This window comes from Mycobacterium sp. E2989, assembly GCF_001667595.1.
Taxonomy (GTDB): Bacteria; Actinomycetota; Actinomycetes; order Mycobacteriales; family Mycobacteriaceae; genus Mycobacterium.
In genome coordinates this window covers 1-55,956 of the sequence record NZ_LZJX01000014.1, presented here as the reverse complement: position 1 = coordinate 55,956, position 55,956 = coordinate 1, and the positions used below count along the sequence as shown (strand labels likewise).

Here is a 55,956-nt window from a genome sequence, read left to right as displayed (position 1 = left end):
CCTCCATGACGACGGTGTCCAGCCACGCGCTGGCGCTGGGCCGGGTGGACGGCACGAAATTCGCGGTGGGCGGCTTCACCAACCTGTCCCGCGACCACCTCGACTTCCACCCCACCATGGCCGACTACTTCGAGGCCAAGGCGAAGCTGTTCGATCCCGCGTCGCCGCTGCGCGCCCGCCGGGTGGTGGTCTGCGTCGACGACGACGCCGGGCGCGCCATGGCCGCCCGCGCCGGTGACGCGATCACCGTCAGCGCCGCCGGCCAGCCCGCGCACTGGCGTGCCATGGACGTCACCCCGATGGGCGCCGGGGGGCAGCAGTTCACCGCGATCGACCCCGCCGGCGTCCGCCACCGGGTCGGCATCCGGCTGCCGGGCGATTACAACATCGCCAATTGCCTTGTCGCGCTGGCCATTCTGGATGCGGTCGGGGTCTCGCCGGAGCAGGCCGCGCCGGGTTTGTTGACGACCCGGGTGCCCGGCCGCATGGAAGAGATCGATCGCGGGCAGGACTTCCTGGCGCTGGTCGACTACGCCCACAAGCCGGGCGCGCTGCGGGCGGTGCTGACCACGCTGGCGCGCCCGGGTCGCCGGGTGGCGGTGGTGTTCGGCGCCGGCGGCGAACGCGACCCGGGCAAGCGGGCGCCGATGGGAGCGACCGCGGCCGAGCTGGCCGACCTGGTCGTCGTCACCGATGACAACCCCCGCGGCGAGGACCCGGCCGCCATCCGCCGCGCGATCCTGGCCGGGGCGGCCGGGGCCGGCGGTGGGGCCGAGGTCGTCGAGATCGGCGACCGGCGGGCGGCGATCGAACACGCGGTGGCGTGGGCCGGGCCGGGCGACGTGGTGCTGGTCGCGGGCAAGGGCCACGAGACCGGACAACGTTCGGCGAGGGAGGTCCGACCCTTCGACGACCGGGTTGAGTTGGCCCGGGCGCTGGAGGGGCTGCGATGATCGACCTGACCATCGCGCAGATCGCCGAGATCGTGGGCGGCACGCTGGCCGACATCTCACCGGCCGCGGCCGCGGAGCTGCGGGTCACCGGCACCGTCGAATTCGACTCGCGCGCAGTCGGTTCCGGTGGCTTGTTCCTCGCGCTGCCCGGGGCCCGCGCCGACGGTCACGACTACGCGGGCGCGGCCGTGGCGGCCGGGGCGGCCGCCGTGCTGGCCGCCCGGCCGGTCGGCGTGCCCGCCATCGTGGTGCCGCCGGTGAGCGCCGCCGACGCGCGGGCCGGGGTCCTCGAGCACGACGCCGACGGCTCGGGCGCCGCGGTGCTTTCGGCGCTGGCCAAGCTGGCCAAGGCGGTGGCCGCCGAGCTGGTGGCGGGCGGGCTGACCATCGTCGGCATCACCGGCTCGTCGGGGAAGACGTCGACCAAAGACCTGGTGGCCGCCGTGCTCGAGCCGCTGGGCGAGGTGGTCGCCCCGCCAGGGTCGTTCAACAACGAGCTCGGGCACCCGTGGACGGTGTTGCGGGCGACGCGGGACACCGACTACCTGGTGCTCGAAATGTCGGCCCGCCACCCCGGCAACATCGCCGCGCTGGCCGACATCGCCACGCCGTCGGTCGGGGTGGTGCTCAACGTCGGCACCGCCCACCTGGGCGAGTTCGGCTCGCGCGAAGCCATCGCGCGCACCAAATCCGAACTGCCGCAATCGGTTCCGCCGTCCGGTGTGGTGATTCTCAACTTCGACGACCCGGCGGTGGCGGCCATGGCCCGCGTCACCCGGGCGCGGGTGGTGCGGGTCAGCCGGTCCAGCCACACCGATGCCGGCCCCAGCGACGTCTGGGCGGACGGAGTGTCGCTGGACGCACTGGCCAGGCCGCGCTTTACCCTGCACGCGATGAACGGCGCGGCCGAAGTGCAGCTGGGCGTGTACGGCGACCATCAAGTCACCAACGCGCTGTGCGCCGGCGCGGTCGCGCTGCAATGCGGCGCGACCGTCGAGCAGGCGGCCGCCGCGCTGGCGCAGGCGGGGCCGGTGTCGCGGCACCGGATGCACGTGACCACCCGGGCGGACGGCGTCACGGTGATCGACGACGCCTACAACGCCAACCCCGACTCGATGCGGGCCGGGCTGCAGGCGCTGGCCTGGATCGCCCACGGCCGCGGGGCCGGCCCCACCGAAAAGCGCCGGAGTTGGGCGGTGTTGGGGGAGATGGCCGAGCTCGGCGAGGATGCGGTAGCCGAGCACGATCGCATCGGCCGGCTGGCGGTGCGCTTAGATGTGTCTCGACTGGTCGTCGTGGGAAGTGGGAGGTCGATGAGCGCCATGCACCACGGAGCGGTCATGGAGGGCTCGTGGGGGGCCGAGGCCGTCAACGTGGCCGACGCCGACGCCGCGCTGGAGTTGCTGCGGGCCGAGATGCAGCCCGGCGACGTGGTCCTGGTCAAGGCCTCCAACGCGGCCGGGTTGGGCGCGCTGGCCGACAAGCTGGCTCGTGACGACGACGGGACGCGCCCGTGAGACAGATCCTGATCGCCGTCGCGATCGCGCTCGCCGTGTCAATCCTGTTGACGCCAGCGCTGATTCGCCTGTTCACCCGGCAGGGTTTCGGCCACCACACCCGTGAGGACGGCCCGCCCAGCCACCACACCAAGCGCGGCACCCCGTCGATGGGCGGGGTGGCGATCCTGGCCGGCATCTGGGCCGGATACCTGGGGACGCACCTGGTCGGGCTGGCGTTCGACGGGGAGGGCGTCTCCGCGTCCGGTCTGCTGGTGCTGGGCCTGGCGACCGTGCTCGGCGGTGTCGGCTTCCTCGATGACCTGATCAAGATCCGCCGGTCGCGCAACCTCGGGCTGAACAAGACGGCCAAGACCATCGGGCAGGTCGCGGCCGCGGTGGTATTCGGGGTGCTGGCGTTGCGGTTCCGCAACGGCAGCGGGCTGACGCCGGCGAGCTCGGACCTGTCGTACGTGCGCGAAATCGCCACCGTCACTTTGGCTCCCGGCCTGTTCGTGTTGTTCTGCGTCGTCGTCGTCAGCGCCTGGTCCAACGCGGTCAACTTCACCGACGGCCTGGACGGGCTGGCCGCCGGCAGCATGGCGATGGTGACCGCCGCCTACGTGCTGATCACCTTCTGGCAGTACCGCAACGCCTGCGTCACCGCGCCGGGTCTGGGCTGCTACAACGTGCGCGACCCGCTGGATCTGGCGCTCGTCGCGGCCGCGACCGCGGGCGCCTGCATCGGCTTCTTGTGGTGGAACGCCGCTCCCGCAAAGATTTTCATGGGGGACACCGGATCGCTGGCGTTGGGCGGCATCATCGCGGGCCTGTCGGTCACCAGCCGCACCGAGATCCTCGCCGTCGTGCTGGGCTCGCTGTTCGTGGCCGAGGTGTCGTCCGTGGTGCTGCAGATCCTGGCTTTTCGCACCACCGGGCGCCGGGTGTTCCGGATGGCGCCCTTCCACCACCATTTCGAATTGGCGGGCTGGGCCGAGACGACGGTGATCATCCGCTTCTGGCTGCTGACGGCCATCACCTGCGGTCTGGGCGTGGCCCTTTTCTACGGTGAGTGGCTGGCCGCGATCGGTGCCTGACGTGGCCGGGCTCGATCCCCTGGCGCCCGGCGCGCCGGTGCTGGTGGCCGGCGGCGGCATCACCGGCAGGGCGGTGCTGGCGGCCCTGACAAGGTTCCGCGCGGTGCCGACCCTGTGCGACGACGACCCGGGCACGCTGCGGCGCCACGCCGAGACCGGCGTGGCGACCCTGACCACGTCGGCGGCCACCGAGCGCGTCGCCGACTACGCCCTGCTCGTCACCAGCCCGGGCTTCTCGCCGGAGACGCCGCTGCTGGTCGCCGCGGCGGCGGCGGGCGTGCCGGTCTGGGGCGATGTGGAATTGGCCTGGCGGCTCGACGCTGCCGGCCAGTACGGTCCGCCGCGCCGCTGGCTGGTGGTGACCGGCACCAACGGCAAGACCACCACGACGTCGATGCTGCACGCGATGCTGACGGCCGCGGGCAGGCGAAGTCTGTTGTGCGGCAACATCGGTGATCCGGTGCTGGATGTGCTCGAGGCGCCCGGGGACGTGCTGGCCGTCGAGCTGTCGAGCTTCCAGCTGCACTGGGCGCCGTCGGTGCGGCCCGAGGCGGGCGCCGTGCTCAACATCGCCGAAGACCACCTGGACTGGCACTCCACCATGGCCGACTACACAGCGGCGAAGGCGCGGGTGCTGGGCGGCCGGGTGGCGGTGGTGGGTCTCGACGATGAGCGGGCGGCCGCGCTGCTGGGCACCGCGACGGCGCCCGTGCGCGTCGGCTTCCGGCTCGGCGAACCGGCGGCGGGCGAACTGGGCGTGCGCGACGGCCAGCTGATCGACCGCGCCTTCGCCGACGACCTCGCGCTCCTGCCGGTTGAATCGATTCCGGTGCCCGGGCCCGTGGGCATCCTCGACGCCCTGGCCGCGGCGGCGCTGGCCCGCAGCGTCGGCGTGCCCGCTGAGGCGATCGCCCAGGCCATCGCGTCCTTTCGGGTGGGCCGGCATCGGGCGGAGGTGGTCGCCGTCGCCGACGGCATCACCTACGTCGACGACTCCAAGGCCACCAACCCCCACGCCGCCCAGGCGTCCGTGCTGGCCTACCCGCGCGTGGTCTGGGTGGCCGGCGGTTTGCTCAAGGGCGCGTCGGTCGACGCCGAGGTCGCCAGGATGGCCTCTCACCTGGTCGGCGCCGTGCTCATCGGCCGAGATCGGCAAGAGGTTGCAGAGGCGTTATCGCGACACGCGCCGGATGTCCCCGTCGTCCAGGTTGTGACAGGCGAGGATGCTGATATGAATGCGACGGCTGTGGTTGTTGGTGCAAATGTGACAGAAGTGAAACATTCGGGCGGGGATCTCGGCACTTCCGTCATGACGGCCGCGGTCGCCGCGGCCCGCGACCTGGCGCAGCCCGGCGACACCGTGCTGCTGGCCCCGGCCGGCGCGTCGTTCGACCAGTTCAGCGGCTACGCCGACCGCGGCGACGCCTTCGCCGCCGCCGTCCGCGCGGCCACCCGGTAGGCGGGCGTGGGTAACCCGCTGGCCCGGCTGAGACGCCGGGGCAAGGACACTTCGGGGACGGCTTCTGAGCCAACCGCGGCCGCCGAACCGGGCGAGGCCGAGGCCACCGGCCCGATCGTCGGCACCTCCGAGGCCAAGCCTTCGGCGAACAAGCAGGCGGCCGAGGAACGCAACCGGTTCGGCGCCTGGCTGAGCCGGCCCATGACCTCGTTTCACCTGATCATCGCCGTGGCCGGGCTGCTGACCACGCTCGGCCTGATCATGGTGCTGTCGGCCTCGGGCGTGCGGTCCTACGACGCCGACGGGTCGGCCTGGGTGATCTTCGGCAAGCAGGTGCTGTGGACGGTGATCGGCCTGATCGCCTGCTATTCCTCCCTGCGCATGTCGGTGCGGTTCATCCGCCGCGTCGCCTTCACCGGGTACGTCGTCACCGTCATCCTGCTGGTGCTCGTGCTGGTTCCCGGCATCGGAAACCTGGCGAACGGGTCGCGGAAGTGGTTCGTCATCGCCGGCTTTTCGATGCAGCCCTCCGAGCTGGCGAAAATCGCGTTCGCCATCTGGGGCGCGCATCTGCTGGCGGCCCGCCGGCTGGAGCGGGCCTCGCTGCGCGAGATGCTGATTCCCCTGGTCCCCGCGGCGGTCATCGCCCTGGCGCTGATCGTGGCCCAGCCAGACCTGGGGCAGACGGTGTCGCTGGGCATCATCCTGCTGGCGCTGCTGTGGTACGCCGGGCTGCCACTGCGCGTCTTCGCCACCTCGCTGGTGGCCGTCTTCATGGCCGGGGCGATCCTGGCCATGTCGGCGGGTTACCGCTCGGACCGGGTGAAATCCTGGATGAACCCCGAGAACGACCCGATGGACACCGGTTATCAGGCCCGCCAGGCGAAGTTCGCCCTGGCGCACGGCGGCATCTTCGGCGACGGCCTGGGCCAGGGCGTCGCCAAGTGGAACTACCTGCCCAATGCCCACAACGACTTCATCTTCGCGATCATCGGCGAGGAGCTGGGCTTCGTCGGCGCGTTCGGCCTGCTGGTGCTCTTCGGGTTGTTCGCCTACACCGGGATGCGCATCGCGCGCCGCTCGGCCGACCCCTTCCTGCGGCTGCTGACCGCGACCACGACGATGTGGGTGCTGGGCCAGGCGTTCATCAATATCGGTTACGTGATCGGCATCCTGCCGGTCACCGGCATCCAGCTGCCGCTCATCTCCGCCGGCGGAACCTCAACGGCGGCAACGCTTTTCATGATCGGAATCATGGCCAACGCGGCGCGTCACGAACCGGAGGCCGTGGCGGCCCTGCGCGCCGGCCGCGACGACAAGGTGAACAGGTTCCTGCGGCTGCCGCTGCCCCAGCCGTACGTGCCGACCCGGCTGGAGTCGTTCCGTGATCGCAAGCGGGGCGGCAAGCAACCGGCCAAGGGCGCCCCGTCCCGCAACGGCGCGCGCAAGCCCGCCCGCAAGGCCGAGGAACCGCTGCGGCCGGCCTTCTCCCGCACAGCCGGCCGGCCGGCCCGCCGGGCGGTGCATCATGGATCTGGCCAGCGATACGCCGGCCAGCGTCAGGCACGGCGCGCTCGCGCATTGGAAGGTCAGCGTTACGGGTGAACGACACGGTCAGCAAGCCGGCCGGCGGGTTGGGGGGAAGTCCCCAGCCCGCCGGTGCCGCGTTGTCGGCTTTTAAGCCGCTCAAACCCCTGTCGGTGGTGCTGGCCGGCGGGGGCACCGCCGGCCACGTCGAGCCCGCGATGGCGGTGGCCGACGCGCTCAGCGCGCTCGACCCGCAGGTGCGCATCACCGCGCTGGGCACCCACCGCGGCCTGGAGACGCGGTTGGTCCCCCAGCGCGGTTACCACCTCGAGCTGATCACGCCGGTGCCGCTGCCGCGCAAGCCGAGCGGCGACCTGGCGCGGCTGCCCCCTCGGGTGTGGCGCGCGGTCCGGGAGACCCGCGCCGTGCTCGACGCGGTCGACGCCGACGTCATCATCGGTTTCGGCGGCTACGTGGCGCTGCCGGCGTACCTCGCCGCCCGCGGTCTCGGCCGTCGCCGCCGGGTCCCGGTGCTCATCCACGAGGCCAACGCCAGCGCGGGGCTGGCCAACCGGGTCGGCGCGCGCCGCGCCGACCGGGTGCTGTCCGCGGTCCCCGACTGCGGGTTACCGCGCGCCGAGGTGGTCGGCGTGCCGGTGCGCGCGGCGATCACCTCGCTGGACCGCGCGGCGCTGCGCGCCGAGGCGCGCAGGCACTTCGGCTTCGCCGACGACGCCAAGGTGTTGCTGGTGTTCGGTGGCTCGCAGGGAGCGGTGTCGCTGAACCGGGCGGTGTCCGCGGCCGCCGCCGACCTGGCCGCCGCGGGCGTGTCGGTGCTGCACGCGCACGGCCCGAAGAACACGCTGGACCTGCGGGAGAGCCAGCCCGGCGAGCCGCCCTACGTCGCGGTGCCCTACCTCGACCGGATGGACCTGGCCTACGCCGCCGCCGACCTGGCGATCTGCCGGTCCGGTGCCATGACCGTCGCCGAGGTTTCGGCGGTCGGTCTGCCGGCCATCTACGTGCCTCTGCCGATCGGCAACGGCGAGCAGCGGCTCAACGCGCTGCCGGTGGTCAACGCCGGCGGCGGCATGGTGGTGGCCGACGCCGCCCTGACGCCGGAGCTGGTCGCCCGCGAGGTGGCCGGCCTGCTCAACGACCCGCCCCGGTTGGCGGCTATGACGGCGGCCGCCGCGCGGGTGGGGCACCCGGACGCGGCGCGCCAGGTGGCACAGGCGGCGCTGGACATCGCCAGGAAGGCAGCGGCGGGAGGGCGACGGTGAACGCCGAGCAGCTGCCGCCCGAGCTGCCCCCCGAGCTGGCAAGGGTGCACATGGTGGGCATCGGGGGAGCCGGCATGTCCGGCATCGCGCGCATCCTGCTCGACCGCGGGGCGCTGGTGTCGGGCTCGGACGCCAAGGAGTCGCGGGGCGTGCACGCGTTGCGCGCCCGCGGCGCGTCGATCCGCATCGGCCACGACGCGTCGTCGCTCGACCTGTTGCCGGGCGGTCCGACCGCCGTCATCACCACCCACGCGGCCATCCCGAAGACCAACCCCGAGCTCGTCGAGGCCCGGCGGCGCGGCATCCCGGTGATCCTGCGTCCGGCCGTGCTGGCCAGGCTGATGGACGGGCGCACCACGCTGATGGTCACCGGCACCCACGGCAAGACGACGACGACGTCGATGTTGATCGTGGCGCTGCAGCACTGCGGGCGCGACCCGTCGTTCGCGGTCGGCGGCGAGATGGGGGAGGCCGGAACCAACGCGCACCACGGCAGCGGCGATTGCTTCGTCGCCGAGGCCGACGAGAGCGACGGCTCGCTGCTGGAGTACACGCCCAACGTCGCGGTCGTCACCAACATCGAGACCGACCATCTGGACTTCTACGGCAGCGCCGACGCCTACGTCGGGGTGTTCGACGCCTTCATGGAGCGCCTCGCCCCGGGGGGAGCACTGGTGGTGTGCGTCGACGACCCGGGCGCGGCCGCGCTGGCCGAACGCACCGCCGCCCTGGGGATTCGGGTGCTGCGCTACGGATCCGCGCCGGATGCCGAGAACGCCGCCACCCTGGTGTCCTGGGAGCAGCAGGGCACCGAGGCCGTCGCGCACATCCGGCTGGCGGGGGAACAGCACCCGCGCGTGATGCGGCTGTCGGTGCCCGGCCGGCACATGGCGCTCAACGCGCTGGGCGCGCTGCTGGCAGCGCTCGAGATCGGCGCTCCGCCCGATGCCGTGCTCGACGGGCTGGCCGGCTTCGAGGGCGTGCGCCGGCGGTTCGAGCTGGTGGGCAACGCCGGGTCGGTGCGCGTCTACGACGACTACGCTCACCATCCCACCGAGATCAGCGCCACGCTGGCCGCGGTGCGCACGGTCCTCGAGCAGAGCGGCGGCGGTCGCAGCGTGGTGGTGTTTCAGCCCCACTTGTATTCGCGCACAAAGGAGTTCGCGGCAGCGTTCGGCCGCGCGCTCGATGCCGCCGACGAGGTGTTCGTCCTCGATGTCTACGGCGCGCGTGAGCAACCGCTCGCCGGCGTCAGCGGCGCCAGCGTCGCCGAGCACGTCAGCGTGCCCGTGCGCTACCTGCCCAACTTTTCCGCGGTCCCCGAGCAGGTGGCGGCCGCGGCCGGGCCGGGCGACGTCATCGTCACGATGGGCGCGGGTGACGTGACCCTGCTGGGCCCGGAGATCGTGACCGAGCTGCGGATTCGGGACAACCGCAGCGCGCCCGGGCGGCCGGGGGCGCCGCGGTGACCCAGCCGAACGACGCGACGCCGAGCGATCTGGGCGAGGTCGGCGGGCCACCCGAGGCAGGGGAGGCCGCCACCGAGCCGATATTCGTCGGGGGGCCCGAGGGCGAGATCACGCCCGAGCCGGACGAATTCGAGGGGCCGCGCCGGCGGGCCCGCCGCGAACGCGCCGAACGCCGGGCCGCCCAGGCGCGCGCCACCGCCATCGAAGAGGCCCGCCGCGAGGCCAAACGCCGGGTCAGCGGCCGCGTGGCCGACGAGCCCAAGCCCGTCGCCCGGGGCGTGGTGCGCGGCTTGAAGATGCTGCTGGTGACGGTGCTCCTGGTCGTCCTCGGGATCGGGCTCGCGCTGATTCTCTACTTCACGCCGGCGATGTCGGCCCGCAACATCGTGGTCATCGGCACCGGCGTGGTGACCAGGGAAGAGGTGCTCGACGCCGCGCGGGTGCGGCCCGGGACGCCGCTGCTGCAGATCAACACCAGCCAGGTCGCCGATCGGGTGGCGGCGATCCGGCGGGTGGCCAGCGCCCGCGTGCAGCGCCAGTATCCGTCGGCGCTGCGCATCACGATCGTCGAGCGAGTTGCGGTGGCGGTGAAGGACTTTCCCGACGGCCCGCACCTGTTCGACCGCGACGGCGTCGACTTCGCGACGGGGCCGCCGCCCCCGGCGCTGCCCTACCTCGACGTCGCCGATCCGGGCCCCACCGACCCGGCCACCAAGGCGGCCCTGCAGGTGCTGACCGCGCTGCGACCCGAGGTCGCGGGTCAGGTGGGCCGGATCGCGGCCCCCTCGGTGGCCTCGATCACGCTGACCCTGGGCGACGGGCGCGTGATCATCTGGGGAACGACCGACCGCACCGACGAGAAGGCCGAGAAGCTGGCCGCCCTGCTGACCCAGCCCGGCCGGACCTACGACGTCTCGAGCCCCGACCTGCCCACGGTGAAGTAGGGGCGCCCGCCGGATTGTGACGGTGGCAACAGAAAAATTTGCGAGCCGCGCGTCGGCGCGCCTGCGTGGTTAGGGCGCGCCATGCCCATACCGTTCTGGTTGCGCGGAACTACTTGACATAACTCTAACTCTATGGTTGAGGTTGAGGGTTTGCCAGGGCGGACCGCGAACGTTCTCCGAGCAATCCCGTCGCGAAGAACTGAGCCCACCAGGGAGGAAAACGAATGATGACCCCCCCGCATAACTACCTGGCCGTCATCAAGGTCGTGGGTATCGGTGGCGGCGGCGTCAACGCCGTGAACCGGATGATCGAGCAGGGCCTCAAGGGCGTGGAGTTCATCGCGATCAACACCGACGCGCAGGCGCTGTTGATGAGCGACGCCGACGTCAAGCTCGACGTGGGCCGCGACTCCACCCGCGGGCTCGGCGCCGGAGCCGACCCGGAGGTGGGCCGCCGGGCCGCCGAGGACGCCAAGGACGAGATCGAGGAGCTGCTGCGCGGCGCCGACATGGTGTTCGTCACCGCAGGCGAGGGCGGCGGCACCGGCACCGGCGGCGCGCCCGTCGTGGCCAGCATCGCCCGCAAGCTGGGCGCGCTGACCGTCGGCGTGGTCACCCGGCCGTTCTCCTTCGAGGGCAAACGGCGCGGCAACCAGGCCGAAAGCGGCATCGCCGCGCTGCGCGAGAGCTGCGACACCCTGATCGTCATCCCCAACGACCGGCTGCTGCAGATGGGCGACGCGGCGGTGTCGCTGATGGACGCGTTCCGCAGCGCCGACGAGGTGCTGCTCAACGGCGTGCAGGGCATCACCGACCTGATCACCACCCCGGGCCTGATCAACGTCGACTTCGCCGACGTCAAGGGCATCATGTCGGGCGCGGGCACGGCGCTGATGGGCATCGGTTCGGCCCGCGGCGAGGGCCGCTCGCTCAAGGCGGCCGAGATCGCGATCAACTCGCCGCTGCTGGAGGCGTCGATGGAGGGCGCCCAGGGCGTGCTGATGTCGATCGCCGGCGGCAGCGACCTGGGGCTGTTCGAGATCAACGAGGCCGCCTCGCTGGTGCAGGACGCCGCCCACCAGGACGCGAACATCATCTTCGGTACGGTCATCGACGACTCGCTGGGCGACGAGGTGCGCGTGACCGTGATCGCCGCGGGTTTCGACGCCACCGGACCCGGCCGCAAGCCGGTCATCGGCGGCGCCGCCGCCGAGAAGGCCGGTGCGCACCGGATCGAGTCGGCGAAGGCCGGCAAACTCACCTCGACGCTCTTCGAGCCCGTGGACGCGGTCAGCGTGCCGGTGCACACCAACGGTGCCACGCTGAATATCGGCGGGGACGACGACGACGTCGACGTGCCGCCGTTCATGCGCCGTTGAGGGTCTCGATTTGCTTGCCGCTGCGCGACGAACCGGCCAAGAAACATAGGGGGCCGGATGGCGGTGCCCGTCGGCGGGCGGTGCGCTCCGGATACTGAGGGGGTGAGCGTGCGCATCCGGCGGGTAACCACCACCCGCGCCGGCGGTGTCTCCGGCCCGCCGTTCGACACCTTCAACCTGGGCGACCACGTCGGCGACGATCCGGCGGCGGTGTCCGCCAACCGAAAGCGGCTCGCCGCGGCCATCGGCCTCAAGCCCGAGCGTGTGGTGTGGATGAACCAGGTGCACGGCGACCGGGTGGAGGTGGTCGACGGGCCGCGGCCCGTCGCGGTCGACAACACCGACGCGTTGGTCACCACCACCGCGCGACTGGCGTTGGCGGTGGTGACCGCCGACTGCGTGCCGGTGCTGCTGGGCGACGCGCGCGCCGGTGTGGCCGCGGCGGTGCACGCGGGCCGCGTCGGCGCCCAGCTCGGGGTGGTGCCCCGCACGGTGGAGGCGATGCTGGCGCTGGGGGCCCACGCCGAGGACATCTCGGCCCTGCTGGGCCCGGCGGTCAGCGGGCGAAATTACGAGGTACCCGCGGCCATGGCCGACGAGGTCGAGGCCACGTTGCCCGGCAGCCGCACCACCACCGCGGCGGGCACTCCCGGACTCGACTTAAGGGTCGGAATCGCTTGCCAGCTAGAGCAATTGGGCGTCACGGCGATCGACTCCGATCCCCGGTGCACGGTGGACGACCCGGCGTTGTTCAGCCATCGCCGGGACGCGCCGACCGGGCGACTGGCCTCGCTGGTCTGGATGGAGTGACCGCGATGACGGTAGGAAGGCCGACCCCAGACAGCGGCAGCGACCGCGAAACGGAATTGACCCACGCATTAGCGGCCGTGCGCTCGCGCCTTGCGGCCGCCGCGGAAGCCGCGGGGCGCAATGTCGGTGAAATCGAACTCCTGCCGATAACCAAATTCTTTCCAGCAACCGATGTGGTGACTTTGTCCCGATTGGGTTGCCGGGCCGTTGGCGAATCGCGGGACCAGGAAGCGTCGGCGAAAGTGAGCGAAGTCACCAAACTGTTGGCGGCCCCGTCGCGGTCGGATACTCCGGGCCTGCGTTGGCACATGGTCGGCCACATTCAGCGCAATAAGGCCCGCTCGGTCGCCCGCTGGGCGCACACCGCGCACTCGGTTGACAGCACGCACTTGGTCAGCGCGCTCGACCGCGGCGTGTCGGCGGCCCTGGCGGAGGGCCGGCGCGCCGATCCGATGCGGATCTACGTTCAGGTCAGCCTCGACGGCGACGAGGCGCGGGGCGGCGTCGACATCTCGGCCCCGGGGGCCGTCGACCAGCTGTGCGCGCAGACCGAGGAGTCAAAATGCCTGGAACTGGCCGGGCTGATGGCCATCCCGCCGCTGGGCTCGGATCCCGATGCCGCCTTCGAGCGCCTGCGAACCGAGCACCTGCGCGTCCTGGAGTCCCATCCGAACGCCGTCGGCCTGTCCGCCGGCATGTCCGACGATTTCGAAATTGCCGTCAAACACGGTTCCACGTGTGTGCGTGTCGGTACCGCGCTATTGGGTCCGCGGCCGCTACCGTCACCGTATTAAGTCACTGTAGTCACATCTTCATCACTGACACCAACCAACAGGGGCTAGAAGGGCTAGAAGGGGTCAACGCAATGAGCACACTGCACAAAGTCAAGGCCTATTTCGGGATGGCCCCGATGGACGACTACGACGACGAGTATTACGACGACCACGCTCCGTCCCGCGGTTTCCCGCGGCCGCGTTTCGACGACGGGTACGGCCGCTACGAGGGGCGCGACTACGACGACCCGCGCGAGCCCGGCGACTACCCGCCGCCGGCCGGCTACCGCGGCGGCTACGGTGACGAGCCGCGCTACGGCGCCGTCCATCCCCGTGAGTTCGAGCGGCCCGAGATGGGCCGGCCCCGCTTCGGGTCCTGGCTGCGCAACTCCACCCGCGGCGCGCTGGCGATGGACCCGCGCCGGATGGCGATGATGTTCGAGGAGGGCCACCCGCTCTCCAAGATCACCACGCTGCGGCCCAAGGACTACAGCGAAGCCCGCACCATCGGCGAGCGGTTCCGCGACGGCACCCCGGTCATCATGGACCTGGTGTCGATGGACAACGCCGACGCGAAGCGTCTCGTCGACTTCGCGGCCGGCCTGGCCTTCGCGCTGCGCGGCTCCTTCGACAAGGTGGCGACCAAGGTGTTTTTGCTCTCGCCCGCCGACGTCGACGTGTCGCCCGAAGAGCGTCGGCGGATCGCCGAAACCGGCTTCTACGCTTACCAATAACCGCGGCTCGTCGGCGGCCGTCGGTCACCGCTTCCGGCGGCCGGGCCGGTTGAGATGTGGCTGGACGCCCGGAGTCGGTACGCTGGCAGGCGCCGCGCAAGCCCGCGGCGCTTGACATCTCATCGGTAAGGTCGGGGCTCTTCAGTTGGTGCTGTTCTTTCAGATCCTTGGGTTTGCGCTGTTCATCTTCTGGCTGCTGCTCATCGCTCGGGTCGTCGTCGAGTTCATCCGCTCGTTCAGCCGGGACTGGCATCCCACCGGCATCACGGTGGTGATCCTCGAGATCATCATGTCCATCACCGATCCGCCGGTGAAGCTGCTGCGCCGGCTGATCCCACAACTCACCATCGGGGCGGTCCGGTTCGACCTGTCCATCATGGTGCTGCTGCTGGTCGCGTTCATCGGCATGCAACTGGCGTTCGGCGCCGCGGCCTAGCCCGCTTCCGCCCCTCGCCGCGGGGCGCCTTCCGGGCCGGAGACGGTTCGGATACGTTTCAGCCTCGGTTTGATGCCCGCGATTTAAAAATTCTAAGGATTCGGATTTTATTGCTCTCAGCGTTTGCAATTGGTTCTTATTTATTGGCCTAAACAGCAACGGTCGCGCCTGGTGTGACAGGATGGACGGCAGTTGCACGACGGCTACCACTGCGTTCTACACTTTCGGGAACGTTAGACAGGATCTTGAGGGGACGAAACAATGCCGCTTACACCAGCCGACGTCCACAATGTGGCGTTCAGTAAGCCACCGATCGGCAAGCGGGGCTACAACGAAGATGAGGTCGACGCCTTCCTCGATCTGGTGGAGGCCGAGCTGACGCGGCTCATCGAAGAGAACAGCGATCTGCGTCAGCGGATCGAGGAGCTGGACCACGAGCTGGCCGCCGGCGGTGGCGCCAGCGCCGCTCCCGCCGCGGCCGCCGCCCCCACGCAGGCGATTCCGGTCGCCGAGCCGGAGCCGGCACCCAAGCCGGCACCGGCGGCGGCGGCACCCGCCGCCTCCCAGGGCACCAACGAGGAGCAGGCCATGAAGGCCGCCCGGGTGCTCAGCCTCGCGCAGGACACCGCCGACCGGCTGACCAGCACCGCCAAGGCGGAGTCGGACAAGATGCTGGCCGACGCCCGCGCCAACGCCGACCAGATCCTCACCGAGGCCCGCCAGACCGCCGAGACCACGGTCACCGAGGCCCGGCAGCGCGCCGACGCGATGCTCGCGGACGCGCAGACCCGCTCCGAGACCCAGCTGCGCCAGGCCCAGGAGAAGGCCGACGCCCTGCAGGCCGACGCCGAACGCAAGCACTCCGAGATCATGGGAACGATCAACCAGCAGCGCACGGTCCTGGAAGGCCGGCTCGAGCAGCTGCGCACGTTCGAGCGCGAGTACCGCACCCGGCTCAAGACCTACCTGGAATCCCAGCTGGAAGAGCTCGGCCAGCGCGGATCGGCGGCGCCCGTCGACTCCAGCGCCGACGCCGGCGGATTCGACCAATTCAACCGGGGTAACAACTAGTTCCACGGCCGTGCCGGACACTCGCCTGACTGCGCGGTTGGCACACTGAGCCTGCACAAGAACTGGCTGTCCCGCTCGTCGCTTGGAGGATGACCGATGCTGATCATTGCGCTGGTGCTGGCCCTGGTCGGGCTCGTCGCGTTGGTGTTCGCCGTCGTCACCAGCAACGAGTTGGTGGCCTGGGTGTGCATCGGCGCCAGCGTGCTCGGCGTGGTGCTGTTGATCATCGACGCGTTGCAGGAGCGGCAGCGGCGTGACGCCGGTGTCACCGACCAGGCCCAGGACGAGGCGGGCGCCGGGGAAGAAGAGGCCGTCGACTATCCCGAGGAAGCCTCACCCGAGGCCGGCCCCGAGCCGTCGGAGCAAGTCGAGGCCACCGAACAGTCGACGGTTCCGGCGGAGGGCCGCGGCGACGAGGCCGCCAAGTAGTACTCAGCCGGTGGGCGCGGCCAGCGCCTCGCGCACCTCGTCGTCGCTGACCTGGTGGAAATCGGCGTAGACCTGGCCGACCGCTTCGAACCCGGGCGGCATGGTCACGCAAACCACCTCGTCGGCCTCGAGCCCGAGCTCACGGCAGGTGGACGCCGGTCCCACCGGCACCGCCACGACAATCGACTTCGGGCCCGCGGCCCGCACCGCCCGGACCGCGGCCAGCATGCTGGCGCCGGTGGCAATCCCGTCGTCGACCAAGATCACCACCCGGCCGCGCGGATCGGCCGGGGCGCGCCCGCCTCGATACGCCCGCTCGCGCCGCGCGAGTTCTGCCGTCTCGCTCTCGATCACCTCGCGCACCTGCTCGTCGGTGATGCGCAGGCTCGAGACCACGTCGTCGTTCATCACCACGCCACCGCCGCTGGCCAAGGCGCCCATCGCCAGTTCCGACCAGCGGGGCACCCCGAGCTTGCGAACCAGGAACACGTCGAGCGGCGCGTGCAACGCCGCGGCGATCTCCCGGGCCACCGGCACGCCGCCGCGGGCCAGGCCGAAGACCAGAACGTCATCTCGGTCGCGATAGGTCATCAGCTGTTCGGCCAGCGCGCGACCGGCCTCGCCACGGTCGTGGAACGTGCGCGTCGAAGAACGTCGGAGAAAGCCGTCGGGTGTCATCGGTCGCAGTCCAGCCTAGGCCGGTCAGCGAACCCGCGTCTCTCCCGGGGCGTTTTGGTTCTGGCTTCCCGCGTCGGCGTCGGGTCCGCTGACCAGGTGCTCGAAAGTGCCGGTGACGTCCAGGATGCGGTCGAGGAATCGCGGCCGATTGTCCAGGTGCAGGCGAACCCCCGCCTGGGAGCTGCGGCGATGGATGAGCAGCAGGCCGGAGAGGCCGGCCGAATCGCAGAAGACCAGCTCGGCCAGGTCCAGATGCAGGTGCGCCGGGGCGGGCTGCACATTGAGCAGCTCACCGGTGGTGCCCACCAACGCGTCCACGGTTTCGTAGACCAAGTCACCCGACACGTGCACGCGGGCCGACCGCTCGGTGGTGGCGACGCTCAGGGATAGGTTCATTCGGGCGCTCCTGGGCAGGCGACGAGGGCATCGTTTGCTGAACGCAGCAGCCGCTGGCTGCGGGGGAACTCGTGGAGCTGGGCGGCCAGCAAATCCAGCGCCGGGCTAAGCGACGCGGCCGGAACGCCGCGCGCGGCGAGGATGTCGGCGGTCCAGGTGACGAAGTCGGTGAACAACGCGTCGTCGTCGGTGTACAGGCTCACCGTGAGGAAGTCGACGATGTGGGCGATGTCTTCGACCGTGTGCTGCCGTTGCAGCGTCGAGTACGCCCGCACGGCGGGGAAGCGGTCCTCCATATCGGCCAGGGTGGACTTCACCAGCTGCGCCGCGCTCCGGCTCACCATCGTGTATTCCTGGTCGACCAGGTGCGGCAGGTCATCGACGGGCTGGCGGCTGGATGCGCGCCGCACGCTTGGGAATCCGCGGCGCAGCCGCTCCTCGGCGGTGCGCGCGTCGGGGGCCCACGCGTCGGCGCCCAGCTGGCGGGCGAAGCGGCCGTCCCGGCCGAAGGCGGCGCCGCCGGCCAGGACGGGGAAGCCGGCGGACTGGCACGCGACGATGGCGGCGTGCGCGTTGGGCAGCCGGGTGGGGATCGAACAGGAGAGTGCGACGACATCGGGGCCGTGCTCGTGCACGTGGGCGATCAGGTGCGGGGTGGGGACCTGCGCCCCGAGAAAGTCGACCTGCCAGCCGCGCAGCCGCAGGACCTCCGCGAGCAGCCTGGCCGGCAAAGCGTGCCACTCACCGTCGACGCACGCCAATGCGACCCGGCCGCCGTGGGCTGTGACTTTGCTGGCGGCGTGATGGGCCAGGGCGGCGATGACGCGGTCGTTGATGGCGGTGGCCGCGTGTTCCTGCGCGACGCTGATGCGGTTGGCTGCCCATTCGGCGCCCACCCGCTGCTGCACGGGGGCGATCACCTCCAGCAGCACGTCCTCTGGCGTCATGCCCGCTTCCAGGGCGGCGAACACGGTGGCCGCGGCCGCGTACTCGTCGCGGTCGGCGAGCGCCCCCCACAGCCGCTCGCGGATGAGCAGTTCGTCGGCGGCACTGGCCGCGGCCGCCGCGTCGGTGTCGAAGGAACTCACGCGACGTACCTGCCCCGGGTGTGGCCATCCACGGCGGACAGGTGGGTGCGCCGCGGGGCGGTGATAGCGACGACCGCGATGTCGTCGTGCACGCGCTGCCCCACCCATTGCGTGGTCAGCATCAGGACGCGCTCGACGATCGCTTCGGCCGGCATTCCGGCACAGCCGGTCAGCGCGTCCGCCAGGCGTTGCTCGCCGAAGAAGTCGTCGCCGAGCGGGCCCCCGCGCGCTTCGGTGATTCCGTCGGTGTACAGCACGCACGTCTCGCCCGGCGCGAGGGACGTCTCGAACGATTGCACAGTGATCCGCTCCAGCGCCCCGACCAGCGTGCCCTTGGTGTTGGCCTCTTCCACCTGCCCGTTGTCGCGCACGATCAACGGCGCGGGATGCCCGGCGGAGGTCAATCGCAGCACCACCTGGCCGTCCCGGTAGGCCACCGAGGCCAGTACCAACGTGGCGAACCGGGTGTGATCGGACGACAGCATGGCGCGGTTGAGCAGCGTGAGCACGCCCTCGTGGTCCTCCGCCAGCGGCGTCAGGGCCTGCAGCGTGTTCCGGATCTTGCCGGTCATCACCGCGGCCTCCAGCCCCTTGCCGCACACGTCGCCCAGCACCACCAGCGTCTCGTCCTCGGGGCTCGCCGCGGGGTGGAAGTCGTAGAAGTCGCCGCCGACGACCTCGTAATCCTTCGAAGCCCGGTACCCACCGGCGAATTCGATGCCGTGCAGCCCGTGCAGCGGCGGCGGCAACAGGTCGCGCATCAGGGTGCGGGTGATGGCGGCCTGCTCCGCGTAGAGCCGCGCGGCCGACAACGCCGCCCCGGCCCGCGCGGCGAACAACCCGGCGAAGATCTCTTCGTCGGCGCTGTACACCGGCCGATCGGCGCGGCGCAGCAACACCAAAGCCCCCGCCGAGCCCCCGTGCCCGGGCAGCGTCAGGATCATGACGGACCCGATCGGACCCGAGAAATGTTGGGGGACAAGCCAATCCGGTATGGTTACCGGGTCGATCCAGCCCGACGAGACCGGAGGGAACCCGTGCAGCGCCTCACTCAAGCCCGCCACCGCCGCCGGGTCCGCGTCGATGCTGCACTGCTCCACCGCGCCGGCCGCGCCGCTGTAGAAGACCGGCAGTCGCCGGCCATGGCCGGCGGGAGCCACCAGCGCCGCCGCGTCCGCCAGGTGCTGTGCGGCCATCTGGACCGTCGCTTCCCGGCAGCGGTCGACATTGAGCGACGCCGTCAACACCGAGGACGCCTCCAGCAGGATCGCCGCGCGCTCCTGCTCGCGCGCCAACGCCTCTTGGGCCTCCCGCAACAGCTGGCCGGTGTCCTCGACCAGCGACCAGGCCACCTCGCCGCTGGGCAACACCGCGGCGTGCGCGTCGAACTTCCGGCTTCCCACGCTTCCCGAGACGACGGACGCGTCCGTGCCGGGGGGAAGTTGGACGAGACGATGGTGTGCGCGCGCCAGCCAGTCGACCGCGTCGATCCGGCCCCCCTGCGACGCGCCGGGGAGCAGGGCTCCGGCCGACCCGCTCAGCGCCCGGATGACTCCGTCGCGATCGATGACCACCGTGGGACAGGGCACGGCCGCCCACAGCGCGTCGAGGTCGATCTCGACGCCTAGGTGGGCACCATCATGCATGCGGTTGACCTGTCAACGCGGGGATTGCGGTTCGGCTCGTTCGCCGAATTCGCACGTACTTGATTGCAGGACAGCTTCGTTCGCGCTGGCCGTGCCTCGAAGGTGCAGCGGAGGAGCCTTTTCTCGACCCCTGTCGCGGGACTGCGGCAGGCCCCTTCTTCATCGCCTGCGCCACGCGTGTGATCGCGGCTTCGCCGCTCAACACACTCTATAGCCTCAGTCGCGTGTGATCGCGGCTTCGCCGTTCAACACACTCCATCGGCTCGGACATGAACGCGAGCGGTCATGTCCCTCGCCTCAGTCGCGTGTGATTGCGGCTTCGCCGTTCAACACACTCCATCGGCTCGGACATGAACGCGAGCGTTCATGTCCCTCGCCTCAGTCGCGTGTGATCGCGGCTTCGCCGTTCAACGCACTCCATCGGCTCGGACATGAACGCGAGCGGTCATGTCCCTCGCCTCAGTCGCGTGTCCGAGGGGGGACTTGAACCCCCACGCCCATTAGTAGGGCACTAGCACCTCAAGCTAGCGCGTCTGCCATTCCGCCACTCGGACAAGCCAACCGCATGGGTTGGCAGCTAAGGCTATCGGATTGTCTCACGCCGACCCAATCCAGTAGGGCCGCTCAGCGCCGAGCCGAGCGGCCTCGGCAGTGGTAGGAAAGGTGGTTGTGACCGACCAGACCGCGTTCCCGGCCGAACCGAGTGACGACGTGGTCGAGGTGGTCAGCAGATTGATCCGGTTCGACACCACCAACACCGGCGAACCGGAGACGACGCGGGGCGAGGCCGAGTGCGCGCAGTGGGTTGCCGAGCAACTCGCCCAGGTCGGCTACTTGCCGCAATACGTGGAGTCGGGGGCTCCAGGCCGCGGCAATGTGATCGCCCGGCTAGCGGGTGCGGACAGCTCGCGGGGCGCGCTGCTGATCCACGGGCATCTCGACGTGGTGCCGGCCGAGCCGGCCGAGTGGAGCGTGCACCCGTTCTCCGGAGCCGTCAAGGACGGCTTCGTGTGGGGCCGCGGCGCGGTCGACATGAAGGACATGGTCGGCATGATGATCGTGGTCGCCCGGCGGTTGAAGCGGGCCGGGATCGTGCCCCCGCGCGACCTGGTGTTCGCGTTCCTCGCCGACGAGGAGCACGGCGGCAGCTTCGGCGCGCAATGGCTTGTCGACAATCGGCCCGACCTGTTCGCGGGCGTCACCGAGGCGATCGGTGAGGTGGGCGGGTTCTCGCTGACCGTGCCGCGCCGCGACGGCGGCGAACGCCGGCTGTATCTGATCGAGACGGCCGAGAAGGGTTTGTCGTGGATGCGGCTGACCGCCCGCGGCCCGGCCGGACACGGATCGATGGTGCACGACCAGAACGCCGTCACCGCCGTCGCCGAGGCGGTCGCCCGGCTGGGCCGGCATCAGTTCCCGCTCGTGCTGACCGATACCGTCGCCCAGTTCCTGGCCGCCGTCCAGGAGGAGACCGGGCTGACGTTCGACGTCTCGTCGGGCGATCTGGCCGGAGCGATCGAAAAGCTCGGCCCGATGGCGCGCATGCTCAAGGCCGTGCTGCAGGACACCGCGAACCCGACGATGCTCAAGGCCGGGTACAAGGCCAACGTCGTCCCGGCGGTGGCGGAAGCGGTGGTCGACTGCCGAATTCTTCCGGGCCGTAAAGCGGCGTTCGAAGCCGAGATCGACGAACTGCTGGGGCCCGACGTCACGCGCGAGTGGATCAAGGACTTCGAGTCGTACGAGACCAGCTTCGACGGCGACCTGGTCGACGCGATGAACGCCGCCGTGCTGGCCCTTGACCCCGAGGGACGCACGGTGCCCTACATGCTTTCCGGCGGTACCGACGCAAAGTCCTTCGCCCGCTTGGGTATTCGTTGTTTTGGTTTCAGCCCGCTGCGGTTGCCGCCGGACCTCGACTTCACCGCGCTGTTCCACGGGGTCGACGAGCGGGTACCCGTGGATGCGCTGAGGTTCGGCACCGATGTGCTGGAACACTTCCTGACACACTGCTGAAGACACGACAGGTAACGAGAGGATCGCCCATGAGCACCGCGCCCGACCCGTACGCCGCGCTGCCGCAGCTGCCGACGTTCACGCTGACATCGGAATCGGTCACCGACGGCCAGTCGCTGGCCCAGCCGCAGGTCAGCGGGATCATGGGCGCGGGCGGGGAAGATGTCAGCCCGCAGTTGAGCTGGTCAGGATTCCCGGGGGAGACCCGCAGCTTCGCCGTCACCGTCTACGACCCCGACGCGCCGACGGCCTCGGGATTCTGGCATTGGGCGGTGGCCAACCTGCCCGCCGACGTCACCGAGCTGCCCGCGGGCGCCGGCGACGGCAGCGACCTGCCCGGAGGAGCGCTCACACTGGTCAACGACGCGGGCATGCGCCGCTACATCGGTGCCGCTCCGCCGCCGGGGCACGGGCCGCACCGCTACTACATCGCGGTGCACGCGGTCGACGTCGACAAGCTCGACCTTGGCGAGGACGCCAGCCCCGCATACCTCGGCTTCAACCTGTTCCAGCACGCGATCGCGCGCGCCGTCATCCACGGCATCTACGAGCAGAAGTAGCTCGCGCCGACTTGTCGGCGGGCGGTTGTATCATTCGAACATGCGTTCGAGTGATACCTACGATCGGCTTAACGCGGTACTTGATGAAGTCAACGTGTCGTTGGATCGCTTCCTCGCGTCCATCGACTCGCTGACGGCCGGCGAGCTGATCGAGGCTCGCGGCCGCTACGCGTTACTTACGGTGCGGCTGGACGCTCTGACCTATGAGCTGTCCAGCCCGTTCGGCTGCCCAACTGGACGGCGCACATGACCTTGACGGACCGTGAGCAGATTCAGGCCGACGTTGAGGCGTTGTGCGCTGTGGCTACTCGTTTCCAGGATCATGCGTATGCGGCGCTGACCAACCCGGAACGCTTGGGGATATTGGAGAAACTCGAAGGCGTAACACGGAAACTCCAGACGCCAAGTCACCAGCTCATCAATCAGCTTGGTGAGCAGGCGGATTCGGCAGAGCTGGGCGGCAAGCTGAGCTGGGCGTTGGCCGATCGGCTGAACATCACCCGTGGGGAGGCCAGCCGCCGCATCGCTGAGGCAGCCGAACTGGGTCCGCGGCGGGCGCTGTCCGGTGAGCCGTTGGCGCCGGTGCTGCCCGCCACCGCCGCGGCCCAACGCGCCGGTGCCATCGGGCCCGACCACGTGGCGGTGATCCGGCGGTTTTTCCACCAGCTGCCCGACTCCGTCGACGTCGGCACTCGTGTGGAGGCCGAGAAGGACTTGGCGGTCCGGGCCGCCGGGTTTCGCCCCGACACGCTCGCCAAGCTCGCCCGCCGTCTGATGGACTGCCTCAACCCCGACGGCAGCTACACCGACGCCGACCGGGCCCGCGCCCGCGGGCTGGTGCTGGGAAACCAGCAGGCCGACGGCATGTCAAAGCTGAGCGGGTGGTTGACGCCGGAAGCGCGCGCCAGCTGGGAGGCGGCGCTGGCCAAGCTGGCCGCGCCCGGGATGTGCAACCCCGACGATGAGACGCCGGTCGTGGACGGCGCATCGCCAGAAGAGGCGGTGCGGCGCGACACCCGCACGGCCGCCCAGCGCAACCACGACGGCCTCAACGCCGCCCTGCGTGCGTTGTTGGCCAGCGGCACCCTGGGCCGGCACAACGGATTGCCTGCGGCCATCGTCGTGACGACCACACTCACCGAGTTGGAAGCCGCCGCGGGCAGGGGCTTGACCGGAGGGGGCACCATCCTGCCCATGTCCGATGTGATCCGCCTGGCGCGGCATGCCCACCACTATTTGGCGGTCTTCGACAAGGGCAAGCCGCTGGCGCTGTATCACGGCAAGCGCCTGGCCTCGCCGGGTCAGCGAATTGTCTTGTACGCCAAGGATCGCGGCTGTTCGCATCCGGGTTGCGACGTGCCGGGCTATTACTGCGAAGTCCACCACGTCGAAGACTGGGCCAGCACCCGCCGCACTGACATCGATCAGCTCACCCTGGCGTGCGGGCCGCACCACCGGCTGCTGGAGAAGGGGTGGGCCACCCGAAAACGCGCGAACGGCGAAACGGAATGGATCCCGCCGCCGCACCTGAATCGCGGGCAGCCCCGCGTCAACACCTTCCACCATCCCGAACGGGTCCTGGCCGAACAAGACGAAGAGGACCAAGACGATGAGAACGACGCGGCGGGCGCGGCTTAACTCGCCGCCCCGCCGGGGTCAGGCGCGGCCGACCCGACGGCGTCGCTCAGCGAGGCGAACCCGCCGTCGCGCAGCCGGCGGGCGATGCCGTCGTGAATGCGCTTGGGCCACAAGCCCCCTCCGTAGATGAAGCCGGTGTAGCCCTGCAACAGCGACGCGCCCGCGGTGATCCGCTCCCACGCGTCGTCGGCCGTCTCGATGCCGCCGACGCTGATCAGCACCAGGCGATCGCCGACTCGGGCGTATAGCCGGCGCAGCACCTCGGTGGCGCGCCCCGCCACCGGCGGCCCGGAGATGCCACCCGGGCCCAGCGCGTCCACCCCGGGCGTCCGCAGGCCCTGGCGCGACACGGTGGTGTTGGTGGCGACGATCCCGGCCACGCCCAGCTCGACGGCCAGGTCGGCGACGGCGTCCAGGTCGGCGTCGGAAAGGTCGGGCGCGATCTTCACCAGCACCGGCGTCGACGTCTCGGCGAGGACGGCGGACAGGATGGGCCGCAGCGACTCGACGGCCTGCAAGTCGCGCAGCCCGGGGGTGTTCGGCGAGCTGACGTTGACCACCAGATAGGACGCCAGGGGCCCGACCAGCCGCGCGCTGGCCCGATAGTCGTCGACGGCGTCGGCGGCCGGGGTGGTCTTCGTCTTGCCGATGTTGACCCCGATCGGGATGTCGGGCCGGTGCCGCGCGAGCTGGATCGCCAGCGCGCCTGCGCCGAGGTTGTTGAATCCCATGCGGTTCAGCAGGGCGCGGTCGGCGGGTAGCCGGAACATGCGCGGGGCGGGATTGCCGGGCTGCGCGTTGGCTGTCACGGTTCCCACCTCGGCGTACCCGAACCCGAGCGCGCCCCAGGTCAGTAGCCCCAGGCCGTCCTTGTCGAAGCCGGCGGCCAGCCCGAGCGGCCCGGGGAAGCGGACCCCGAACACCGTGCTCGCCAGCACCGGATCGGTGGGTCCGAGCAGCCGGTGCAACAGTCGGCGTGCCGCGGCGACGGCGGTGGCGCCGCGCAGCACCCCGAAGACCAGCGTGTGGATGCGTTCGGGCGGAACCAGGAAGAACAGCCGTCGCAGCAGGCCGTACACCATGCCGTCGCGGGCCACCGTCACAGTTCCGGCTGGTCGGGCCGCCGGTTATCCAGCCGAGACTTCTTGCGGCGCAACAAAACCCGCCTGCTACCGTCGGTGTACAGCCGTACCCGGGTCAGCTCCCAGCCGCGGTACTCGGCCTCGATCGACAACCGGGTGGACGCGCTGAGGCGGGTCACCTCCGGGGGCAGCCGCAGCGGCACCCATTCGTAGTCGTCGGACAACTCGCTGTCCCAGCCCGCGGGCAACTGGCTTCGGCGCGACGCGGTCAACGCGGCCCCGCCGCGTGTTCGATGACCTGTACCCCCGCACCGGACCCCGACACCACGTACAACGTGTCCGACGCTTCGTCGAAGGCAAGCGAGTTGGGTTGCTGCACGGTTGGGTAACGCACCTTTTCGACGGGAATTCCGGTGGACAGATCGTAACCAACCACGATATTCGAAGCGGTCTGGGTTACCCAGCTCAACTCGCGGGATCCGGCCAGGGCGTACGGCGCCTGGGGCACCGGATAGGCCTGCCGCAAGATCAGCGGGTCGACCCCGTAGACCAGCAGCTGGCCGCCGCGGGTGTCGGCGACCAGAACCCGGCCCCACGGGTCCGCGGCCATGGTGGTTGCGCCTTCGCCCGCCCGCAGCGCCTGTTGGACCTGGCCGTCGCCGCCGATCGTCGTGACGGAGGTCTGCCCCCGGTCCAGCACCACCGTCGTATTCCCTTGGGTGGCAAGCCAATCGACCCGTGCGAAAATCTTGCTCCGGCTGCCGACGGTCGCGCTGCCGGCGGCGCCCGGCGCCGGCGAGGCGAGGGTGTAGACGGCCCCGTCGGCGCTGCCCAGCACCAGCTTGCCGTCGGCGCGCAGGGCCACCGCGGTGAAATCGGCCTGCGAGGCGTCGGCGACGTTCACCCGCGCCGCGCGGCCCGTGGACAGGTCGACCACGAAATAGCCACCCCGCGCGGCGAGGAACAGGGTGCCGCGGCCGTCGTCGGTCAACGCGGTCGCCGGCCCGGGCAGGCCGACGACCCGCGGCGCGGCGCTCGCGTCACCGAACACGGTGACGGCGGCCGGTCCCCCCGGATCGGCGCCGGGCGCCAGCACCGCAAGCTGGTGAGTGCCGCCGTCGAAGGCCGCCGCAGCGGCGTGGGCGGCCATCGGGCGGACCTGCCCGGCCGGGTTTTGTGACGCCGGCGGCGACACCGCGGCCACGGCCGGTTCGATGGTGGGCGGCGCAGATTTGAATGTATTGGACGAACATCCCACGACCGCGGCCAGCAAAAGCGCGACGCCGAGAACACCGTGATGAACTGGCGGTTTACTGCGCATGTGTCCTGACAGCAATGATCTTCCCTCGCGTAGCGCCGGTAAGGTTCCCAGGTTAAGGAACGCCTTCGCATCCAATATGGCCATGTCGCCGACATCAAGCCCCGCGGTCGAGGTATCGTCGCCTCATGGCCGTCACCGTTGACCGGCATATCGCGGAGAAAGAGTTTGCTGTCGAGGACATGTCGACAGGCATTTTCGCCAGCGGCTATGGACATGTCGGTGATGGGCGCAGTTTTTCGTTTCATATCGAACACCGCTCGCTCGTCGTCGAAATTTACCGACCGCGCCTTGCCGGGCCGGTTCCCCAGGCCGATGAGGTGGTCGCCACGGCCGTCCGCAGCCTGGTCGAGATCGACCTGACCGACGAGCGCAGCCTGATCGCCGCCGTGCGCGACTCGGTGGCGCATGCGACGCCCGTCTCGCCGTAGCCGTTAGCCCGCCCGCACCGGGTACGGTCGTGGTCGTGGTTGCGCCAACCTCTCGGATGCCCCGGTTGGGCCGCGCGGGATGACGGTCATCCTGTTGCGGCACGGCCGATCCAGCTCGAACACGGCCGGCGTCTTGGCGGGCCGCTCGGAGGGCGTCGACCTCGATGACAAGGGCCGCGATCAGGCCGCCGGGTTGATCGACCGGATCGGCGACCTGCCCATCCGCGCGTTGATCAGTTCGCCGTTGCTGCGGTGCCGGCGCACCCTCGAGCCGCTCGCCGAGGCGCTCTGCCTGGAGCCGCTGATCGATGATCGGCTGGCCGAAGTGGACTACGGGGACTGGACCGGCCGCAAGATCGCCGAGCTGGCCGCCGAGCCGCTGTGGCGGGTCGTGCAGGCGCACGCGAGCGCCGCGGTGTTCCCCGGCGGCGAGGGGCTGGCGCAGGTGCAGGCGCGCGCGGTGGCCGCCGTCCGGGAACACGATCGCCGGCTGGCCGCCAAGCACGGCGGCGACGCCCTGTGGGTGGCCTGCACTCACGGTGATGTCATCAAGGCGGTCGTCGCCGACGCCTACGGCATGCACCTGGACGCGTTCCAGCGGGTGACCGCCGACCCGGCTTCGGTGAGCGTGATCCGCTACACCGAATTGCGCCCGTTTGTGTTGCACGTCAACCACACCGGAGCGAAATTGGCTGCGGCGCTGCGGGCGGGCCCACCGCCGCAGGATGAGGCCCAGGATGGGTCGCGGGCCAAGACGGACGGCGAGTCCCCGGCGGCACCAACGGAACAGCCGGCCGCGGTCGTGCCGTCCGGCGACGCGGTGGTCGGCGGCTCGACTGATTAATTCCGCTTAAAACAGGCGGGGCGGGGCAATCGGATCGCACGGCGAAGGCAACAGCCGGTATTTTGGAGGTGCCATGGCCCGCGCAATTCACGTCTTCCGCACACCCGACCGCTTCGTGGCCGGGACCGTTGGTCAGCCCGGAAACCGCACCTTCTACATCCAGGCGGCGCACGACTCGCGGGTGGTGTCGGTGGTCCTGGAGAAGCAGCAGGTTGCGGTGCTGGCCGAGCGCATCGGTGCGCTGCTGCTGGAGGTGAATCGCCGGTTCGGCACGCCGGTCCCCCCGGAGCCGGCCGAGGTGGACGACCTGAACCCGTTGATCACACCGGTGGATGCCGAGTTCCGGGTCGGAACCATGGGGCTGGGCTGGGATTCGGAGGCCCAGACCGTGGTGGTCGAGTTGCTGGCCGTCACCGACGCCGAGTTCGACGCGTCGGTGGTGCTCGACGACACCGAAGAGGGCCCCGACGCGGTGCGGGTGTTCCTGACGCCGGAGTCGGCGCGGCAGTTCGCGACGCGCTCCAACCGCGTCATCTCGGCGGGGCGTCCGCCGTGCCCGCTGTGCGACGAGCCGTTGGACCCGGAGGGCCATATCTGCGCACGCGCCAACGGTTATCGGCGCAGTGCGCTGCTCGGGCCTGACGATGAACTTGAGGCCTGACGACCGTGAGGTGTTGCGGAACGGCGAGCTGACGGTCATCGGACGCATCCGCTCCGCCAGCAACGCCACCTTCCTGTGCGAGTCCACGCTCGGCGAAGCGACCGTGCACTGCGTCTACAAGCCGATCTCCGGGGAGGCCCCGCTGTGGGATTTTCCCGACGGAACGCTGGCCGGCCGGGAACTCGGCGCCTACCTGATCTCGACGCAGCTGGGGTGGAACCTGGTGCCGTACACCATCATTCGCCACGGGCCGGCGGGGCCGGGCATGCTGCAGCAGTGGGTGCAGCAGCCCGGGGACGCGGTGGACAGCGATCCACGGCCGGGGCCGGACCTGGTCGACCTGTTTCCCGCCGGCAGCCAGCAGCCGGGCTACCTGCCCGTGCTGCGCGCCTACGACTACGCCGGTGACGAGGTCATCCTGATGCACGCCGACGACATCCGGCTGCGGCGGATGGCGGTGTTCGACGTGCTGGTCAACAACGCCGACCGCAAGGGCGGCCACGTCCTGCGCGACCTGGACGGCCACATTTTCGGGGTCGACCACGGCGTGTGCCTGCACGTCGAGAACAAGCTGCGCACGGTGCTGTGGGGCTGGGCCGGCAAGCCGATCGACGACCAAACCCTGAAGGCGGTCGCCGGCCTGGCCGACGCCGTGGGCGCGGAGCTGGGGGATGCGCTGGCCGAGCACATCACCCGGGCGGAGATCGCCGCGTTGCGCAAACGGGCGCACGCGCTGTTGAACGATCCGGTGATGCCGGTTCCCAACCGGCACCGGCCCATTCCGTGGCCGGCCTTCTAAGGCGATGCCACGGGTTCAAACTTCGCAGGGGCCGTCGGAGATACTGATTCGGTGAGCCAGGGCCCGGACGAGCTGACCGACGCCGCACTGGCTGCCGAACTCGCCGCCGACGCCGGGGAACTGTTGCTGAAAGTGCGCGACGAGGTCGGCTTCGGTCACCCGTGGGCGTTGGGCGACGCCGGTGATGCCCTGGCCAACGAGCTGATCCTGCGGCGGCTGCGCGACGAGCGCCCCGACGACGCGGTGCTCAGCGAGGAGGCCTACGACGACCTGGTCCGGCTCAAACGCGACCGGGTGTGGATCATCGACCCGCTGGACGGCACCCGGGAGTTCTCCACGCCCGGCCGCGACGACTGGGCGGTGCACATCGCGCTGTGGCAACGTCCCACCGGCGACCCCACCAACGGCCGCCGGGAGATCACCGACGCCGCGGTGTCGCTGCCGGCCCGCGGGAACACGGTGTACCGCACCGACACCGTGACCGCCGACGCCGCGCGCGTCGGCATCCCGCACACGCTGCGGATCGCCGTGAGCGCCAGCCGGCCGCCCTTCGTGTTGCACCGCATGCGCCAGGCGCTGGCGATCCAGCCGGTGGCGATCGGGTCGGCGGGGGCCAAGGCGATGGCCATCATCGACGGCGACGTCGACGCCTACCTGCACGCGGGCGGCCAATGGGAATGGGACAACGCGGCGCCGGCCGGGGTCGTGATGGCCGCCGGCATGCACGCCTCGCGGCTGGACGGTTCGCCCATGCGCTACAACCAGTTCGATCCGTACCTGCCCGACTTCGTGATGTGTCGTGCCGAGGTGGCGCCGATCCTGCTCGCCGCCATCCGCGACGCGTGGCGCTGAACCAGCGCGTTTAGAGTCGTTGGCATGCAGTCGTGGGCGTCCCCGCCGGTTCCGGTTTTGCCGGGACGTGGGCCGGAGCTCCGGCTGTTCGACACCTCCGATCGTCAGGTGCGCCCGGTGGCGTCCGCCACTGGCCCTGGTTCGGACGCGACCATGTACGTCTGCGGCATCACCCCGTACGACTCCACCCATCTCGGCCACGCGGCGACGTACCTGACCTTTGATCTGGTGTATCGGCAGTGGCTGGACCTGGGCCACACCGTGCACTACGTGCAGAACGTCACCGACGTCGACGATCCGCTCTTCGAGCGGGCCCTCCGCGACGGTGTCGACTGGCGGGAGCTGGGCGATCGCGAGGTCGCCCGGTTCCGCGAGGACATGGCGGCGTTGCGGGTCCTGCCGCCGCGCGATTACGTCGCGGCCACCCAGGCGATCCCCGAGGTGGTCGAGCTGGTCGAGAAGATGCTGGCCTCGGGCGCGGCCTACGTGCTGGACGGCGATTACCCCGACGTCTACTACCGGGCCGACGCCACCCCGCAGTTCGGCTACGAGTCCGGCTACGACCGCGAAACCATGCTGCGGCTGTTCGGGGAGCGCGGCGGCGACCCGGACCGGCACGGCAAGAGCGACGAGCTCGACGCGCTGCTGTGGCGGGCCGCAAGACCGGGCGAACCGAGCTGGCCGGCACCGTTCGGCGACGGCCGGCCGGGCTGGCATGTGGAGTGTGCGGCGATCGCGCTCAGCCGCATCGGCAGCGGCTTGGACATCCAGGGCGGCGGGAGCGACCTGATCTTCCCGCATCACGAGTTCACCGCCGCGCACGCCGAATGTGTCCGTGGCGAACGGCGATTCGCCCGGCACTACGTGCACTCGGGCATGATCGGCTGGGACGGGCACAAGATGTCCAAGAGCCGCGGCAACCTGGTGCTGGTGTCGACGTTGCGGGCGCAGGGTGTCGAGCCGGCGGCCATCCGGCTGGGCCTGCTGTCCGGGCATTACCGCGCGGACCGGTTCTGGAGCCAGCAGGTGCTCGACGAGGCCGCCGCCCGCCTGGGGCGCTGGCGCAGCGCGACGGCGCTGCCCGCCGGCCCGGACGCCGCCGACGTGATCGCGCGGGTGCGCCAATACCTGGCCGACGACCTGAACACACCCAAAGCGCTTGCGGCGCTTGATGGTTGGACCACCGACGCGCTCGAATACGGTGGTCACGACGTGGACGCGCCGAAGCTGGTGGCCACTGCGATCGACGCGCTGCTTGGGGTGGAACTGTGAAAGCGGTACTTTGACGCCCATGACGTCGCTGCAGGACAAAGTCGTTTTCATCACCGGCGGTGCCCGGGGAATCGGTGCCGAGGTGGCCCGCCGGCTGCGCGACAAGGGCGCCAGGCTGGTGCTCACCGATCTCAACGACGCCGAGCTGAGCGCGCTGGCCGCCGAGCTCGGTGAAGACCGCGTGCTGACCGCCGTCGCCGACGTGCGCGACCTGAATGCCATGCAGGCGGCCGCCGCGCGGGCCGTCGAACGGTTCGGCGGCATCGATGTCGTCGTGGCCAACGCAGGCATCGCCAGCTACGGGTCGGTGCTGCAGGTCGACCCCGAGGCGTTCAAGCGGGTCCTGGACATCAACGTCCTCGGCGTCTTCAACACCGTGCGGGCCACGTTGCCGGCGGTGATCGAGACCCGCGGCTACGTGCTGATCGTCTCGTCGCTGGCCGCGTACGCGGCGTGTCCGGGGCTGGCCCCCTACAACGCGTCGAAGGCCGGCGTGGAGATCCTCGCCAACGCGTTGCGGCTGGAGGTGGCGCACCGCGGCGTCGCGGTCGGGTCGTCGCACATGTCGTGGATCGACACCGCGCTGGTTCGCGACAGCGAGGCCGACCTGCCCGCCTTCGGCAAGCTGCTGGCCAGCTTCCCGTGGCCGCTGAACAAGACCACCACCGTCGCGAAATGCGCGGACGCGTTCGTCAAGGGCATCGAGGGCCGTCGCAACCGGGTTTACTGCCCCAGCTGGGTGGCCGCGTTCCGCTGGATCAAGCCGGTGCTGTCCACCTCGGTCGGCGAGTTGCCGCTGCACAAGCCGACGTCGGAGCTGCTGCCCGAACTGGACGCCCAGGTCGCGGCGCTCGGGCGGTCCACCAGCGCCTACAACCAGGGACTGGGCAAGAAGGTTTAGTCCGATGGTGGCGACCCGCTTCGCCCGGCTGCGCCGCGCTCGTGATCGCCGCTAGCCCGATGGCGGCGACCCGCTGCACTCGGCGTCGCCGAGTTTGCGATCGCCGCTAGCCCGATGGCGGCGACCCGCTGCACTCGGCGTCGCCGAGTTTGCGATCGCCGCTAGTCCGATGGCGGCGACCCGCTGCACTCGGCGTCGCCGAGTTTGCGATCGCCGCTAGCGCCCGAAGCCGGGCCGGCGGCGGCGCAGATACCGCTCGAACTCGGCGGCCAGCGCGTCGCCGTCGATCTTGCCCAGCGCCTCGTTCATGTCGACCTCCGCATCGCCGCGCTGTTCCAGCGACAGCACGTATTCGGCCAGGTCCTCGTCCTCGGCGGCCATCTCGGTGATGGCCTGCTCCCACTCCTCGGCGTCGGTCGGCAGGTCGGCCAGCGGCACCTCGATGTCGAGCACGTCCTCGACGCGGCGCAGCAACGCCACCGTCGCCTTCGGGTTGGGCGGCTGAGACACGTAGTGCGGCACGGCCGCCCAGAACGTCACGGCGGGGATCCCGGCGGCCACGCAGGCGTCCTGGAACACCCCGGCGATGCCGGTCGGTCCCTCGTAGCGGCTCTCCTCGAGCCCGAAGCGTTTGGCCGATTCGGGGGAGTACGCCGCGCCCGACACCGGAACCGGCCGGGTGTGCGGCGTGTCGGCCAGCAGCGCCCCCAGGATGACCACGGTGTCCACGTTGAGTTTGTCGGCGATGGCGACCAGCTCGGCGCAGAAGGTGCGCCAGCGCATGTTGGGTTCCACGCCGTGCATCAACACCACGTCGCGGTCGCTGCCCGGCGGCCGGCAGTGGGAGATGCGCATCGCCGGCCACACCAGCTCCCGGGTCACCCCGTCGACCTGACGAATGACCGGGCGGTTCACCTGGTAGTCGTAGTACGCCTCGTCGTCGATCTCCAGGATCGGGTCGGCTTCCCAGATGGCCTCGAGGTGCTCGAGCGCGTCACTGGCCGCGTCGCCCGCGTCGTTCCAGCCCTCGAATGCCGCCACGACGATGGTGTTGTGCAGCTCGGGCAGTTTGGCTTCACCGAAGGGTGGGCCATCGGACGGGGTCACAGAATCAGCGTACGGCCTTTGCGGCCGATGTTCGGCCTTCCCCGGCAGGGACCCGTCATCCTCCGGGGGCATTCCCTTCCGACGACTATCCTGAATGGGGTGACTGCCGACCTGACCCGGGACGACGTCAACCACCGGCGACCCGGTCGAGACGAAATACGCTCGGCGTCAAACTGGTTAACCTTGGTAACTACCCCGTCGCCGACAGGATCCGCGAGCCGTTGGTCGCGGCGATGGGTTGGGCGTCCAGACGTCGGGTGACAACGTAGACTTTCCACCGTCGAGAGGCGTTGCAACGGATCCGGGTCCCCCGTCGGTATCCGCCACGCTCGGCAGAGTCGACGTTGTTGACGAGAAGGACGCCTTCCGCTACGGAAGGAACGTACGTGAGCGCTCTTGAGCCGAAGTTCAGCCCCGAGCCGAACATCCGTCCCGACTGCACCGACGACCTGACGGCAGCCCTGCGCCAGCGAATCATGGTGATCGACGGCGCGATGGGCACGGCGATCCAGCGGGACCGGCCGGATGAGGCCGGCTACCGCGGGGAGCGGTTCAAGGACTGGCCGAGCGATCTCGTCGGCAACAACGACCTGCTCAACCTGACGCAGCCGCACATCATCGAGGGGATCCATCGCGAGTACCTCGAGGCGGGCGCCGACATCCTCGAGACCAACACGTTCAACGCGAACGCGATCTCGCTGTCCGACTACGGCATGCAGGAACTGAGCTACGAGCTGAATTACGCCGGCGCCGCGCTTGCGCGGGCGGCGGCCGACGAGTTCAGCACCCCGGACAAGCCCCGCTACGTCGCCGGCGCCCTCGGGCCGACCACGCGGACCGCGTCGATCTCGCCGGACGTGAACGATCCCGGGGCGCGCAACGTCTCGTACGACCAGCTGGTCGCCGCCTACCTCGACGCCGCCCGCGGCCTGGTCGACGGTGGTGCCGACCTCATCATCGTCGAGACGATCTTCGACACGCTGAACGCCAAGGCGGCGGTGTTCGCCATCGAGACCCTGTTCGAGGAACGCGGGCGCCGCTGGCCGGTGATCATCTCGGGCACCATCACCGACGCTTCCGGGCGGACGTTGTCCGGTCAGGTCACCGAGGCCTTCTGGAACTCGATCAGGCACGCCCGGCCGATCGCGGTCGGGCTCAACTGCGCCCTGGGTGCACCGGAGATGAGGCCGTACATCGCGGAGATGTCGCGCATCGCGGACACCTTCGTCTCCTGCTACCCGAACGCCGGTCTGCCCAACGCCTTTGGCGAGTACGACGAGTTCCCGACGCGGCAGGCCGGCTACATCGCCGAATTCGCCGACGCCGGGCTGGTGAACCTGGTCGGTGGTTGCTGCGGGACGACGCCGGCGCACATAGCCGAGATCGCCAAGGTCGTCGAGGGCAAGCCGCCGCGGGACGTGCCGGAGATTCGGGTGGCCACCCGCCTCGCCGGCCTGGAGCCGCTCAACATCACCGACGACTCGCTGTTCGTCAACATCGGTGAGCGCACCAACATCACCGGTTCCGCCCGGTTCCGCAACCTGATCAAGGCCGAGGACTACGACACCGCGCTGTCGGTTGCGCTGCAGCAGGTCGAGGTCGGCGCGCAGGTCATCGACATCAACATGGACGAGGGCATGATCGACGGCGTCGCCGCGATGGACCGGTTCACCAAGCTGATCGCGGCCGAGCCGGACATCAGCCGCGTCCCGGTGATGATCGACTCGTCCAAGTGGGAGGTCATCGAGGCCGGCCTGAAGAACGTGCAGGGCAAGCCGATCGTCAACTCGATCTCCATGAAGGAGGGCGAGGAGAAGTTCATCCGCGAGGCGCGGCTGTGCCGCAAGTACGGGGCGGCCGTCGTCGTGATGGCCTTCGACGAGCAGGGCCAGGCCGACAACCTGGAGCGCCGCAAACAGATCTGCGGTCGCGCCTACCGGATCCTGACCGAACAGGTCGGCTTCCCGCCCGAGGACATCATCTTCGACCCGAACTGTTTCGCGCTGGCGACCGGTATCGAGGAGCACGCGTCCTACGGGATCGACTTCATCGAGGCCTGCGCCTGGATCAAGGAGAACCTGCCCGGCGTGCACCTCTCCGGCGGCATCTCGAACGTGTCGTTCTCGTTCCGGGGCAACAACCCCGTCCGCGAGGCCATCCACTCGGTGTTCCTGTTCCACGCCATCAAGGCCGGTCTGGACATGGGCATCGTCAACGCGGGTGCGCTGGTGCCCTACGACTCGATCGACCCCGAACTGCGGGAGCGCATCGAGGACGTCGTGCTGAACCGCCGCGAGGACGCGGCCGAACGACTACTGGAAATCGCGGAGCGGTTCAACAGTTCGGAAAAGTCCGAGGACCCGGCGGCCGCCGAGTGGCGCGGCCTGCCGGTCCGCGAGCGGATCACCCACGCCCTGGTCAAGGGCATCGATGCGCACGTCGACGAGGACACCGAGGAACTGCGGGCCGAGATCGCCGCCGCGGGTGGTCGCCCGATCGAGGTGATCGAGGGCCCGCTGATGGACGGCATGAACGTCGTCGGCGACCTTTTCGGCTCGGGCAAGATGTTCCTGCCCCAGGTGGTGAAGTCGGCCCGCGTGATGAAGAAGGCCGTGGCGTACCTGCTGCCGTTCATCGAGGAGGAGAAGGAGCAGAACGGCACTGCGGCGGCGAAGGACACCAACGGCACCATCGTGATGGCGACGGTGAAGGGCGACGTCCACGACATCGGCAAGAACATCGTCGGGGTTGTCTTGCAGTGCAACAACTTTGAGGTGATCGATCTCGGTGTGATGGTGCCCGCGAGCAAGATCCTGGATGCGGCGAAGGAACACAACGCCGACATCATCGGGCTGTCCGGCCTGATCACCCCCTCGCTGGACGAGATGGTCAACTTCGCCGCGGAGATGGAACGCGAGGGCTTGGAGATCCCGCTGCTGATCGGCGGCGCGACCACCTCGCGCGCCCACACCGCGGTGAAGGTGGCGCCGCGCCGTTCCGGGCCGGTGGTTTGGGTCAAGGACGCGTCGCGCTCGGTGCCGGTCGCCGCGGCGCTGCTCGACGACAAGCAGCGTCCTGGCCTGCTCGAGGCCACCGAGGCCGACTACGCATCGCTGCGGGAACGGCACGCGCAAAAGAACGAGCGGCCGATGCTGACCCTGGAGAAGGCTCGGGCGAACCGGACGCCGGTCGAGTGGGACGGCTACACGCCGCCGGTGCCCGCGATCGGTGCGGTAGTACGGGAATTTCAGGACTACGATCTCGCCGAGTTGCGCGAATACATCGACTGGCAGCCGTTCTTCAACGCCTGGGAGATGAAGGGCCGCTTCCCCGACATTCTCAACAACCCGGCCTCGGGTGAAGCCGCCCGCAAGCTGTACGACGACGCCCAGCAGATGCTCGACACCGCGATCAAGGAGAAGTGGCTGACCGCCAACGGGGTGATCGGGTTCTTCCCGGCCAACGCCGTCGGTGACGACATCGAGGTCTACACCGACGACACCCGCTCCGAGGTGCTGACCACGCTGCACAACCTGCGCCAGCAGGGCGAGCACCGCGACGGCATCCCCAACCGGTCGTTGGGCGACTACATCGCGCCCAAGGACACCGGCCTGGCCGACTACGTGGGCGCCTTCGCCGTCACCGCGGGGCTCGGCAGCCAGGAGAAGATCGCGGAGTTCAAGGCGGCGCTCGACGACTACAGCGCGATCCTGCTGGAATCGGTCGCCGACCGGCTGGCCGAGGCGTTCGCCGAGCGGATGCACCAACGAGTTCGCAAGGAGTTCTGGGGATTCCAGCCGGACGAGCAGCTGGACAACGAGGCGCTCATCGACGAGAAGTACGTGGGAATCCGCCCCGCGCCCGGCTACCCGGCCTGCCCGGAGCACACCGAGAAGGTGACGCTGTGGAAGCTGATGGACGTCAAGGAGCGGACCGGCATCGAGCTCACCGAGTCGATGGCGATGTGGCCCGGCGCGGCCGTCAGCGGCTGGTACTTCTCGCACCCCCAGTCGCAGTACTTTGTGGTCGGCCGGCTGGGCCAGGACCAGGTCGCCGACTACGCGAAGCGCAAGGGCTGGACCTTGAAGGAAGCCGAACGCTGGCTCGCGCCCAACCTCGGCTACAACCCGGAGGATTGATCCAGAGTTGAACCGCATCGCCGATATCGCCACCGACATTGTCGCCGAAGCCGTCAATGTCACGGTCCTGCACGTCCGACGCATCGTCGGGGCGCTGGGTACCGCGGTCGACCGCACGAAGCGCGAGGTTGGCGATTTAGCCTGGGACTACGGCGATTTGGCGGCCAGCGTCCGTTCCTCGGGCCGCCGCAGGCCTGCGTCCACCGGGGACGACGGCCAGGTGACGCACGGCGAGTGCGGCGCCGACGTGATATCGATCGATCGGCGTCGTCGAAAGGCCAACTGAGACAACGCCCATGGGTGCCGGCCCTAGACGCGCAGCACGGAACCCAAGGCGGACAGCGGGATATGCGCTTGCACCGTGCCCCCGTCCATGAACCACTGCATGGCACCGGGCGTGAAGTTGAGCGGCTCGTCGTGAGCCACGGGGTAGTCCGGCATGTACAGGATCAATTCGTCCGGCGTCAACGCCCAGGCCTTGTAAGCCCCGGAGTAGACCTTGTCGGGAGTCCAACGGTCGAGGACAAACGGGTAGGTGCCCGGATCATGCGGTGGGGGAGCCTGATTGAGCGCCGTCTCAACGAACGGCGCGGCCACCGGCGGGATCGCGGTCAGCGGGTTTGACGTTGTCAGGTCGGCCAGCTGCACCCGACGGCCGCTTGCCATGTCGAATGTGAAGGTCCGGTAGGCGTTGTTCGGCTTTGGCCCGTCGGCGTGGTAATCCTCGTGGAACACCGCGCTGAGCAGGTTGCCGTGCCGGAATACTTCGAAGTTCTCCTCGCCGTAGCTGTCGGCGGCCATGCTCGTGTTCGCCGTCTTCCAGTTGGTGACCAGGGTTTTCAGATAATCGCGCACCACCGGGCCGGTAGTCGGGTTGTCGACCAGGTCCGGCACCGCGACCTTGATGTCCCGCACGGCTTTGCGTTCCGATGTGACCGAGGTGTGACAGTACTGGCCGTCCCAGTCGCCGCCCAGCTCCCCGCAAAATGAAGGAGCGGACGCACTTGCCGGGACGGCGGTGGAAATTGTTGTGGCAACTACCAATATGGCTGCCGTCGACAATTCCTTGAGCATCACATCATCCCGTCGGCTCAGAGGAGCTGGACTTTACTTGCCCGCCAGCGACCGTCGACCTTCTCCATGGTCATCTTGATCCTGCTGCGGTCGATGCGCGGGTCGGGAGCGGCGGTATTGGTGACGGTCTGGTCGATAAAGACCAGCACGACAACCCTATTGGTGGACGCCGACTGAACCGCCGAGTCCACCACGACGCCGTGCGCGGTCGCCTTGTTGTCGATCAGCAGCTGGCGAAGTTTGACGCTGGATTGGGTGTACATGTCCTTGAACTCGCCGGTCGCACCGTCGAGAACCTGCCGAAAGTTGTCGTCGACCTTGTTTGAATCGATGCTCGTCAGCACCTGCGCGTAGGCGATGGCCGCCTGTTGGGCCTGCTCGCCCGCGAGCCTGACTTGATGCTCTTGCCACTGCCGCCAGCCGAGGAACCCCGAAAGGGCAAGCGAGGCAATCAGCAGCATCGGCAGGGCACCGCGGCGCAGATAATGTTTCCAGGGCCGCTTGCGGCGCTCGGTATCGGGGCGCTTGCGCTTGAGCAACGCGCCCTCGCCCTCGCCCTCGTCCTCGCCCTCGCCCTCGCCCGTGGTCGTGTCGTCGAGACCAGCGCGCGCCTCGTCGGCGTCGTCGTCAGTGACGTCCGAAGCTGCGGCGCCCGAGTCCGCTTCGGCTTGCACGTCGGCCTTTGGGTTCTTCTTGGTGGTCACGGCCACGATCATCTCCTAGGGATCGGCTCGAATGGTTGGGGTTCAGTGGGGTGGTTCGATCGGCAGAGGCGGGCCACCGTAGGGGGTGGGAATGGTGTAGCGGCCCCGCGGGGTCGGATCTGTGCGCGCGCCCAGGTCGGCGCCCGGCGGCGGCCCGGCGGTGTCGTCGCCCCCGGGCCGGGGCGCGTTCTTGGCGCCGCGGATGGAGACGGCGGGGTCGTCGTCCCGGCAGTAGGTGTACATGAACGGTTCGTAGTAGTCGGCGGCCGAGGAGGCGTGCGACGGTGTCCCGTAGTCGCACACATAGCGGGGGTAGAGGTCGGCCGTCGCCCACACGCCTTGATCGTGAAAAGTGCTTGCGACGGCGTCCAATACCGATCCGCGGTAGTCGGGGAACAGCGCGTTGAGTGCGGGCACTCGCACATAGAGCAGCTGCGACATGGTGGCCATGCTGCCCAGCAACTGCACCATGGTGTCGGAATTGTCGGTGAAGAGATTGTCGACGGCGGACAGGGTGCGCGGCGTCTGCTCGGTCAACCGCCGATATCCGGTCTGCATCCGGGCGACGCCGGTGAGCGTCTGGTTGAGTTCCCTTGCGGCAGCGCCCAAGCCGGCGTTCTTGTCGTTTGCCAGGGTGAGAACGACCCGGCTGGTCTTGATGATGCTGGTGGTTTGCGGCAGCACCGAATCGAGCGTCGAAAGCAGGAACGTGCCGCCGTCGACAATGGCGGTCAGCTTCGCCGGGCCTTCCTTGCTCAAGCTCAATTCCTGCTTGATCAATTCGATCTTGTGGGGGTCGACTTGGGCCAACAGTCCGTCGGCGTCACCGAGCAACTGCGCCAAGCTGACCGGGACGGTGGTGTGGTCCAAGGCGATGAGGCTGCCGTCGCGCAGATACGGCCCGGCATCCGAGGCGGCTTCGAAGTTGATGTACTGCTCGCCGGCCGGCGAGAGCGCGGACACGTGGACAACGCTGTTCGCCGGGATTCGCACCGTCGACGCGATGCTGGCGACTGCGTTCACACCGTTGTCGGTGATCTGCAAAGACTCGACACGACCAACGCGCACTCCGCGCAGCGCGACGTCTTGATTGGGCAGTAGGCCGCCGGAGTCGGGCAACTGCACGGTGACGCGGTAGGACGAGGCGAACGGCTTCACCCGCAGCGCGCCGATGAGCAGATAGGCGGTTGCAACGACCAGGATGAGCACTAATCCGGCCACCGATAGCCAGACCTGTTGCCGATGGCCGGTGCGTACCGCCCGGACGATGAGGTTGGCGACGTCGTCGATGGCGCGGGTCATGGGTTCGGTCCTGGCGGGGGTCCGGGGGCGACGTCGATTTGACCCGGAATGTTCGGGTCCGGAATGACCGGAACCTGCGGTGAGTTCGGGCCGCGGCCGACCACCCGCTCCTGCAGACGCCACAGCGTGTATTTGAGCGTGCCGACGAGCAGGTTCACGTTGTAGTGGTGTGGTCCGTGCAGCCCGATGTCACCGGGGAAACCGATGTCGGGTATCGACCCGAGCATGATCTTGTCGACGCCCACATTCACCGAAATCGAATTGCCCGCCGTGGATTTGACCAACGCGGGTATCAGCCGGTTCAGCGCGAGCCAGCTGGTGTCCGGGCTCACCGCAACGTCGTTGGCGGCCGCGGCGACCGTGTTCAGGTCGCGGATCAGGCTGCGGCCGCTGGTGTCCGTCCCGCCGATCGAGGGAAACCTGGCCAGCAACCGGGACGTGTCACCCACCTGCACAGCCAGGTCGGCCAGCTGGGTGGTGTTGCCGGCCAGGGCCGAAGTGGCGGGACTGGCGGCCCCGACCAGGTCGCTGATGGTTTGGTTCTTGGCGTCGAGTTGGTCGGCCAGGCGCGACAATTGGCTCAATGCGGCGGTGATCTGATCCGACCGGGAATCCAACCGCCCGAGCAGCTCGTTGGACTTGCGGATCATGTCGCCGAACGCCTGGCCCTGGTCACCGGTTGCCTTGCCGAAGCCGTTGATGATGTTGGTGAAATTGCGAACTGCCCCCCCGTTCACCAGAATCGCCGCCGAGCTCAGCACGGACTCGACGGTCGCCGCCGCCGCCGTCGAATCCAGGCCGATGGTGTCCCCGTCCTTCAACGGGGGCCCGTCCGGATCGCCCGCGGCCGGCGGCTTCAGCGCGACGAACACGTCGCCCAACGGTGTCGCGGTGCGCAATTCGGCGGTGCTGCCGCGGGGCAGTTGCACGCCGTCGCGGATGCGCAGTCGCGTTACCGCGGTGTAATTGCGTGCCACCATCGATTCGAGCTGTCCGACATCGGCGCCGGCGAGCTTCACCTTGGCATTCATCGGCAGGTTGAGCGCATTGGAGAAGACGGCGTTGAGCGAATAGCCTCCGGACCCCAGCCCCGGGGCCGGAAGGGGCAGGCTGGCAAGGCCGTTCGTGGCGCATCCCGCGGTAACCATTGCCGCGGCAGCCGCCGCCAGCGTTGCCCGCATACCCGCTGCCATCATTTCTGCCCCATCGCGGCCATACCGTCCAGCACATAGGTCAATCCGAAGTCGGGACCGAAATCCTGGATGGTCCCGGTGCTGCAGCCGAGTTGCCGAAGGCCCATGAGGTTGCAGATCTCTTTGGTGTACTGACTGTCGAAAAGCAGCCGATCGGTGAGGAAGCGGGCACGCACGCTGCCGTTCGCACGGTCCACCATGTTGTAGGCGTTGTCAGCCACCAGCGGGGCCAGATCCAGAAGTTCGGCCAGGTCGCGCCGCTGGTCGGTCACCATCTGCAGCGTCGCGTTGCCGCCCCGCGCGGACTGCTTGATGTTGTCGCGGTTGGCGTCGAGCAGGTCGCCGGCGCGCTGGATCAGTTCGTTGAGCCTGCGGCCGGTGGTTCCGCTGCCGATGTCCTCGTCGGCCATGATCTGGCTGACTTGGTGTATGGTGGAGGCGAATTCGCGCAACTTCGTGTCATTAGCGGTCACGGCGTCGAACAGCGTGCTGATGTTTTTGACGATCGTGGTGATCTGCTCGCGAGTCGTCGCACCGCGGTCGCTGGACAAGCGCAGCGCCGTCGACAGTTCACCGAGCGCCGCTTTGATCTTCTCGCCGTTGCCCTTCACTACGTCGGTGCCGCCGCCCAGCACGTCGGCGACCGGACCGCCGCCGCGGCCGTCGCCCTCGAGTGACTTGGTCACCTTGTCCAGAACATTGAGAACGCTGCTGAATTCGACGGGCGTCTTGGTCCGGGGCAATCCGATGGTGTCGTGGTTCTGAAGGGCCGGTCCGCCCCGATACGGCGGGGTGAGTTCGATTTGGCGGTCGGTGAGGATAGAGGTCGACACGGTGACCGCTTGCGCGGTGGCGGGAACTTTGACGTGGCGGTCGACGGTGAACTCGACCTCGACGTAGCCGCCCTTGGCCGTGATCTTGGTGATGTTGCCGACGGGCATGCCCAGCACCGCCACCGTATTGCCTTCGTATAGCCCTGAGGCGCTGTCGAATTGGGCGGTCAGGCTAATGCTGTCCTCGTCGGACCCCAGGTACCACCAACCGACGCCGATCGCCGCGGCGCTCACCGCGATGGTGGCGGCGACGGCAAGCACCTTCGTTCTAAGCATGCCCGCGGCCCGGCGCCTCACTGGCAGTCCTTGAAGTACTGGATCATGCCGAATTGCTTGGCGCGGCCGCTGATTGCGCACATCCACGAGTCGATCAACGGAACGTTGGGGGCGTTGAAGTTGATCGCGTTGCCGTCGCCGGTGAGGTTGGCCGCTTCCCGGAAGAAGATCGGGCTGGTCTGCAGCATGCTGTGCAGCAGGTCGTCGTGTTGAGACATCAAGTTGGTGAAGTCGCGCATGTCCTTGATCAGCGATTCCAGGCCCGAGCGATCATTGACCACGACCTGACCCATGGTGTCGACAAGGCTGGACAGGGATCGCATCATCGCGTGGAAAACCGCTCGCCGCGCGACGAATTGGCCGAGCAGGTCTTGACCCTGGTCGACCAGATTTCCGATACCAGCCTGCTGGCGCCGCAGCGTGTTGGTCACCTGCTCCGTACTGCGCAACAGCTGTCCGAGTTGGTCCCGCCGGATCGCGATGATCGAGGACAGGGTGTGGATGTTTGAGATCGCCTGCGGCACAACGGCCGGCAGGCCCTCGAGCTGCTTGCCGAGCACCGCCAGCGATTGCGCGAACCTGTCGGAGTCGACCTGCTCGAAAGTGGTGCTGGCATCCTGCAATGCGGCCTGCAGGTCGTAGGGGACTTCCGTGTGCGCCAGGTCGAAGGTGTTGTCGGGCAGTCGCGCGGGGCCGTTGGGTTCCAATGCCAGGTAGCGCGAGCCTAGGATAGTTGTCACCTTGATCTGTGCCCGGGAGTCCTTGCCCAGGGTGATGTTGTCCCGGACCTTGAGCCCCGCCTCGACGTGGTCGCCAACGAGTTTCATGCTCGTGACGTTGCCCACCGGAATGCCCGCGACCACGATGGGGTTGCCGGGCCGGAGCGAGGCGGCCTGCAGGAACTCCGCGGTGTAGTGCCGGTAGCCGGCGCCCAGGGCGTGCACGAGCAACATGACTCCGATGACCACCGCGACCACCGCGACGGCGATGAACCCAAGCCACGTCTTGTTGTAGCTTTCCAGCGGACGCTTCCTCATCCGCTCCCACACGGACGCGTCAGCCATCGGCCGTGCTCCTGCATCTCGGGCTGTGCCACGCCTTGTTACCCGGCGTGGCGGCGTTGACGATGATCGGCACGACATCGTTGAGGCCGGGGAAGAATCCCATGAAGTTCACGTCGCAGACGTAGGCGTTTCCATAGGCGCCCTGATTGCCAACCCTGGTGAGTCCCTTGAGCAGCAGCGGTATGTTGTCGCCGAAGAACGCGACCTGAGGTTCGACGTCCATCAGGTGTTTGGTGACACCGGGCTGACGGTCAATGAACTCGCGCAGCGCCGGGTACACGTCCGCCGCGGATGTCGACAGCCGCCCGGTCACCCGAGCCAGGGAACCCACCGACGCAACCAGTTCCGGCCGGCGCACGTCGAGCTCGCCGACGATGCTGCGGGTCTCGGTGATCACGCCGTCGAGGTCGTCGTTCTGCCGGGCGAGGTTGCCCATAACCTTGTCGAGGCTGGTGATCACGCTTCCGAGCGCCTGGTCTCGGCCCGCGAATGTCTCTGTGAGAGTGGAGGTTTGGCCGACCAGCGTGGCCAGCGAAGACGTGTCGCCCTGCAGCGACGCAATGATGCCCTTGGTGAGGTTGTCGGCGTCGTGGGGGTTCAGCAGGCTGAACAACGGTTCGTAACCGTTGAGCAGCGTGGTGACGTCGAATGATGGTTCGGTGCGGTCCAGCGGGATGGTGCTGCCCGGTGGCAGCAGTTCCGGGCTGCCCTCCTTGCCCAACGACAGTCCGAGGTAGCGCTGGCCGACGATGTTCTGGTATGTCACCGACGCGAGGGTGTTGCCGAAGAGCCGCTGTTCCTGCTGCACCACGAACCAGACCTTCGCCAGTTTCCCGTCCAACTCGATCTTTTCCACACGACCGACGCGGACTCCGGCCATGCGGACGTCGTCGCCTTCGCGAAGCCCGTACACGTCGCTGAACACCGCCGCATACTTGGCGGTATCGCCGGCCACGTCGCGCCGCAGGCTCACGTACACCAGCCACGTGAACGTCACCGAGACGACCATGAACAGGGTCAGGGCGATGAGTGGGCCGCGAAACTTCATTTGGCCTCCCCGGCCGGCTGCGCGAGTGACACCGTGGTTCCCCGGGCGACCGGACCCAGCAGCAGCTCGGTGGCTTCACTCGGCGGACCGCCGGTGATCACGCCCAACATGGTGCGTTCGTACTGGCTCCCAACGGGTCCCACATTCCCCCCGAAATGTGGGACGCCGAACGACGCCTGCGGAATCCAGGGCGCCTTGGGTGCCACCGGCGCGACCCACGGTTCGTGCGGTTGCGGTGTTGCGGGTGCTCCGGGCGAGGGGTTATCGGGATTCGCGCTCCCGGGCACGGGGGGCGACGGGGTAACCCCCGCGGGCAGGGGAGGGTTGGGATCGGACAGGTTGGGATTCGGGTTGATCAGCGGCGGGCCCACGGCGACGAGGTTGCCGTCGGGACCGATGACCGTGCCGGGGGGCGGCGCCAGATCCTTGGGTGGCTGATAGTTCTGCGGCAGCAGCACTTCGGGCAGATCGGGGCGTACGGGGACCAGCGGTGCGGTAAAACAGCTGGGTCCCTTCAGCTCGCCGTAATGCGGACAGTCAGCACGCGTGTAGGTGGAGCTGGGTGTGAACGTCAGCATCGCGCGCATGTTGCCGACGTTCGTCCGTGGGTTCCACACCTGCTCCATGAACTGGGTGGCCAGGTTGTCCAGCTTGACCACCGCGGGCACAAAGTTGTTCGACTTTTGCGCCAGCACTCCGAGCACGGGGGTGAAATCGGTGGTGATCTGGATGAGTTGGTCGACGTGGTTGCCGAACGACTGACGGGTCGTGCCGACCGTGTACTCGGCGCCCGAAAGCAGTGTGGCCAGCTGCCCCCGCGTCTCGGCGAAGGTCCGCATCGGCTCGACGGCCTGGTGCAGGGCGTCGAGAAGGTCGGGGGCCGTCTGGGCAAGCCCAGTGGTCGCATCCAGCAGTGCGGATACCGTCGACGGGCCGGTGTCAGTACTCACGATCGAATTGAGCTGATCGAGAAGGCGATTCAATTGGGCACCGGCGTCCAACAGGGCGACGCGGCGGTGGTCGGTGGCGGCGCCCAGCGCGGCCAGAATCCCGACGGACCGGTCGTCGCGGCCACGCCCCGCCGCGGCAAGCACATCGCGTAACTTGCTCACCGTCGTCTGAAACAAAACGGTCGGAAGCCGCTTGTCCTCCGGAATGTGGGCGCCGCCGCGGATTTTCTCGCCAGAGCCCCCCTGGTTGGGGGAGCCCACCAACTGAACCGACGACACGGCGAAGACATTGCTGGGCACCACCCTTGCGGTCACGGTGGCCGGAATCGACTTGGCGAATTCCTCTTTGAGGTCGATGTGGACATAGTTGGGCTTGCCCTGCGCCGCGGGCACGACGCCGTTGACCGAGCCGACCAGCACGCCGTGGTATTTGACGTCAGACTTCTGCGGAAGGCCGTCGCCCACGTTCACCAGATCGGCGATGACTCGCACGTAATCATCAAGTTTTCCAGTGGATTTCACCAACATGCCGGTGGTGACCAGGGCGCCGACAACGACGACCGCAATGCCGATGGCGAACAGCTGCCGGTCAGACGGGCCGCGTCCGTCCAGCTCAAAGGAATTGGGCATGGTCCACCTAGCCGCCGAACCGTGCGCCGGAGTCGACGCCCCAGAGAGCCATGGTGAGCAGCATGTTCACGATGATCACGACGGTGATGCTTGCTCGCATCCCGTGCCCCGCGGCCACCCCGACGCCTTCCGGGCCACCGCTCGCGTAATACCCGTAGTAGCACTGGATCGTCGATGCGATCCAGACGAAGATGACAGCCTTGATCAGGGAATAGACGATGTCCTGGCCGGCCAGCATCAGCGTGAAGTAGTGCAGGTAGGAACCGGTTGATCCGCCACTGCTGATTCCGACGACCAGCTGAGTGCTCAGGTAACCGATCGCCAGGCACGCCGCGTACAGCGGGACGATCGCCACCACCGAAGCGATCAGCCTCGTGGTCACCAGGTAGGGGATCGGGCGGATGGCGATCGATTCCATGGCGTCGATCTCCTCGGCAATGCGCATGGACCCCAGCTGGGCGGTGAATCGGCAGCCGCCCTGCATGGCGAAAGCCAGCGATGCCATCAGAGGCGCCAGCTCGCGCGTGTTGACCAACGAGGAGACGAACCCGGTCGCGGGTCCGAGCCCGAGCAGATCCAGGAAGTTGTAGCCCTCGATGCCGACGAGCGCGCCGACCGTCATGCCGAGCACAACGGCTACCCCGGCGGTGCCGCCACCCACGACGATCGAACCGTTGCCCCAGGTGATGTTCGACAACAACCGCAAGAACTCGCCGCGGTATTGGCGCAGCGCCAGCGGGACGGCAACGGCCGCCCGGACGAAGAAGACCAGCAGATGGCCGAGCCGGATGATCGGCACCTTGCCCCTGCGGTAGATCCGGACGAACGGCACCGAAATCGGCGCGAGCGGTTGGTACGCGGAAGCGGTCACGTCACAGCCCTGTCCTGGGCGACAACATGATGTAGAGCTGGCTGATGGCGACGTTGACGATCATCAGCAACAGGATCGCCTCGACGACCGCCGCGTTGACCGAGTTGGCCACACCCGTCGGTCCGCCCTTGGTCGACAAGCCTTTCTGGCTCGCCACGATGGCCACGATGGCGCCGAACACGATCGCCTTCAGCAGCGCCAAGATCATGTCGCCGGTCGTGGCGAACGACGCGAATGTCGACACGAAGCTGCCCGGCGCCCCGTTCTGGAAATACACGTTGAACATGTAGCTTGCGAAGAATCCGGCGAAGCAGACCACGCCGGTGAGGGCCACGCCGATCATCACAGCGGCGGCCAAACGGGGGACGACCAGCCGGCGGATCACCGAGACGCCCATCACCTCCATCGCGTCGGTTTCCTCGCGCATCTTCCGCGAACCCAGGTCGGCGGTGATGGCCGATCCGACGGCCGACGCCATCAGCACCGCGGCCACCAGCGAAGCCCCCTGACGGATGACCGCGAGGCCGCTGGCCGCCCCGGCCAGCGATGTGGCCCCGACCTGCCCGGCCAGCAGCGCGAACTGGATGGAGAGGGTGACGCTGATCGGCAGTGACACCAGGATCGTCGGCAATACGGCGGTGCCGGCCATGAAGGCGCCCTGACGGACGAACTCTTGCCACTGGAATCGCCCGGTCAGCAGGTCGACGAAGAAGTATTGAGCGGTGCGCACGCCCAGAACGAACTGCTCGCCGACCGTCGTCAGCGAGGCGACGGGGTGGCGTTTGACATAACCGACCGACCAATCCCGAACGGCGCCGACGCCGTCAACCTGTGTCGTCATACTGGCGTGACCCGGGGTGCGCCCAGCAAACTCGTGGCAAGGGTCATCGCGTTCCAGCTACCGCTTCCATCGGCTCTCTTTCCGCCCCCGATTTCCCAAGTGCCGAGCGGACGACCGCCGCGTCTCCGATGGCAATTTTTATTAAAATAATGTCAACAAGGATAAAGACTATGCAGTTCATCGGCGTGGGCTGCATCACAATAACCTACTTGATAGGGACTTTCAATAGTGTAGAGTCACTCATCTGAAATCGCCGCCGGGCGGCGCCGCGGTGTTGGACTGTCGTACTGACGAAGGTGATCGCATGCCCTCAGCAAACAACGGCTCGCTGCGGGACAGGCGGCGGGCCGCGCTGCTGTCGCAGATCCAGCAGACCGCGCACCGGCTGTTCGCCGAGCGCGGCTTCGAGGCGGTGACGACGGAGGACATCGCCGCCGCCGCCGGCATCTCCATCAGCACCTATTTCCGGTACGCGCCCACGAAGGAGGGCCTGCTGGTCGATCCGGTCCGGGAGGCTGCCGCCGAGATCGTCGGGTCCTACAGCGCGCGGCCGGCACACGAGTCGCCCGTCGAAGCGTTGATTCAGCTATTCGTCACGCGCGCGAAGGATGTCAGCGCAGTCGACGATCTTGGGCCATGGCGCCACGCCGTCGCAACCGCGCCCCACCTGCTGAGCAAATCCGTGTTGGTGAGCGAAGCCGACCACGACAAGCTGATCGAGCAGGTGGCATACCGGATGGGTGCCGACACTGCGGTCGACATCCGGCCCGCGTTGTTGGTCCATACGAGTTTGGCCACAGTGCAATTCGTTCTCGATGGCTGGCTGAACCCGGATATCGCAGCCAGCGCGCCCTTTCACGTGCAGTTAGAGGAAGCGCTGCGGCTTACCCTCGCCGGATTCGACTGACCGGGCGGCCCGAATCGGCGGCCGAGCGAAACTGCCGTGACTTTGCTTATCGCCGCGTGACACAATCGCTGGCCGTGAAGACCTTTGAGGAGCTGTTCGCCGAACTGGGGGAGCGTGCCCGCACCCGACCGGCCGGCAGTGCCACGGTCGCCGCCCTCGACGGCGGCGTCCATGGGCTGGGCAAGAAGATCCTCGAGGAGGCCGGCGAGGTGTGGCTGGCCGCCGAACACGAACCCGACGAGGCACTGGCCGAGGAGATCAGCCAGTTGCTGTATTGGACGCAGGTGTTGATGATCGCGCGTGGCCTGTCGCTCGACGACGTCTACCGGAAGCTGTGACGATGCTGCGAGTAGCGGTTCCCAACAAGGGCACGCTGAGCCAGCCGGCCAGCGAAATTCTCGCCGAGGCCGGCTATCGGCGGCGCACCGATTCCAAGGACCTCACCGTCATCGACCCGGTCAACCAGGTCGAGTTCTTCTTCCTGCGGCCCAAAGACATTGCGATCTATGTGGGTTCGGGGCAGCTGGATTTCGGCATCACCGGACGGGATCTGGTCCGCGACTCGGACGCCCCCGTGAAGGAACGGCTGGCGCTGGGTTTCGGGTCGTCGAGTTTCCGTTATGCCGGCCCGGCCGGCCGCGATTGGACGACGGCCGACCTGGCGGGCAAGCGAATCGCCACCGCCTACCCGAACCTCGTCCGAAAAGACTTGGCGGAGCGCGGTATTGAGGCAACCGTCATCCGGCTCGACGGGGCGGTGGAGATTTCGGTCCAGCTCGGCGTGGCCGACGCCATCGCCGACGTGGTCGGCTCCGGGCGCACGCTGAGCCTGCACGACCTGGTGGCCTTCGGCGATCCGCTGTGCGATTCGGAGGCGGTGCTCATCGAGGGCGCCGACCCCGATGGGCAGGAGGGGACCAGGGCCGCGCGCGACCAACTGGTGGCCCGGATTCAGGGTGTGGTGTTCGGCCAGCAATATCTGATGCTCGACTATGACTGCCCGCGCTCGGTGCTCGAAAAGGCCACGGCGATCACGCCGGGACTGGAGTCACCGACCATCGCGCCGCTCGCCGACCCGGACTGGGTCGCCATCCGCGCGCTGGTGCCCCGTCGGGGCGTCAACGAGATCATGGACGAGTTGGCGGCCATCGGCGCCAAAGCGATTCTGGCGTCCGACATCAGGTTCTGCCGGTTCTGACCCCACGCTCGAGCGTCACGCTAGCGTGGCGCTCGAAGCCGGCGGTCACGCTAGCGTGACGCTGGGAGGCGGGTGCGCCGTCGGCGGCTGTGTTAGCGTCCGCCTAGGGCTGTTCGCCCGTGTCACTCCCATGGGCCGCCATCCCTTGCCGTTGCCGGGCTGTTCGTCCCCAGGAGGGTATTCGTGACACACGCGCTTGTTCTGCTGCTGGCTTTACTGATCGGTGTCGTCGCCGGGTTGCGTTCGCTGACGGCTCCCGCCGTGGTCGCCTGGGCGGCCTACCTCGGTTGGCTCGACCTGCATGGCACGTGGGCCGCCTGGATGGCCAACATCATCACGGTCATCGTGTTCACCGTTCTCGCGGTCGGCGAACTGGTCAACGACAAGCTGCCCAAGACACCCGCCCGCACGGCGCCGCCGATCTTCGCCGCCCGGATCATCATGGGCGGCCTGGCCGGGGCGGCGCTGGGAGCGTGGCCGCACTGGACGTTCACCGCGCTCGGGGCCGGTGTCATCGGTGCGGTGCTCGGCACCCTCGGCGGCTACCAGGCACGCAAGCGGCTTTCGGCCGTGGCCGGCAAGGACCTGCCCATCGCGCTGCTGGAGGACGTGGTCGCGATCGTCGGCGGGTTCGCCATCGCCGCGGTGACGGGTCATGTGCTGACGGAATACATCCTGACGGCGGTTAAGTGACAGAGCATTTCGACGCCGTCATCGTCGGCGCCGGCCAGGCCGGCCCACCACTGGCGGGGCGGCTGACGGCGGCCGGGCAGCGGGTCGCGCTGGTGGAGCGCAAGCTGATCGGCGGCACCTGCGTGAACACCGGCTGCATTCCGACGAAGACGCTGGTGGCCAGCGCGTACGCCGCCCACCTGGCGCGCCGCGGCGCCGACTACGGGGTGGCGACCGGACCGGTCAGCGTGGACATGGCGAAAGTCAAGGCGCGCAAAGACGAGATCATGTTGGGCGATCGTAAGGGCGTCGAGGACTGGTTGGCGGGCATGGACGGCTGCACGGTGTTTCGCGGGCACGCACGTTTTGCGGATCCGCACACGTTGCGCGTCGACGACACAGTGCTGCACGCCGACCGGATCTTTCTCAACGTCGGTGGCCGAGCGGTGGTGCCCGACATCCCCGGACTTTCCGACGTCGAGTTCCTCACCAATGTCTCGATCCTCGAACTCGACACGTTGCCAACGCATCTCGTCATCCTCGGCGGCAGCTACATCGCGCTGGAATTCGCGCAGATGTACCGGCGCTTCGGTGCGAGGGTGACCGTGGTCGAGAGGGGTTCGCGGTTGGCCTCTCGCGAGGACGAGGACGTGTCCGCCACGGTCCGCGACATTCTCGAGGGCGAGGGCATCGACGTGGTCGTCGGCGCCGATGACGTCCGAATCGCCAAGACCGGCAACGGTTTTGAACTCACGCCCAGTGCGGGCGCCGCCCCGATCACCGGAAGTCACCTGTTGGTGGCCGTGGGCCGCCGGCCCAACACCGACGGCCTGGGGCTCGAGGCGGCCGGTGTGCAGACGGATGCCCGCGGCTACATCGTGGTCGACGACCAGCTCAAAACCAACGTCGACCACATCTGGGCCATGGGGGATTGCAATGGCAAGGGCGCCTTCACCCACACGTCTTACAACGATTTCGAGATCGTCGCCGCGAACCTGCTCGATGACGACCCGCGCAAGGTGAGCGACCGCATCACCACCTATGCGCTCTACATCGACCCACCGCTGGGGCGCGCCGGCATGACCGTCGATCAGGTCCGCGCGTCGGGACGCAAGGCACTGGTCGGCAAGCGGCCAATGACCCGGGTGGGTCGGGCGGTGGAAAAGGGTGAGACGCAAGGCTTTATGAAGGTGGTGGTGGACGCCGACACCCGGGAGATCCTGGGTGCGGCCATCCTCGGCGTCGGCGGCGACGAGGCCGTCCACGAGATCCTCGACGTCATGTCGGCCAAGGCGCCCTACACCACGCTGGCCCGCACGATGCACATCCACCCCACCGTCAGCGAGCTGATTCCCACGATGCTGCAGGAGATGACCCCGCTGCAGTGACTCGTTACCGCGATGCGGTGGCGGGGCGACGGGACCGGCGTCGCCTGCTGCGCGCGGCCGTCGGCCCCGGCCGGTGCACCGGTGGCGGCGCGATGACCTCGCGGGGCGCGGCCTGCCCGGCCAAGGCGCCGATGACGGGTGAGGCCGCGGTGACCTGCTGGGCTTTCGCGCGGATGGCCGCCTTGCGCATCATCGATTCGGTGTCCCGGCGTTGCTCGGGCAGCGCGATGGTCACCACGTCGCCGGAGGCGCCGGCCCGGGCCGTGCGCCCGGACCGATGCAGGTAGGCCTTGTGCTCCGCGGGCGGGTCGACGTGGACCACCAATCCGACGTTGTCCACGTGCACGCCGCGGGCGGCGATGTCGGTCGCGACGAGCACCCGCGCGTGACCGGCCGCGAACGCCGCCAGGTTGCGGTCGCGCACGTTCTGGGACAGGTTGCCGTGTAACTCGACCGACGCGATGCCCGATTGAGTGAGCTGACGGGCCAGCTTGCGCGCCTGGTGCTTGGTTCGCATGAAGAGGATTCGCCGGGAGTCTCCCGCGGCCAACCGGTGCACCAACTCCTTCTTGGCCTGCGGCCCGTCGACACAGAAGAGGTGATGTGTCATCGCGGGAGTCACCGACACCGGTTCGGCGACCGACCGCGTTACCGGGTTGGAGAGGAATCGCTTCACCAGGGTGTCGACCGCGGCGTCGAGGGTGGCCGAGAACAGCATTCGCTGGCCGGCCGCGGGCGTGGCCGCCAAGATGCGGGTGACCGTGGGCAGGAAGCCCAGATCGGCGAGGTGGTCGGCCTCGTCGATGACGGTGACCTGCACCCCGCTCAGGTCGACAAGTCGTTGCTTCATCAGGTCTTCGAGGCGGCCCGGGCAGGCGACGACGATGTCGGTGCCCGACTTCAGCGCGGCAACCTGCCTGTGCTGCGGCACCCCGCCGAAGATCGTGGTGACCCGCAGGCCCCGGACGGCGGCAAGCGGCTTGATGGTTGCGGCGATCTGTGTCGCCAATTCGCGGGTGGGTGCCAACACCAGACCGGTCGGCTTGCCCGGTCGCCGATCAGCGGCGTCGAGCCGGCTCACCAGCGGGATCGAAAACGCCAGCGTCTTCCCGCTACCGGTCTTGCCGCGCCCCAACACGTCACGGCCGGCAAGCGTATCCGGCAAGGTTTCGACCTGGATCGGGAACGGCCGCTGCGCGCCAAGCCCGGCGAGCGCGTCGACCAGCGGCGGGCTCACCCCGAGGTGAGCAAAAGTGTTGTCTTCCAGCATGTTTCAAATGTCCTAAGCATCGGTGGTAGCGAGATTGCCCTGATGGCAACATCGATCGCCGCGACTCGAGGCTGTGCGGTGCGCACCTGGTCATCTCGGACTCGGCGCCCCGCGGGGATCTGAGAAGAAATAACGAATCGATCACGACGTGCCGGCAAGCCGTTCGGCGCCAACGTTGGTAGCAGCTTAGCGCATTCGACGGTGGGCCGGTTAACCGGCGGCCGAGCCGAACGAGACCTTCGTCACATCGCTGAGGGGTGACCGCTCACGCCGCTGGCTGGGTTGGGTGTGAAACCGCTTGCACGAGTGCGTCATTCGGCCAACCCGGGTAAGGCGGCGGCGTTCCGCCGAACAGCGGGCAGTACTGCTGGTGGGGGCACCAGTCGCACAACCGCGACTGGCTGGGCCGGAAATCGCCCGTCTGCCCGGCGGATTGGATGGCCCGCCAGATCGCCGTCAGGGTCTTCTCGAAGCGCAGTAACTCGTCGTGGTCCGGCGAGTAGTCCAGCACCTGCCCGTCGGCGAGGTAGATGAGCCGCAGCCGGGTGGGCAGCACGCCGCGCGTGCGCAGCAGCGCTACCGCGTAGAACTTCATCTGGAACATCGCCTTGAACTCGGCCAGGGCCCGCGCGGCCGGCGGCGCCTTGCCGGTCTTGTAGTCGACCACCCGCAGCTCGCCGGTGGCCGCGACGTCGATGCGGTCGATGAAACCGCGCAGCAGCGTGCCGTCGGCGAGCTCGACCTCGACGCGCTCCTCGCAGCACTGCGGGTCGAAGCGGGTCGGGTCCTCGAGCCGGTAGTAGCCGGACAGCAGGTCGCGGGCCTCGGCGAGCAGCTGGCTGCGTTGCTCGGCATCGAATTCGCCGACCAGTTCGGGCGCCGCCGCGACCACCTGCGCCCAGGCCGGCTCGATCAGCGACAGCGCGGTATCGGGACCGCGCTGCGCGGCGGGCAGGCCGTAGAGGTGCTGCAGGGCGGCGTGCACCACCGAGCCGCGCAGCTGGGCGACGGACGGCGCCTCCGGAAGCCGGTCGATCGCGCGGAACCGGTACAGCAGCGGGCACTGCTTGAAGTCGGCGGCCCGCGAGGGGGACAGCGCCGGTTTCGAAGCCGGTCTGGAAGCCGGCCGCGGCGGCGGCTGGTCGGTCATGTCCGCAGCGTAGAACCGGGCCCCGACAACCCCGAGCACCGCCCGCGGCGAGTCGGCTGGCACGCTAGACGGCGTGTCCGCAACCGGCCCGTTCACCGTCGGGGAGCGCGTCCAGCTCACCGACGCCAAGGGCCGGCACTACACGATGTCGCTCACGCCCGGCGCCGAGTTTCACACCCATCGCGGCTCGATCGCCCACGACGCGTTGATCGGGCTGGAACAGGGCACGGTGGTCAAGTCCAGCAACGGCGCACCGTTTTTGGTGCTGCGCCCCCTGCTGGTCGACTACATCATGTCGATGCCCCGCGGACCGCAGGTCATCTACCCCAAGGACGCCGCGCAGATCGTGCACGAGGGCGACATCTTCCCGGGCGCGCGCGTGCTGGAGGCCGGGGCCGGATCGGGGGCCCTGACCTGCTCGCTGCTGCGCGCAATCGGGCCCGACGGGCGGGTGGTCTCCTACGAGCAGCGCCCCGACCACGCCGAACACGCCCGGCGCAACGTGTCGGTGTTCTATGGCGGGCCGCCGGACAACTGGGAGCTGATCGTCGGCGACCTCGCGGACTCCGATCGGCCCGACGGCTCGTTCGACCGGGCCGTGCTCGACATGCTCGCGCCGTGGGAGGTGCTCGACGCGGTGTCGCGGCTGCTGATCCCCGGCGGCGTGCTGATGATCTACGTGGCCACGGTGACCCAGCTGTCGCGGGTCGTGGAGGCGCTACGGGCCCAGCAGTGCTGGACCGAACCGCGGTCGTGGGAGACGCTGCAGCGCGGGTGGAATGTCGTGGGCCTGGCCGTGCGGCCGCAGCACTCGATGCGCGGGCACACAGCCTTCCTCGTCTTCACGCGCCGGCTCGCGCCGGGCGTCATCGCGCCCGCGCCGTTGGGGCGCAAACGCGAGGGCCGTGACGGCTAACCGTCGTCGTCGCTGCGGCGCAGGCCGCGCCGCACCGACAGCAGCTCGAACTCGGGGTGGGCCGCCACCAGCCGTTCGGCCGCGTCGAGGACGTCGACGGTGTGGCTGCGGTCGCCGGACACCAGGGCCACGCCGATGCCCGCGCGTCGATACAGCTCGTGGGAACCCGTCTCGGCCGCCGACACGCTGAACTTGCGTTGCAGCTCCGCCACGACGGGGCGGATGATCGACCGCTTCTCTTTGAGTGATCGGACGTCGCCGAGCAGGACGTCGAACTCGAGCCAGCCGATCCACATGCCGCGGCTCAACCGGGTGGGCTCGGGGAGGGACTCGGCTCCGGGACGGGAGCCGGCGCCGGGCGTGAGCGACATCGTGTAGTGC

54 protein-coding genes, 1 tRNA gene and 1 pseudogene are annotated in these 55,956 nt (G+C 68.9%); 34 read left to right on the top strand and 22 right to left on the bottom strand.

What is annotated here, in order from left to right:
- The 15 genes from A5680_RS03410 to A5680_RS03340 form a co-directional block, all read left to right on the top strand.
- Nucleotides 1-953, top strand: a 953-nt coding sequence (locus A5680_RS03410; RefSeq protein ID WP_156674993.1) for a Mur ligase family protein, incomplete at its 5' end; no start/stop codon positions are given.
- Complete coding sequence (gene murF / locus A5680_RS03405; RefSeq protein WP_067816145.1) at nucleotides 950-2,470, top strand: UDP-N-acetylmuramoyl-tripeptide--D-alanyl-D-alanine ligase; 1,521 nt, start codon at nucleotides 950-952, stop codon at nucleotides 2,468-2,470. The genes A5680_RS03410 and murF, both read left to right, overlap by 4 nt.
- Nucleotides 2,467-3,546 carry a phospho-N-acetylmuramoyl-pentapeptide-transferase gene (gene mraY, locus A5680_RS03400; protein ID WP_055400963.1) on the top strand — a complete coding sequence of 360 codons (1,080 nt, stop codon included), beginning with the start codon at nucleotides 2,467-2,469 and terminating at the stop codon, nucleotides 3,544-3,546. The genes murF and mraY overlap by 4 nt, the downstream gene beginning before the upstream one ends.
- Nucleotide 3,547: 1 nt before the next feature.
- Nucleotides 3,548-5,005, top strand: coding sequence for a UDP-N-acetylmuramoyl-L-alanine--D-glutamate ligase (gene murD / locus A5680_RS03395; protein ID WP_369827598.1), 1,458 nt, complete (start codon nucleotides 3,548-3,550; stop codon nucleotides 5,003-5,005).
- Between the two features lie 6 nt (nucleotides 5,006-5,011).
- Nucleotides 5,012-6,610, top strand: coding sequence for a putative lipid II flippase FtsW (gene ftsW, locus A5680_RS03390; protein ID WP_055400961.1), 1,599 nt, complete (start codon nucleotides 5,012-5,014; stop codon nucleotides 6,608-6,610).
- A complete protein-coding gene (gene murG / locus A5680_RS03385; protein ID WP_055400959.1) occupies nucleotides 6,607-7,815 on the top strand; it encodes an undecaprenyldiphospho-muramoylpentapeptide beta-N-acetylglucosaminyltransferase in 1,209 nt (402 codons plus the stop codon). The genes ftsW and murG overlap by 4 nt, the downstream gene beginning before the upstream one ends.
- A gap of 50 nt (nucleotides 7,816-7,865) precedes the next feature.
- The gene (murC, locus tag A5680_RS03380) at nucleotides 7,866-9,284 is read left to right on the top strand and encodes a UDP-N-acetylmuramate--L-alanine ligase (RefSeq protein WP_067816157.1); all 1,419 of its coding nucleotides are present in this window, start codon (nucleotides 7,866-7,868) and stop codon (nucleotides 9,282-9,284) included.
- 29 nt (nucleotides 9,285-9,313) lie between these two features.
- On the top strand, nucleotides 9,314-10,228 hold the full coding sequence (gene ftsQ, locus A5680_RS03375) for a cell division protein FtsQ (RefSeq protein WP_055405676.1): 915 nt from the start codon (nucleotides 9,314-9,316) through the stop codon (nucleotides 10,226-10,228).
- Nucleotides 10,229-10,455: 227 nt separating this feature from the next.
- Nucleotides 10,456-11,607, top strand: coding sequence for a cell division protein FtsZ (ftsZ, locus tag A5680_RS03370; protein WP_055405771.1), 1,152 nt, complete (start codon nucleotides 10,456-10,458; stop codon nucleotides 11,605-11,607).
- 102 nt (nucleotides 11,608-11,709) lie between these two features.
- Complete coding sequence (pgeF, locus tag A5680_RS03365; protein WP_067816142.1) at nucleotides 11,710-12,417, top strand: peptidoglycan editing factor PgeF; 708 nt, start codon at nucleotides 11,710-11,712, stop codon at nucleotides 12,415-12,417.
- Between the two features lie 5 nt (nucleotides 12,418-12,422).
- On the top strand, nucleotides 12,423-13,211 hold the full coding sequence (locus A5680_RS03360) for a YggS family pyridoxal phosphate-dependent enzyme (RefSeq protein ID WP_067816154.1): 789 nt from the start codon (nucleotides 12,423-12,425) through the stop codon (nucleotides 13,209-13,211).
- Between the two features lie 71 nt (nucleotides 13,212-13,282).
- Nucleotides 13,283-13,924, top strand: a complete 642-nt coding sequence (locus tag A5680_RS03355) for a cell division protein SepF (RefSeq protein WP_055403392.1) — start codon at nucleotides 13,283-13,285, stop codon at nucleotides 13,922-13,924.
- 145 nt (nucleotides 13,925-14,069) lie between these two features.
- Nucleotides 14,070-14,360, top strand: a complete 291-nt coding sequence (locus A5680_RS03350) for a YggT family protein (protein ID WP_007170773.1) — start codon at nucleotides 14,070-14,072, stop codon at nucleotides 14,358-14,360.
- Nucleotides 14,361-14,621: 261 nt separating this feature from the next.
- The gene (locus A5680_RS03345) at nucleotides 14,622-15,431 is read left to right on the top strand and encodes a DivIVA domain-containing protein (protein ID WP_055403391.1); all 810 of its coding nucleotides are present in this window, start codon (nucleotides 14,622-14,624) and stop codon (nucleotides 15,429-15,431) included.
- A gap of 96 nt (nucleotides 15,432-15,527) precedes the next feature.
- Nucleotides 15,528-15,860 carry a hypothetical protein gene (locus tag A5680_RS03340; protein ID WP_055403390.1) on the top strand — a complete coding sequence of 111 codons (333 nt, stop codon included), beginning with the start codon at nucleotides 15,528-15,530 and terminating at the stop codon, nucleotides 15,858-15,860.
- Nucleotides 15,861-15,863: 3 nt separating this feature from the next.
- Here A5680_RS03340 and A5680_RS03335 read toward each other — a convergent pair.
- The 5 genes and pseudogenes from A5680_RS03335 to A5680_RS03315 form a co-directional block, all read right to left on the bottom strand.
- A pseudogene (locus tag A5680_RS03335) lies at nucleotides 15,864-16,547 on the bottom strand (phosphoribosyltransferase); the annotation flags it as partial.
- 15 nt (nucleotides 16,548-16,562) lie between these two features.
- Nucleotides 16,563-16,934: an STAS domain-containing protein gene (locus tag A5680_RS03330; protein ID WP_067816139.1), complete on the bottom strand. Its 372-nt coding sequence runs from the start codon at nucleotides 16,932-16,934 to the stop codon at nucleotides 16,563-16,565.
- Nucleotides 16,931-18,022 (bottom strand): B12-binding domain-containing protein, encoded by a 1,092-nt coding sequence (locus A5680_RS03325; RefSeq protein ID WP_067816136.1) that lies wholly within the window; start codon nucleotides 18,020-18,022, stop codon nucleotides 16,931-16,933. Before A5680_RS03325 ends, A5680_RS03330 begins: the two co-directional genes overlap by 4 nt.
- Nucleotides 18,019-19,668 carry a PP2C family protein-serine/threonine phosphatase gene (locus A5680_RS03320; protein WP_067816133.1) on the bottom strand — a complete coding sequence of 550 codons (1,650 nt, stop codon included), beginning with the start codon at nucleotides 19,666-19,668 and terminating at the stop codon, nucleotides 18,019-18,021. Before A5680_RS03320 ends, A5680_RS03325 begins: the two co-directional genes overlap by 4 nt.
- A gap of 468 nt (nucleotides 19,669-20,136) precedes the next feature.
- A tRNA-Leu gene (locus A5680_RS03315) sits at nucleotides 20,137-20,222 on the bottom strand.
- 115 nt (nucleotides 20,223-20,337) lie between these two features.
- On the opposite strand from A5680_RS03315, the gene A5680_RS03310 reads away from it, so the two are divergent.
- The 4 genes from A5680_RS03310 to A5680_RS03300 are packed head-to-tail and all read left to right on the top strand — an operon-like array spanning nucleotide 20,338 to nucleotide 23,882.
- The gene (locus A5680_RS03310) at nucleotides 20,338-21,684 is read left to right on the top strand and encodes a M20/M25/M40 family metallo-hydrolase (RefSeq protein ID WP_156674991.1); all 1,347 of its coding nucleotides are present in this window, start codon (nucleotides 20,338-20,340) and stop codon (nucleotides 21,682-21,684) included.
- A gap of 29 nt (nucleotides 21,685-21,713) precedes the next feature.
- Nucleotides 21,714-22,244, top strand: coding sequence for a YbhB/YbcL family Raf kinase inhibitor-like protein (locus tag A5680_RS03305; RefSeq protein ID WP_067816128.1), 531 nt, complete (start codon nucleotides 21,714-21,716; stop codon nucleotides 22,242-22,244).
- A 40-nt stretch (nucleotides 22,245-22,284) separates the two neighbouring features.
- Complete coding sequence (locus A5680_RS25575; protein WP_156674990.1) at nucleotides 22,285-22,494, top strand: hypothetical protein; 210 nt, start codon at nucleotides 22,285-22,287, stop codon at nucleotides 22,492-22,494.
- Nucleotides 22,491-23,882 (top strand): HNH endonuclease signature motif containing protein, encoded by a 1,392-nt coding sequence (locus A5680_RS03300; RefSeq protein ID WP_067816125.1) that lies wholly within the window; start codon nucleotides 22,491-22,493, stop codon nucleotides 23,880-23,882. The genes A5680_RS25575 and A5680_RS03300 overlap by 4 nt, the downstream gene beginning before the upstream one ends.
- On the opposite strand, the gene A5680_RS03295 is transcribed toward A5680_RS03300, so the two are convergent.
- The 3 genes from A5680_RS03295 to A5680_RS03285 are packed head-to-tail and all read right to left on the bottom strand — an operon-like array spanning nucleotide 23,879 to nucleotide 26,300.
- Nucleotides 23,879-24,961 carry a quinone-dependent dihydroorotate dehydrogenase gene (locus tag A5680_RS03295; RefSeq protein WP_197499723.1) on the bottom strand — a complete coding sequence of 361 codons (1,083 nt, stop codon included), beginning with the start codon at nucleotides 24,959-24,961 and terminating at the stop codon, nucleotides 23,879-23,881. The genes A5680_RS03300 and A5680_RS03295 overlap by 4 nt on opposite strands.
- A gap of 20 nt (nucleotides 24,962-24,981) precedes the next feature.
- The gene (locus tag A5680_RS03290; RefSeq protein WP_067816124.1) at nucleotides 24,982-25,236 is read right to left on the bottom strand and encodes a DUF5703 family protein; all 255 of its coding nucleotides are present in this window, start codon (nucleotides 25,234-25,236) and stop codon (nucleotides 24,982-24,984) included.
- Nucleotides 25,233-26,300, bottom strand: coding sequence for a YncE family protein (locus tag A5680_RS03285; RefSeq protein WP_156674989.1), 1,068 nt, complete (start codon nucleotides 26,298-26,300; stop codon nucleotides 25,233-25,235). Before A5680_RS03285 ends, A5680_RS03290 begins: the two co-directional genes overlap by 4 nt.
- 110 nt (nucleotides 26,301-26,410) lie before the next feature.
- Between A5680_RS03285 and A5680_RS03280 the strand changes: the two genes are divergently transcribed.
- From A5680_RS03280 to A5680_RS03250, 7 genes are all read left to right on the top strand, one after another.
- The gene (locus A5680_RS03280; protein WP_055403379.1) at nucleotides 26,411-26,713 is read left to right on the top strand and encodes a hypothetical protein; all 303 of its coding nucleotides are present in this window, start codon (nucleotides 26,411-26,413) and stop codon (nucleotides 26,711-26,713) included.
- A gap of 79 nt (nucleotides 26,714-26,792) precedes the next feature.
- Entirely contained in the window at nucleotides 26,793-27,557 is a 765-nt protein-coding gene (locus A5680_RS03275) for a histidine phosphatase family protein (protein WP_055403378.1), read from the top strand.
- A gap of 73 nt (nucleotides 27,558-27,630) precedes the next feature.
- Nucleotides 27,631-28,218 carry a DUF3090 domain-containing protein gene (locus A5680_RS03270; protein WP_055403377.1) on the top strand — a complete coding sequence of 196 codons (588 nt, stop codon included), beginning with the start codon at nucleotides 27,631-27,633 and terminating at the stop codon, nucleotides 28,216-28,218.
- On the top strand, nucleotides 28,202-29,017 hold the full coding sequence (locus tag A5680_RS03265; RefSeq protein WP_055403376.1) for an SCO1664 family protein: 816 nt from the start codon (nucleotides 28,202-28,204) through the stop codon (nucleotides 29,015-29,017). Before A5680_RS03270 ends, A5680_RS03265 begins: the two co-directional genes overlap by 17 nt.
- 51 nt (nucleotides 29,018-29,068) lie before the next feature.
- A complete protein-coding gene (locus A5680_RS03260; protein ID WP_067816118.1) occupies nucleotides 29,069-29,869 on the top strand; it encodes a 3'(2'),5'-bisphosphate nucleotidase CysQ in 801 nt (266 codons plus the stop codon).
- A gap of 24 nt (nucleotides 29,870-29,893) precedes the next feature.
- Nucleotides 29,894-31,141, top strand: a complete 1,248-nt coding sequence (gene mshC / locus A5680_RS03255) for a cysteine--1-D-myo-inosityl 2-amino-2-deoxy-alpha-D-glucopyranoside ligase (protein ID WP_067816114.1) — start codon at nucleotides 29,894-29,896, stop codon at nucleotides 31,139-31,141.
- Nucleotides 31,142-31,160: 19 nt separating this feature from the next.
- Nucleotides 31,161-32,042, top strand: a complete 882-nt coding sequence (locus tag A5680_RS03250; protein ID WP_067816111.1) for an SDR family oxidoreductase — start codon at nucleotides 31,161-31,163, stop codon at nucleotides 32,040-32,042.
- A gap of 216 nt (nucleotides 32,043-32,258) precedes the next feature.
- Here A5680_RS03250 and A5680_RS03245 read toward each other — a convergent pair whose 3' ends face one another.
- Nucleotides 32,259-33,149, bottom strand: coding sequence for a PAC2 family protein (locus A5680_RS03245; RefSeq protein ID WP_055403372.1), 891 nt, complete (start codon nucleotides 33,147-33,149; stop codon nucleotides 32,259-32,261).
- 386 nt (nucleotides 33,150-33,535) lie between these two features.
- On the opposite strand from A5680_RS03245, the gene metH reads away from it, so the two are divergent.
- On the top strand, nucleotides 33,536-37,288 hold the full coding sequence (gene metH, locus A5680_RS03240; RefSeq protein WP_067816108.1) for a methionine synthase: 3,753 nt from the start codon (nucleotides 33,536-33,538) through the stop codon (nucleotides 37,286-37,288).
- Between the two features lie 7 nt (nucleotides 37,289-37,295).
- Entirely contained in the window at nucleotides 37,296-37,574 is a 279-nt protein-coding gene (locus A5680_RS03235) for a hypothetical protein (RefSeq protein ID WP_067816106.1), read from the top strand.
- Nucleotides 37,575-37,597: 23 nt separating this feature from the next.
- Here A5680_RS03235 and A5680_RS03230 read toward each other — a convergent pair whose 3' ends face one another.
- Genes A5680_RS03230 through A5680_RS03185 form a run of 10 tightly spaced genes read right to left on the bottom strand, consistent with a single transcriptional unit; the run spans nucleotide 37,598 to nucleotide 48,074 of the window.
- Nucleotides 37,598-38,362, bottom strand: a complete 765-nt coding sequence (locus A5680_RS03230) for a mannan-binding family protein (RefSeq protein ID WP_067816094.1) — start codon at nucleotides 38,360-38,362, stop codon at nucleotides 37,598-37,600.
- Nucleotides 38,363-38,379: 17 nt separating this feature from the next.
- Nucleotides 38,380-39,078, bottom strand: a complete 699-nt coding sequence (locus A5680_RS03225; protein WP_055403369.1) for a tetratricopeptide repeat protein — start codon at nucleotides 39,076-39,078, stop codon at nucleotides 38,380-38,382.
- Between the two features lie 30 nt (nucleotides 39,079-39,108).
- Nucleotides 39,109-40,368, bottom strand: a complete 1,260-nt coding sequence (locus tag A5680_RS03220) for an MlaD family protein (RefSeq protein WP_067816091.1) — start codon at nucleotides 40,366-40,368, stop codon at nucleotides 39,109-39,111.
- Complete coding sequence (locus A5680_RS03215) at nucleotides 40,365-41,564, bottom strand: MlaD family protein (RefSeq protein ID WP_067816088.1); 1,200 nt, start codon at nucleotides 41,562-41,564, stop codon at nucleotides 40,365-40,367. Before A5680_RS03215 ends, A5680_RS03220 begins: the two co-directional genes overlap by 4 nt.
- Nucleotides 41,561-42,670, bottom strand: coding sequence for an MCE family protein (locus A5680_RS03210; RefSeq protein WP_067816148.1), 1,110 nt, complete (start codon nucleotides 42,668-42,670; stop codon nucleotides 41,561-41,563). Before A5680_RS03210 ends, A5680_RS03215 begins: the two co-directional genes overlap by 4 nt.
- A gap of 17 nt (nucleotides 42,671-42,687) precedes the next feature.
- Nucleotides 42,688-43,734, bottom strand: coding sequence for an MCE family protein (locus A5680_RS03205; protein WP_067816085.1), 1,047 nt, complete (start codon nucleotides 43,732-43,734; stop codon nucleotides 42,688-42,690).
- A complete protein-coding gene (locus A5680_RS03200; RefSeq protein WP_067816082.1) occupies nucleotides 43,727-44,782 on the bottom strand; it encodes an MlaD family protein in 1,056 nt (351 codons plus the stop codon). Before A5680_RS03200 ends, A5680_RS03205 begins: the two co-directional genes overlap by 8 nt.
- Entirely contained in the window at nucleotides 44,779-46,362 is a 1,584-nt protein-coding gene (locus tag A5680_RS03195; protein WP_067816079.1) for an MlaD family protein, read from the bottom strand. The genes A5680_RS03200 and A5680_RS03195 overlap by 4 nt, the downstream gene beginning before the upstream one ends.
- Nucleotides 46,363-46,369: 7 nt before the next feature.
- Nucleotides 46,370-47,233, bottom strand: coding sequence for an ABC transporter permease (locus A5680_RS03190; RefSeq protein WP_055399360.1), 864 nt, complete (start codon nucleotides 47,231-47,233; stop codon nucleotides 46,370-46,372).
- Between the two features lies 1 nt (nucleotide 47,234).
- The gene (locus A5680_RS03185; RefSeq protein WP_055399362.1) at nucleotides 47,235-48,074 is read right to left on the bottom strand and encodes an ABC transporter permease; all 840 of its coding nucleotides are present in this window, start codon (nucleotides 48,072-48,074) and stop codon (nucleotides 47,235-47,237) included.
- A gap of 304 nt (nucleotides 48,075-48,378) precedes the next feature.
- On the opposite strand from A5680_RS03185, the gene A5680_RS03180 reads away from it, so the two are divergent.
- From A5680_RS03180 to A5680_RS03160, 5 genes are all read left to right on the top strand, one after another.
- Nucleotides 48,379-48,981 (top strand): TetR family transcriptional regulator, encoded by a 603-nt coding sequence (locus tag A5680_RS03180; protein ID WP_067816076.1) that lies wholly within the window; start codon nucleotides 48,379-48,381, stop codon nucleotides 48,979-48,981.
- Between the two features lie 56 nt (nucleotides 48,982-49,037).
- Nucleotides 49,038-49,319: a phosphoribosyl-ATP diphosphatase gene (locus A5680_RS03175; protein WP_055399366.1), complete on the top strand. Its 282-nt coding sequence runs from the start codon at nucleotides 49,038-49,040 to the stop codon at nucleotides 49,317-49,319.
- 2 nt (nucleotides 49,320-49,321) lie between these two features.
- Nucleotides 49,322-50,179, top strand: coding sequence for an ATP phosphoribosyltransferase (gene hisG / locus A5680_RS03170; RefSeq protein ID WP_067816073.1), 858 nt, complete (start codon nucleotides 49,322-49,324; stop codon nucleotides 50,177-50,179).
- 183 nt (nucleotides 50,180-50,362) lie between these two features.
- Nucleotides 50,363-50,872, top strand: coding sequence for a DUF4126 domain-containing protein (locus A5680_RS03165; RefSeq protein WP_067816069.1), 510 nt, complete (start codon nucleotides 50,363-50,365; stop codon nucleotides 50,870-50,872).
- Complete coding sequence (locus A5680_RS03160; RefSeq protein ID WP_067816067.1) at nucleotides 50,869-52,239, top strand: FAD-containing oxidoreductase; 1,371 nt, start codon at nucleotides 50,869-50,871, stop codon at nucleotides 52,237-52,239. Before A5680_RS03165 ends, A5680_RS03160 begins: the two co-directional genes overlap by 4 nt.
- Before the next feature lie 4 nt (nucleotides 52,240-52,243).
- Here the strand turns inward: A5680_RS03160 and A5680_RS03155 are convergent, their stop codons facing one another.
- A complete protein-coding gene (locus tag A5680_RS03155) occupies nucleotides 52,244-53,509 on the bottom strand; it encodes a DEAD/DEAH box helicase (RefSeq protein WP_067816062.1) in 1,266 nt (421 codons plus the stop codon).
- A 265-nt stretch (nucleotides 53,510-53,774) separates the two neighbouring features.
- Nucleotides 53,775-54,659: a RecB family exonuclease gene (locus A5680_RS03150; protein WP_067816059.1), complete on the bottom strand. Its 885-nt coding sequence runs from the start codon at nucleotides 54,657-54,659 to the stop codon at nucleotides 53,775-53,777.
- A gap of 73 nt (nucleotides 54,660-54,732) precedes the next feature.
- Here A5680_RS03150 and trmI point away from each other — a divergent pair, with 73 nt between their 5' ends.
- Nucleotides 54,733-55,575, top strand: a complete 843-nt coding sequence (gene trmI / locus A5680_RS03145) for a tRNA (adenine(58)-N(1))-methyltransferase TrmI (RefSeq protein WP_067816056.1) — start codon at nucleotides 54,733-54,735, stop codon at nucleotides 55,573-55,575.
- Here the strand turns inward: trmI and A5680_RS03140 are convergent.
- Nucleotides 55,572-55,871 carry a DUF503 domain-containing protein gene (locus tag A5680_RS03140; RefSeq protein ID WP_055399380.1) on the bottom strand — a complete coding sequence of 100 codons (300 nt, stop codon included), beginning with the start codon at nucleotides 55,869-55,871 and terminating at the stop codon, nucleotides 55,572-55,574. The genes trmI and A5680_RS03140 overlap by 4 nt on opposite strands.
- Nucleotides 55,872-55,956: the final 85 nt, after the last annotated feature.

Bases quoted from the DNA above. Each gene is read 5' to 3' on its own strand.
- murF (WP_067816145.1), top strand. From the start codon at position 950: ATGATCGACCTGACCATCGCGCAGATCGCCGAGATCGTGGGCGGCACG.
- murC (WP_067816157.1), top strand. From the start codon at position 7,866: ATGGTGGGCATCGGGGGAGCCGGCATGTCCGGCATCGCGCGCATCCTG.
- ftsZ (WP_055405771.1), top strand. From the start codon at position 10,456: ATGACCCCCCCGCATAACTACCTGGCCGTCATCAAGGTCGTGGGTATC.
- A5680_RS03360 (WP_067816154.1), top strand. From the start codon at position 12,423: ATGACGGTAGGAAGGCCGACCCCAGACAGCGGCAGCGACCGCGAAACG.
- A5680_RS03355 (WP_055403392.1), top strand. From the start codon at position 13,283: ATGAGCACACTGCACAAAGTCAAGGCCTATTTCGGGATGGCCCCGATG.
- A5680_RS03345 (WP_055403391.1), top strand. From the start codon at position 14,622: ATGCCGCTTACACCAGCCGACGTCCACAATGTGGCGTTCAGTAAGCCA.
- A5680_RS03340 (WP_055403390.1), top strand. From the start codon at position 15,528: ATGCTGATCATTGCGCTGGTGCTGGCCCTGGTCGGGCTCGTCGCGTTG.
- A5680_RS03330 (WP_067816139.1), bottom strand. From the start codon at position 16,934: ATGAACCTATCCCTGAGCGTCGCCACCACCGAGCGGTCGGCCCGCGTG.
- A5680_RS03320 (WP_067816133.1), bottom strand. From the start codon at position 19,668: ATGCATGATGGTGCCCACCTAGGCGTCGAGATCGACCTCGACGCGCTG.
- A5680_RS03305 (WP_067816128.1), top strand. From the start codon at position 21,714: ATGAGCACCGCGCCCGACCCGTACGCCGCGCTGCCGCAGCTGCCGACG.
- A5680_RS25575 (WP_156674990.1), top strand. From the start codon at position 22,285: ATGCGTTCGAGTGATACCTACGATCGGCTTAACGCGGTACTTGATGAA.
- A5680_RS03300 (WP_067816125.1), top strand. From the start codon at position 22,491: ATGACCTTGACGGACCGTGAGCAGATTCAGGCCGACGTTGAGGCGTTG.
- A5680_RS03280 (WP_055403379.1), top strand. From the start codon at position 26,411: ATGGCCGTCACCGTTGACCGGCATATCGCGGAGAAAGAGTTTGCTGTC.
- A5680_RS03275 (WP_055403378.1), top strand. From the start codon at position 26,793: ATGACGGTCATCCTGTTGCGGCACGGCCGATCCAGCTCGAACACGGCC.
- A5680_RS03270 (WP_055403377.1), top strand. From the start codon at position 27,631: ATGGCCCGCGCAATTCACGTCTTCCGCACACCCGACCGCTTCGTGGCC.
- A5680_RS03265 (WP_055403376.1), top strand. From the start codon at position 28,202: ATGAACTTGAGGCCTGACGACCGTGAGGTGTTGCGGAACGGCGAGCTG.
- mshC (WP_067816114.1), top strand. From the start codon at position 29,894: ATGCAGTCGTGGGCGTCCCCGCCGGTTCCGGTTTTGCCGGGACGTGGG.
- A5680_RS03250 (WP_067816111.1), top strand. From the start codon at position 31,161: ATGACGTCGCTGCAGGACAAAGTCGTTTTCATCACCGGCGGTGCCCGG.
- A5680_RS03230 (WP_067816094.1), bottom strand. From the start codon at position 38,362: ATGCTCAAGGAATTGTCGACGGCAGCCATATTGGTAGTTGCCACAACA.
- A5680_RS03225 (WP_055403369.1), bottom strand. From the start codon at position 39,078: ATGATCGTGGCCGTGACCACCAAGAAGAACCCAAAGGCCGACGTGCAA.
- A5680_RS03220 (WP_067816091.1), bottom strand. From the start codon at position 40,368: ATGACCCGCGCCATCGACGACGTCGCCAACCTCATCGTCCGGGCGGTA.
- A5680_RS03215 (WP_067816088.1), bottom strand. From the start codon at position 41,564: ATGATGGCAGCGGGTATGCGGGCAACGCTGGCGGCGGCTGCCGCGGCA.
- A5680_RS03210 (WP_067816148.1), bottom strand. From the start codon at position 42,670: ATGCTTAGAACGAAGGTGCTTGCCGTCGCCGCCACCATCGCGGTGAGC.
- A5680_RS03205 (WP_067816085.1), bottom strand. From the start codon at position 43,734: ATGGCTGACGCGTCCGTGTGGGAGCGGATGAGGAAGCGTCCGCTGGAA.
- A5680_RS03200 (WP_067816082.1), bottom strand. From the start codon at position 44,782: ATGAAGTTTCGCGGCCCACTCATCGCCCTGACCCTGTTCATGGTCGTC.
- A5680_RS03195 (WP_067816079.1), bottom strand. From the start codon at position 46,362: ATGCCCAATTCCTTTGAGCTGGACGGACGCGGCCCGTCTGACCGGCAG.
- A5680_RS03185 (WP_055399362.1), bottom strand. From the start codon at position 48,074: ATGACGACACAGGTTGACGGCGTCGGCGCCGTTCGGGATTGGTCGGTC.
- A5680_RS03180 (WP_067816076.1), top strand. From the start codon at position 48,379: ATGCCCTCAGCAAACAACGGCTCGCTGCGGGACAGGCGGCGGGCCGCG.
- hisG (WP_067816073.1), top strand. From the start codon at position 49,322: ATGCTGCGAGTAGCGGTTCCCAACAAGGGCACGCTGAGCCAGCCGGCC.
- A5680_RS03155 (WP_067816062.1), bottom strand. From the start codon at position 53,509: ATGCTGGAAGACAACACTTTTGCTCACCTCGGGGTGAGCCCGCCGCTG.
- A5680_RS03150 (WP_067816059.1), bottom strand. From the start codon at position 54,659: ATGACCGACCAGCCGCCGCCGCGGCCGGCTTCCAGACCGGCTTCGAAA.
- A5680_RS03140 (WP_055399380.1), bottom strand. From the start codon at position 55,871: ATGTGGATCGGCTGGCTCGAGTTCGACGTCCTGCTCGGCGACGTCCGA.